The organism is Xanthomonas rydalmerensis, from assembly GCF_033170385.1.
In the GTDB taxonomy this organism is placed as follows: Bacteria; Pseudomonadota; Gammaproteobacteria; order Xanthomonadales; family Xanthomonadaceae; genus Xanthomonas_A; species Xanthomonas_A rydalmerensis.
Window position 1 is genome coordinate 4,591,887 of record NZ_CP126170.1, and the last position, 55,552, is coordinate 4,647,438.

54 protein-coding genes and 2 tRNA genes (1 of these 56 running past the window's edge) are annotated in these 55,552 nt (G+C 70.6%); 33 read left to right on the plus strand and 23 right to left on the minus strand.

Going from position 1 to position 55,552, the window contains the following annotated elements:
• A protein-coding gene (gene groL / locus QN245_RS19510; RefSeq protein WP_160966525.1) for a chaperonin GroEL crosses the window boundary here: on the minus strand, positions 1-1,578 show its 5' portion. It extends 69 nt beyond the left edge of the window; 1,578 of the gene's 1,647 nt are visible here — the first part of the coding sequence; its start codon is at positions 1,576-1,578; its stop codon lies off the left edge, out of view.
• 137 nt (positions 1,579-1,715) lie between these two features.
• Entirely contained in the window at positions 1,716-2,003 is a 288-nt protein-coding gene (locus tag QN245_RS19515; protein ID WP_010340979.1) for a co-chaperone GroES, read from the minus strand.
• Between the two features lie 280 nt (positions 2,004-2,283).
• Here QN245_RS19515 and QN245_RS19520 point away from each other — a divergent pair, with 280 nt between their 5' ends.
• The 4 genes from QN245_RS19520 (at position 2,284) to QN245_RS19535 (ending at position 7,420) form a co-directional block, all read left to right on the plus strand.
• Positions 2,284-4,065, plus strand: coding sequence for an endonuclease (locus QN245_RS19520; RefSeq protein WP_317843983.1), 1,782 nt, complete (start codon positions 2,284-2,286; stop codon positions 4,063-4,065).
• A gap of 130 nt (positions 4,066-4,195) precedes the next feature.
• A complete protein-coding gene (gene cutA / locus QN245_RS19525) occupies positions 4,196-4,528 on the plus strand; it encodes a divalent-cation tolerance protein CutA (protein ID WP_160966521.1) in 333 nt (110 codons plus the stop codon).
• 4 nt (positions 4,529-4,532) lie between these two features.
• Entirely contained in the window at positions 4,533-6,827 is a 2,295-nt protein-coding gene (locus QN245_RS19530; protein ID WP_317843984.1) for a protein-disulfide reductase DsbD family protein, read from the plus strand.
• Positions 6,824-7,420 (plus strand): TlpA disulfide reductase family protein, encoded by a 597-nt coding sequence (locus tag QN245_RS19535; protein WP_317843985.1) that lies wholly within the window; start codon positions 6,824-6,826, stop codon positions 7,418-7,420. The genes QN245_RS19530 and QN245_RS19535 overlap by 4 nt, the downstream gene beginning before the upstream one ends.
• Positions 7,421-7,741: 321 nt before the next feature.
• On the opposite strand, the gene QN245_RS19540 is transcribed toward QN245_RS19535, so the two are convergent.
• The gene (locus QN245_RS19540) at positions 7,742-9,139 is read right to left on the minus strand and encodes an FAD/NAD(P)-binding protein (protein WP_317843986.1); all 1,398 of its coding nucleotides are present in this window, start codon (positions 9,137-9,139) and stop codon (positions 7,742-7,744) included.
• A gap of 182 nt (positions 9,140-9,321) precedes the next feature.
• A complete protein-coding gene (locus QN245_RS19545; protein ID WP_317843987.1) occupies positions 9,322-11,286 on the minus strand; it encodes a glycoside hydrolase family 84 protein in 1,965 nt (654 codons plus the stop codon).
• 321 nt (positions 11,287-11,607) lie between these two features.
• On the opposite strand from QN245_RS19545, the gene aroQ reads away from it, so the two are divergent.
• The 4 genes from aroQ (at position 11,608) to accC (ending at position 14,438) form a co-directional block, all read left to right on the plus strand.
• The gene (gene aroQ, locus QN245_RS19550) at positions 11,608-12,054 is read left to right on the plus strand and encodes a type II 3-dehydroquinate dehydratase (protein WP_160966511.1); all 447 of its coding nucleotides are present in this window, start codon (positions 11,608-11,610) and stop codon (positions 12,052-12,054) included.
• A gap of 92 nt (positions 12,055-12,146) precedes the next feature.
• On the plus strand, positions 12,147-12,629 hold the full coding sequence (gene accB, locus QN245_RS19555) for an acetyl-CoA carboxylase biotin carboxyl carrier protein (RefSeq protein ID WP_160966509.1): 483 nt from the start codon (positions 12,147-12,149) through the stop codon (positions 12,627-12,629).
• Between the two features lie 77 nt (positions 12,630-12,706).
• Positions 12,707-13,084: a four helix bundle protein gene (locus QN245_RS19560; RefSeq protein ID WP_202394629.1), complete on the plus strand. Its 378-nt coding sequence runs from the start codon at positions 12,707-12,709 to the stop codon at positions 13,082-13,084.
• Positions 13,074-14,438 (plus strand): acetyl-CoA carboxylase biotin carboxylase subunit, encoded by a 1,365-nt coding sequence (accC, locus tag QN245_RS19565; RefSeq protein WP_048489337.1) that lies wholly within the window; start codon positions 13,074-13,076, stop codon positions 14,436-14,438. The genes QN245_RS19560 and accC overlap by 11 nt, the downstream gene beginning before the upstream one ends.
• 200 nt (positions 14,439-14,638) lie before the next feature.
• Here the strand turns inward: accC and QN245_RS19570 are convergent, their stop codons facing one another.
• The gene (locus QN245_RS19570; RefSeq protein WP_160966505.1) at positions 14,639-14,995 is read right to left on the minus strand and encodes a hypothetical protein; all 357 of its coding nucleotides are present in this window, start codon (positions 14,993-14,995) and stop codon (positions 14,639-14,641) included.
• Positions 14,992-15,918 carry a hypothetical protein gene (locus QN245_RS19575; RefSeq protein WP_184644925.1) on the minus strand — a complete coding sequence of 309 codons (927 nt, stop codon included), beginning with the start codon at positions 15,916-15,918 and terminating at the stop codon, positions 14,992-14,994. The genes QN245_RS19570 and QN245_RS19575 overlap by 4 nt, the downstream gene beginning before the upstream one ends.
• A gap of 233 nt (positions 15,919-16,151) precedes the next feature.
• Between QN245_RS19575 and prmA the strand changes: the two genes are divergently transcribed.
• From prmA to fis, 7 genes are all read left to right on the plus strand, one after another.
• Positions 16,152-17,072 (plus strand): 50S ribosomal protein L11 methyltransferase, encoded by a 921-nt coding sequence (gene prmA, locus QN245_RS19580; protein ID WP_317843988.1) that lies wholly within the window; start codon positions 16,152-16,154, stop codon positions 17,070-17,072.
• Positions 17,073-17,241: 169 nt separating this feature from the next.
• Positions 17,242-17,844, plus strand: a complete 603-nt coding sequence (locus tag QN245_RS19585) for a hypothetical protein (protein WP_317843989.1) — start codon at positions 17,242-17,244, stop codon at positions 17,842-17,844.
• Positions 17,844-18,065 (plus strand): helix-turn-helix domain-containing protein, encoded by a 222-nt coding sequence (locus QN245_RS19590; protein WP_160966497.1) that lies wholly within the window; start codon positions 17,844-17,846, stop codon positions 18,063-18,065. Before QN245_RS19585 ends, QN245_RS19590 begins: the two co-directional genes overlap by 1 nt.
• A 47-nt stretch (positions 18,066-18,112) precedes the next feature.
• Positions 18,113-19,009 carry an aspartyl protease family protein gene (locus tag QN245_RS19595; protein ID WP_160966495.1) on the plus strand — a complete coding sequence of 299 codons (897 nt, stop codon included), beginning with the start codon at positions 18,113-18,115 and terminating at the stop codon, positions 19,007-19,009.
• Between the two features lie 198 nt (positions 19,010-19,207).
• Positions 19,208-19,585, plus strand: a complete 378-nt coding sequence (locus QN245_RS19600) for a helix-turn-helix transcriptional regulator (RefSeq protein WP_160966493.1) — start codon at positions 19,208-19,210, stop codon at positions 19,583-19,585.
• 126 nt (positions 19,586-19,711) lie between these two features.
• Positions 19,712-20,587 (plus strand): DUF3426 domain-containing protein, encoded by an 876-nt coding sequence (locus tag QN245_RS19605; protein WP_317843990.1) that lies wholly within the window; start codon positions 19,712-19,714, stop codon positions 20,585-20,587.
• A gap of 116 nt (positions 20,588-20,703) precedes the next feature.
• Positions 20,704-20,976, plus strand: a complete 273-nt coding sequence (gene fis / locus QN245_RS19610) for a DNA-binding transcriptional regulator Fis (protein ID WP_003471008.1) — start codon at positions 20,704-20,706, stop codon at positions 20,974-20,976.
• 561 nt (positions 20,977-21,537) lie between these two features.
• Here fis and QN245_RS19615 read toward each other — a convergent pair.
• From QN245_RS19615 to QN245_RS19650, 8 genes are all read right to left on the minus strand, one after another.
• On the minus strand, positions 21,538-22,512 hold the full coding sequence (locus tag QN245_RS19615; protein ID WP_184449589.1) for a phosphatidate cytidylyltransferase: 975 nt from the start codon (positions 22,510-22,512) through the stop codon (positions 21,538-21,540).
• Positions 22,509-23,141 (minus strand): lysophospholipid acyltransferase family protein, encoded by a 633-nt coding sequence (locus tag QN245_RS19620; protein WP_160966489.1) that lies wholly within the window; start codon positions 23,139-23,141, stop codon positions 22,509-22,511. The genes QN245_RS19615 and QN245_RS19620 overlap by 4 nt, the downstream gene beginning before the upstream one ends.
• Positions 23,138-23,791, minus strand: coding sequence for a CDP-alcohol phosphatidyltransferase family protein (locus tag QN245_RS19625; protein WP_160966487.1), 654 nt, complete (start codon positions 23,789-23,791; stop codon positions 23,138-23,140). The genes QN245_RS19620 and QN245_RS19625 overlap by 4 nt, the downstream gene beginning before the upstream one ends.
• Entirely contained in the window at positions 23,791-25,263 is a 1,473-nt protein-coding gene (locus QN245_RS19630; RefSeq protein WP_317843991.1) for a TIGR04222 domain-containing membrane protein, read from the minus strand. Before QN245_RS19630 ends, QN245_RS19625 begins: the two co-directional genes overlap by 1 nt.
• A 13-nt stretch (positions 25,264-25,276) precedes the next feature.
• Positions 25,277-25,711, minus strand: coding sequence for a hypothetical protein (locus tag QN245_RS19635; protein ID WP_317843992.1), 435 nt, complete (start codon positions 25,709-25,711; stop codon positions 25,277-25,279).
• Entirely contained in the window at positions 25,708-27,045 is a 1,338-nt protein-coding gene (locus tag QN245_RS19640; protein WP_317843993.1) for a phosphatase PAP2/dual specificity phosphatase family protein, read from the minus strand. Before QN245_RS19640 ends, QN245_RS19635 begins: the two co-directional genes overlap by 4 nt.
• Complete coding sequence (locus QN245_RS19645) at positions 27,042-28,796, minus strand: bifunctional alpha/beta hydrolase/class I SAM-dependent methyltransferase (RefSeq protein ID WP_317843994.1); 1,755 nt, start codon at positions 28,794-28,796, stop codon at positions 27,042-27,044. The genes QN245_RS19640 and QN245_RS19645 overlap by 4 nt, the downstream gene beginning before the upstream one ends.
• 64 nt (positions 28,797-28,860) lie before the next feature.
• Positions 28,861-29,475: a CDP-alcohol phosphatidyltransferase family protein gene (locus tag QN245_RS19650; RefSeq protein ID WP_184449601.1), complete on the minus strand. Its 615-nt coding sequence runs from the start codon at positions 29,473-29,475 to the stop codon at positions 28,861-28,863.
• A 326-nt stretch (positions 29,476-29,801) separates the two neighbouring features.
• On the opposite strand from QN245_RS19650, the gene purH reads away from it, so the two are divergent.
• The 5 genes from purH (at position 29,802) to yccS (ending at position 36,932) form a co-directional block, all read left to right on the plus strand.
• The gene (gene purH / locus QN245_RS19655) at positions 29,802-31,385 is read left to right on the plus strand and encodes a bifunctional phosphoribosylaminoimidazolecarboxamide formyltransferase/IMP cyclohydrolase (RefSeq protein WP_317843995.1); all 1,584 of its coding nucleotides are present in this window, start codon (positions 29,802-29,804) and stop codon (positions 31,383-31,385) included.
• A 16-nt stretch (positions 31,386-31,401) separates the two neighbouring features.
• Entirely contained in the window at positions 31,402-32,259 is an 858-nt protein-coding gene (locus QN245_RS19660; protein WP_317843996.1) for a hypothetical protein, read from the plus strand.
• 55 nt (positions 32,260-32,314) lie between these two features.
• Complete coding sequence (purD, locus tag QN245_RS19665) at positions 32,315-33,604, plus strand: phosphoribosylamine--glycine ligase (RefSeq protein ID WP_317843997.1); 1,290 nt, start codon at positions 32,315-32,317, stop codon at positions 33,602-33,604.
• Positions 33,605-33,964: 360 nt separating this feature from the next.
• Positions 33,965-34,642 (plus strand): uracil-DNA glycosylase family protein, encoded by a 678-nt coding sequence (locus QN245_RS19670; RefSeq protein ID WP_317843998.1) that lies wholly within the window; start codon positions 33,965-33,967, stop codon positions 34,640-34,642.
• A gap of 67 nt (positions 34,643-34,709) precedes the next feature.
• Entirely contained in the window at positions 34,710-36,932 is a 2,223-nt protein-coding gene (yccS, locus tag QN245_RS19675) for a YccS family putative transporter (RefSeq protein WP_317845405.1), read from the plus strand.
• Here yccS and QN245_RS19680 read toward each other — a convergent pair.
• A complete protein-coding gene (locus QN245_RS19680; RefSeq protein ID WP_184644954.1) occupies positions 36,877-38,088 on the minus strand; it encodes an MFS transporter in 1,212 nt (403 codons plus the stop codon). The genes yccS and QN245_RS19680 overlap by 56 nt on opposite strands.
• A gap of 222 nt (positions 38,089-38,310) precedes the next feature.
• On the opposite strand from QN245_RS19680, the gene QN245_RS19685 reads away from it, so the two are divergent.
• The 8 genes from QN245_RS19685 (at position 38,311) to QN245_RS19720 (ending at position 44,264) form a co-directional block, all read left to right on the plus strand.
• The gene (locus QN245_RS19685; RefSeq protein WP_317843999.1) at positions 38,311-39,237 is read left to right on the plus strand and encodes a hypothetical protein; all 927 of its coding nucleotides are present in this window, start codon (positions 38,311-38,313) and stop codon (positions 39,235-39,237) included.
• A gap of 88 nt (positions 39,238-39,325) precedes the next feature.
• Positions 39,326-40,270 (plus strand): LysR family transcriptional regulator, encoded by a 945-nt coding sequence (locus QN245_RS19690; protein WP_160966467.1) that lies wholly within the window; start codon positions 39,326-39,328, stop codon positions 40,268-40,270.
• A 27-nt stretch (positions 40,271-40,297) separates the two neighbouring features.
• Positions 40,298-42,220: an MFS transporter gene (locus QN245_RS19695; RefSeq protein ID WP_317844000.1), complete on the plus strand. Its 1,923-nt coding sequence runs from the start codon at positions 40,298-40,300 to the stop codon at positions 42,218-42,220.
• Positions 42,221-42,314: 94 nt separating this feature from the next.
• A complete protein-coding gene (locus tag QN245_RS19700) occupies positions 42,315-42,614 on the plus strand; it encodes a CD225/dispanin family protein (RefSeq protein ID WP_160966463.1) in 300 nt (99 codons plus the stop codon).
• Positions 42,615-42,660: 46 nt separating this feature from the next.
• A complete protein-coding gene (locus QN245_RS19705) occupies positions 42,661-42,942 on the plus strand; it encodes a CD225/dispanin family protein (RefSeq protein WP_160966461.1) in 282 nt (93 codons plus the stop codon).
• Between the two features lie 59 nt (positions 42,943-43,001).
• Positions 43,002-43,424: a DUF2752 domain-containing protein gene (locus QN245_RS19710; RefSeq protein ID WP_184644960.1), complete on the plus strand. Its 423-nt coding sequence runs from the start codon at positions 43,002-43,004 to the stop codon at positions 43,422-43,424.
• A 76-nt stretch (positions 43,425-43,500) separates the two neighbouring features.
• Positions 43,501-43,851, plus strand: a complete 351-nt coding sequence (locus QN245_RS19715; protein ID WP_160966457.1) for a CD225/dispanin family protein — start codon at positions 43,501-43,503, stop codon at positions 43,849-43,851.
• 5 nt (positions 43,852-43,856) lie between these two features.
• Positions 43,857-44,264: a DUF2752 domain-containing protein gene (locus tag QN245_RS19720; protein WP_317844001.1), complete on the plus strand. Its 408-nt coding sequence runs from the start codon at positions 43,857-43,859 to the stop codon at positions 44,262-44,264.
• Positions 44,265-44,332: 68 nt separating this feature from the next.
• Here the strand turns inward: QN245_RS19720 and QN245_RS19725 are convergent, their stop codons facing one another.
• Genes QN245_RS19725 through QN245_RS19745 form a run of 5 tightly spaced genes read right to left on the minus strand, consistent with a single transcriptional unit; the run spans position 44,333 to position 47,872 of the window.
• Complete coding sequence (locus QN245_RS19725) at positions 44,333-45,229, minus strand: hypothetical protein (RefSeq protein WP_160966453.1); 897 nt, start codon at positions 45,227-45,229, stop codon at positions 44,333-44,335.
• A 52-nt stretch (positions 45,230-45,281) separates the two neighbouring features.
• Positions 45,282-46,211: an NAD(+) diphosphatase gene (gene nudC, locus QN245_RS19730; protein WP_317844002.1), complete on the minus strand. Its 930-nt coding sequence runs from the start codon at positions 46,209-46,211 to the stop codon at positions 45,282-45,284.
• A 48-nt stretch (positions 46,212-46,259) separates the two neighbouring features.
• The gene (gene erpA / locus QN245_RS19735) at positions 46,260-46,646 is read right to left on the minus strand and encodes an iron-sulfur cluster insertion protein ErpA (RefSeq protein WP_160966449.1); all 387 of its coding nucleotides are present in this window, start codon (positions 46,644-46,646) and stop codon (positions 46,260-46,262) included.
• A gap of 31 nt (positions 46,647-46,677) precedes the next feature.
• On the minus strand, positions 46,678-47,130 hold the full coding sequence (locus QN245_RS19740) for a bactofilin family protein (protein WP_184644965.1): 453 nt from the start codon (positions 47,128-47,130) through the stop codon (positions 46,678-46,680).
• Between the two features lie 7 nt (positions 47,131-47,137).
• The gene (locus tag QN245_RS19745) at positions 47,138-47,872 is read right to left on the minus strand and encodes a DUF6776 family protein (RefSeq protein WP_160966445.1); all 735 of its coding nucleotides are present in this window, start codon (positions 47,870-47,872) and stop codon (positions 47,138-47,140) included.
• 186 nt (positions 47,873-48,058) lie between these two features.
• Between QN245_RS19745 and QN245_RS19750 the strand changes: the two genes are divergently transcribed.
• From QN245_RS19750 to QN245_RS19760, 3 genes are read left to right on the plus strand one after another with little or no spacing between them, the layout of a single operon-like run.
• Positions 48,059-48,685: a DUF4126 domain-containing protein gene (locus QN245_RS19750; protein ID WP_184644967.1), complete on the plus strand. Its 627-nt coding sequence runs from the start codon at positions 48,059-48,061 to the stop codon at positions 48,683-48,685.
• Between the two features lie 35 nt (positions 48,686-48,720).
• A complete protein-coding gene (locus QN245_RS19755) occupies positions 48,721-50,646 on the plus strand; it encodes an EAL domain-containing protein (RefSeq protein WP_317844003.1) in 1,926 nt (641 codons plus the stop codon).
• Positions 50,647-50,648: 2 nt separating this feature from the next.
• A complete protein-coding gene (locus QN245_RS19760; RefSeq protein WP_317844004.1) occupies positions 50,649-53,267 on the plus strand; it encodes an ATP-binding protein in 2,619 nt (872 codons plus the stop codon).
• 399 nt (positions 53,268-53,666) lie between these two features.
• Here QN245_RS19760 and bfr read toward each other — a convergent pair whose 3' ends face one another.
• The 3 genes from bfr to QN245_RS19775 all read right to left on the minus strand — a co-directional run bounded on the left by bfr (position 53,667) and on the right by QN245_RS19775 (position 55,148).
• Complete coding sequence (gene bfr, locus QN245_RS19765) at positions 53,667-54,137, minus strand: bacterioferritin (protein WP_160966439.1); 471 nt, start codon at positions 54,135-54,137, stop codon at positions 53,667-53,669.
• 109 nt (positions 54,138-54,246) lie between these two features.
• A complete protein-coding gene (locus QN245_RS19770; RefSeq protein WP_160966559.1) occupies positions 54,247-54,456 on the minus strand; it encodes a (2Fe-2S)-binding protein in 210 nt (69 codons plus the stop codon).
• 80 nt (positions 54,457-54,536) lie between these two features.
• Entirely contained in the window at positions 54,537-55,148 is a 612-nt protein-coding gene (locus tag QN245_RS19775) for an RNA pyrophosphohydrolase (RefSeq protein WP_160966437.1), read from the minus strand.
• Positions 55,149-55,268: 120 nt separating this feature from the next.
• On the opposite strand from QN245_RS19775, the gene QN245_RS19780 reads away from it, so the two are divergent.
• Positions 55,269-55,345, plus strand: a tRNA-Met gene (locus tag QN245_RS19780).
• Positions 55,346-55,386: 41 nt separating this feature from the next.
• Positions 55,387-55,461 (plus strand) — tRNA-Gln (locus tag QN245_RS19785).
• The last annotated feature ends 91 nt before the right edge of the window (positions 55,462-55,552 follow it).

Below are 55,552 nucleotides of genomic sequence, written 5' to 3' on the forward strand. Positions count from 1 at the left end.
CTTCGGGGCCTCGGCCACCATCGCTTCGGTGGTGATCATCAGGCCGGCGATCGAAGCGGCGTTCTGCAGCGCCGAACGGGTCACCTTGGTCGGATCCAGGATGCCGAACTCGACCATGTCGCCGAACTCGCCGTTGGCGGCGTTGTAGCCGAAGTTGCCGGTGCCTTCCTTGACCTTGTTGAGGATCACGGACGGCTCTTCGCCGGCGTTGGTGACGATCTCGCGCAGCGGCGCTTCCATCGCGCGCAGCGCGATCTGGATGCCGTGGGTCTGATCTTCATTGGCGCCCTTCAGCTCGCCGATCGCGGTCAGCGCGCGCACCAGGGCCACGCCGCCGCCCGGGACCACGCCTTCTTCCACCGCCGCACGGGTCGCGTGCAGGGCGTCTTCGACGCGCGCCTTCTTTTCCTTCATCTCGATCTCGGTCGAGGCACCGACCTTGATCACCGCCACGCCGCCGGCCAGCTTGGCCACGCGCTCCTGCAGCTTCTCGCGGTCGTAGTCCGAGGAGGTCTCCTCGATCTGCGCCTTGATCTGCTTGATGCGCGACTCGATCGCCGTGGTGTCGCCGGCGCCGTCGATGATGGTGGTGTTCTCCTTGGAGACCTGCACCTTCTTGGCGCGGCCCAGGTCCTTGATGGTCGCCTTCTCCAGCGCCAGGCCCACTTCCTCGGAGATCACGGTGCCGCCGGTCAGCACGGCCATGTCTTCCAGCATCGCCTTGCGACGGTCGCCGAAGCCCGGGGCCTTGACCGCCACGACCTTGACGATGCCGCGGATGGTGTTGACCACCAGGGTCGCCAGCGCCTCGCCTTCCACTTCCTCGGCGACGATCAGCAGCGGCTTGCCGGCCTTGGCCACGCCTTCCAGCACCGGCAGCAGGTCACGCACGTTGGAGATCTTCTTGTCGTGCAGCAGGATGAACGGGTCGTCCAGGTCGGCCTGCTGGCTCTGCTGGTTGTTGATGAAGTACGGCGACAGGTAGCCGCGGTCGAACTGCATGCCCTCGACCACGTCCAGCTCGTTGTCCAGGCCCGAGCCTTCCTCGACCGTGATCACGCCTTCCTTGCCGACCTTCTTCATCGCGTCGGCGATGATGTTGCCGATCGACTCGTCGGAGTTGGCCGAGATGGTGCCGACCTGGGCGATGGCCTTGTCGTCGGCGGTGGGCTTGCTGATCTTCTTCAGCTCGGCCACGGCGGCCACGACGGCCTTGTCGATGCCGCGCTTGAGGTCCATCGGGTTCATGCCGGCGGCGACCGCCTTGGAACCTTCACGGATCAGCGCCTGCGCCAGCACGGTGGCGGTGGTGGTGCCGTCGCCGGCGTTGTCGGAGGTCTTGGACGCGACTTCCTTCACCATCTGCGCGCCCATGTTCTCGAACTTGTCGGCCAGTTCGATTTCCTTGGCGACGGAGACGCCGTCCTTGGTGATGGTCGGGGCGCCGAAGCTCTTCTCGAGCACGACGTTGCGGCCCTTCGGGCCCAGGGTGGCCTTGACGGCATTGGCGAGGATGTTGACGCCGCGCACCATGCGCGAACGAGCGTCTTCACCGAAACGGATATCTTTGGCAGCCATGTGTATTGCTCCGGGATTCGTGATTGGGGATTAGGGATTCGCTAGAGCGGGGATTCGTGTCTGAGATCCTGGGTCGCGCGGCGCCGAGCGCCTTGCCAATCCCGAATCTCGACTCCCGAATCCCGCGATCGGGGGCTTTAGCCCACGATCGCCAGAACGTCGTCTTCGCGCAGCACCTTGTACTCGACGCCTTCGGCCTTGTAGCTGGAACCGGCGTACTGGCCGTAGATGACCTTGTCGCCGACCTTGAGCGCCGGGGCGCGCACGCTGCCGTTGTCCAGCGGCTTGCCGGCGCCGACGGCCACGACTTCGCCCTTGGTGGACTTTTCCTTGGCCGAATCCGGGATCACGATGCCGCCGGCGGAGATTTCGTCGGCTTCGATCGGCTTGACTACGACGCGGTCGTGAAGCGGCTTGATGCTCATTGAGTGAGACCTCTTAAGTGATTGATTGGTCTAGGAAAGGCCGGCGATATTAGCACTCGCCCATGACGACTGCTAGCAACGCTCGCGAAAAAACCCGGTAACGCCGGGATGCGCCTGATGTAGTGCCGTGGCAGGCCCTTTCAAGGGCTGGAGGCAAAAAATTTTTGCCGGCAACGTGCATTCGGTGCCAAGCAGTGACCGAAGCCCGTCACATTGTCACAGAGGCAGGCTAGGCTGGCCGCGGACCCAGGGGGGGATCCGTCACCAAAAGGAGTTGTCGATGAAGCCATCCGCCGTTGCGCTGCCGCTGGCCTGCCTGCTCGCCCTTGCCGGGCCGGCCCAGGCCGCCGTATTCATCAATGAATTGCATTACGACGATGCCACCGCCGCCGGCGACACCGGCGAGGGCGTGGAGATCGTCGCCACCGCCGGGGAGAGCCTGAGCGGCTACCGCGTCTACCTGTACAACGGCAGCAACCCCGGCTCGGCCACCGTCTACGCCAACAGCGCGGTGCCGGCCGGCAACCTGGTCAACTGCGGCGGGCAGGTGCGCATCGCCACCGTCGGCTATGCCAGCAACGGCATCCAGAACGGGCCCAACGACGGCCTGGCGCTGGTCGACGGCAACGGCAAGGTGGTGCAGTTCCTCAGCTACGAAGGCAGCATCACCGGCGGCGGCGGCCCGGCCGCGGGCATGACCAGCCAGAACCTGCCGGTCAGCGAGAGCAACAGCACCCCGGCCGGCACCTCGCTGCAGCTGCGCGGCAACGGCAGCGCCGCAGCCGACTTCAGCTGGACCGACAGCGCCACCGGCACCTTCGGCGCCTGCAACAACGGCCAGACCTTCGCCGGCGGCGGCGGCAGCAACGCCGCGCCGACGGTGACCGCCACCACCCCGACCCAGGGCGCCACCGACTTCCCCGCCGCCGGCGACCTGGCGGTGACCTTCAGCGAAGCGGTGAGCCTGGCCAGCGGCGCGTTCGGCCTGAGCTGCCAGCAGTCCGGCAGCGTGGCGCTGACCTACCCCGGCAGCGGCACCCAGTTCGCGCTGTCCACCAACACCGCGCTGAAGGCCGGCGAGAGCTGCACCCTGAGCATCGTCGCCGCACGCGTGAGCGATGCCGACGGCGCGCATCCGGCGCAGGACCGCAGCGTCGCGTTCAACGTCGCCAACGGGTCCGGCGGCGGCGGTGGCAGCGGTGCCGGCACCTACTATTCGCGGGTCAACACCTCCAGCCCCAGCCAGCTGCGCTGCTCGCTGCACGAGACGATCAAGGGCCACACCGCCTATCCGTACAGCAGCAGCTCCGGCACCGACACCTGGGCCATCCTGGAGATCGCCGACGAGGATCCGAACAACAGCCAGCGCGTGCTCGACGCCTACCGCAACCGCAGCTACGTCAAGGGCACCGACCGCGCCGGCAGCGGCAGCGGCCTGAAGTACAACCGCGAGCACAGCTGGCCGAACTCGCTGGGCTTCGGCACCTCCACCGGCGACAAGGGCCTGCCCTACGCGCCGTACACCGACACCCACATGCTGTACCTGACCGACGCCACCTGGAACGCCGACCGCGGCAACAAGCCCTATGCCAAGTGCGACAGCAACTGCGGCGAGCGCGCCACCGAGGCCAACGCCGGCTTCGGCGGCGGCAGCGGCCGCTACCCGGGCAATTCCAACTGGGTGCGCACCCCGGACGGCAACGGCGGCACCTTCGAGGTGTGGGACCACCGCAAGGGCGACATGGCACGTGCGGTGATGTACATGGCGATCCGCTATGAAGGCGGGACCGATGCCAAGACCGGGCAGTCCGAGCCGGACTTGGAGCTGACCGACGACCGCAGCAAGATCGTCAAGACCTCGTCCTCGCCGGCCTACATGGGCCTGCTGTCGACCCTGATCGCGTGGAGCCAGCAGGATCCGCCGGACGATGCCGAGCGCGCCCGTAACGAGGTGATCTACAGCTTCCAGGGCAACCGCAATCCGTTCATCGACCACCCGGAGTGGGCGACCTCGTCGCTGTTCACCTCGGCCAAGCCGGCCAGCTGCCAATTGCTCAACTGAGCCGTGTTGCCTCGCCCGCTGCGGCTGCAGCGGGCGGGGATTTGGGATTCGGGATTGGGGATTCAGAGCAGCGCCCCCTTTCCCACGCGCGCCGCCAAAGGGGGGCCGGCATCCCTATACTGTCGGCCGCATGTCCGCGCCCGCCCTCCGCTTGCTGCTCAGCACCTGCCCCGATCCGGCCAGCGCCGCGCGGATCGCCCAGGCGCTGGTCGACGAACGCCTGGCCGCCTGCGTCAGCCGCCTGCCCGGCGTGCAGTCCACCTACCGCTGGCAAGGCGAGGTGGAGCAAGGCGAGGAAGTGCTGCTGCTGATCAAGACCGCCGCCGACCGGCTGCCCGCGTTGCGGCAGCGGCTGTGCGCGTTGCACCCCTACGAGGTCCCCGAACTGGTCGAACTCGAGGTCGCCGGCGGCCTGCCGGCCTACCTGCAATGGGTGCATGCCGAAACCCGTGAGGAACCGTAAGCCGATGACCCTGCTGCACCGCCTCGCCGCCCTATGCCTGCTGGCCGTGGCCGCCTTCCCCGCCCTGGCGATCAGCGAAAAGGACTTGCTGCCGGTGGACCAGGCCTTCGCGCTGAGCGCGCAGGCGCCCGAGCGCGGCCGCATCGCGCTGCACTGGGACATCGCCAAGGGCTACTACCTGTACCGGCACCGCATCGCGGTCAAGGTGATCGGCGGCTTCAAGCCCAACCCGACCCTGCAGCTGCCGGCCGGCCACAAGAAGACCGACCCGTACTTCGGCGAGGTGGAGACCTACCGCGACGCGTTGAACGCGGTGCAGAGCGGCATCGCCGACCCCGGCACCGACCGCGTGCAGCTGGAGGTGCGCTACCAGGGCTGCGCCGATGCCGGCGTGTGCTACCCGCCGCAGAAACGCCTGCTCGAGGTGACCCTGCCGGCCGCCGCCGCCGCCACCGCCGCTGCCGATCCCACGCCGGCGCCGCCGGCCGCGATGGGCGGGCTGCCGGGCAATGGCCTGGGCGCAAGCACTGGCGCCAAGCCGCTGTTCGGCGCCGGCGCCGGCGCGGTGCAGGGCCTGCCGCTGCCCTCGGACCAGGCCTTCCACTTCGAAGCCATCGTCGGCGATGGCAATACGCTGCTGCTGCGCTTCACCCCGGCACCCGGCTATTACCTGTATCGCGACCGCACCGCGCTGGCGCTGGAAGGCGCGCCCGGCATCCGTACCGGCATGCCGCGCTGGCCGCAGGGCAGCTCGCACCAGGACGAGCACTTCGGCAACGTGGTGGTGTACTTCGACCAGACCGAGGTCACCGTGCCGCTGCAGCGCCAGCGCGCCGACGCCACCGCCGCGACCCTGGTGGCGACCTTCCAGGGCTGCCAGACCGACGGCATCTGCTACCCGCCGATGACCCGGCGGGTGAAGCTGGCGCTGCCCAAGGGCAGCGTCACGCCCGCCGACCAGGCCGAGGTCAGCCCGCTGCTGGTGACGCCGCTGGACAGCCGCCAGGCCGACGCCAACGACGCGGCCGCCGCCACGGCCGCCAACGCCCTGCCGGCGACGCCGGACGCCTCGGCGCACAACGCCGCGCGCAGCGCCGCACCGCCGCCGGCCACGCAGAACCTGCTGTGGATCCTGCTGCTGGCGCTCGGCGGCGGCCTGCTGCTGAACCTGCTGCCGTGCGTGCTGCCGATCCTGTCGCTGAAGGTGCTGGGCCTGGCACAGAGCGGCGAGAGCCGAGGCCGTGCCCGCAGCCATGCGCTGTGGTACACGCTGGGCGTGCTCGTCTCCTTCGCCGTGGTCGGCGGCATCGCCGTGGCCGCGCGCCTGCTGTGGGGCTTCCAGCTGCAGCGCCCGGGCTTCGTCGCGGTGCTGGTGTACCTGATGTTCGTGGTCGGGCTGAGCCTGTCGGGCGTATTCACCCTCAGCGCCAACCTCGGCGGCGTCGGCCAGTCGCTGTCCACGCGCAGCGGCCCGGTCGGCGACTTCTTCACCGGCGTGCTGGCCTGCGTGGTCTCCAGCGCCTGCATCGGCCCGTTCATGGGCCCGGCCCTGGGCTATGCGCTGACCGCGCCGCCGGCGATGGCGATGCTGGTGTTCCTGACCCTGGGCCTGGGCCTGGCGCTGCCGTTCCTGCTGATCGGCTTCGTGCCGTCGCTGGCCAAGCGCCTGCCCAAGCCGGGGGCGTGGATGGAAACGCTCAAGCAGGTGCTCGCGTTCCCGATGTACCTGAGCGCGATCTGGCTGCTGTGGGTGCTGGGCAAGCAGCGCGGCGTGGACGCGGTGGCGCTGCTGCTGGTCGGCGCCACCCTGCTGGCGCTGGGCCTGTGGTGGTTCGAGCGCGCGCGCTGGCGCGACCACAAGACCGGCATGCGCCTGGCCGCCGTGCTGCTGCTGGCCGCGCTGGTGCCGGCGTGGAGCGTGACCCGGCTGCCGCCGCCCGGCGCCAGCGTCGAGCGCAACACCGTGGCCTATTCGCCGCAGATGCTCGACCGCCTGCGCACCGACAACCGCGTGGTGTTCGTCAACATGACCGCCGACTGGTGCGTCACCTGCAAGGCCAACGAGCGCAACGTGTTCGACAGCGATGCGTTCCGCGACACCATCAAGCGGGTGGACGCGGTGTACATGAAGGGCGACTGGACCAACGAGGATCCGCGCATCAGCGCCTTCCTCGCCGAGCACAAGGCGGTGGGCGTGCCGCTGTACGTGGTCTACGGACCCGGCGCGCCGCCGACGGTGCTGCCGCCGGTGCTGAGCCAGGCGGTGGTCGAGGACGCCCTGCTGCGCGCGGCGCGATGACACCCGGCACCGCGCGCCTGCTGGCGGTCGCCGCGGTGGCGGCGGTGCTCGGCGTGGCGGCGGCGCACTGGTGGGAACGGCGGACGCCGGCTGTGGCCCCGGCCTCGGTGTCCTCCGCCACGGCCAGCGGCCATGCTGCGGCGGCCCCGGTTGCCGCGGCGCGCCCGGGCGACCCCGCCCCGGCGCTGCGCCTGCCCACGCTCGACGGCGGCCAGCTGACCCTGGCGCAGTTCCGCGGCCGGCCGCTGCTGGTCAACGTGTGGGCGAGCTGGTGCGAGCCCTGCGTGCGCGAAATGCCGGAACTGGACCGGCTGGCCCGCGCGCAGCCGGCCGACGGCCTGCAGGTGCTCGGCATCGCCCTGGACCGCGCCGAGGACGTGCGCGACTTCCTGCAGCGGGTGCCGATCGGCTACCCGATCGCCCTGGAGACCCCGGGCCCGGCCGACGCCAGCGTGCGCCTGGGCGACACCCAGGGCCTGCTGCCGTACAGCGTGCTGATCGACGCCGACGGCCGCATCGTCAAGCAGAAGCTCGGCCCGTTCGCGCCGGGCGAAGTCGAGGGCTGGGCGGGCGGCGCCCGTCCCTCGCGCTAACCGACGGACCCCGCCGCCGATGCGCGGTCTTGTGGGAACGACTTCAGCATCGCCGATCACGCCTCGTCGCGGCCAGGCCGTTCCTACACGCGCCTTTCAGCAGGATGCGGAGGCTGCCCTGCAGTCGCGACGCGATGCCAGGTCACGCCCGTCGCGATCGAAGTCGCTCCCCCCAGAGGCTTGCGGCGAACCCGCCGAATGCGCTGTGGGAGGGACTTCAGTCCCGACGCATTACGCCATCGGAAAGCACCCCACTTCACGCGTCGCGGCTGCATGGCGGTCGACGCCCACACCACCTCCACGCCGCACTGGATCAGCCCGCTACAACGCCTGCCGCTGCCGCGCATCGCTAGCACCCTCATCGCCAGTCCGTGCCTGCGCCAGCGCCGCCAGCTCCTCGGCCAGGCGCTGCGCGGCGGTACGCAGCTCCGGCACCGCGGTGATCTCCCACAGGCCGCCGCGCAGCAGCGGGCCCAGGCAGTACAGGCCGGCGACCGGCTGGCCGCCGGCGTCGCGCACCCGCAGCCGCGGATCGACCGCCAACCCCAGGCCCAACGGATCGGCCTGCAGCAGGCCGGCCTCGCGCATCGCCGCGACCAGCGGATGGCTGGTGCGGGCGACGTCGGTATCCAGCCCGGTGGCGCGGATCAGCACGTCGAACTGCTCGGTGCGCGCGCCGCGGTCGGCGCGGTCGCGGATCACCGCCTCCACGGCATCGTCGCCCAGGCGCGCACGCAGCAGGCGCCCGGCGCGGATCCGCAACTGTCCCTGCTGCTGCATCTGCGCCAACGCGGTGGCCGCAGCCGGCGCCAGACGGTGCCGTGCCACTTCCCAGTACGGCCGCAAATGGCGCAGGAAACGCGCGCGCGCCGCCGGCGCCAGGCCGCTCCAGAACGGCTGCAGGTGCGGACGCAGCGCATCCACCACGCAGCGCCAGTCCTCCACCACCGTGGTCAGCTGGCGCAGGCTGCGCACCAGGCCGCGCAGGTCGTGGCTGCGCAGCGCCTGCACGACGCTGGGCGGCAGGCTCACCGGCGCGCCCGGCTGCGGCAGATGCGCCTGCGGCGCCAGGCCGCGCCGCGACAAGGCGGTGATCGCGCCGCGGTGGCCGCGCCGGCGCAGGGTCAAGGCCACGTCGGCCATGGTCAGGCCGGTGCCGACCAGCAGCAGCCGCGCCTGCGGCGGCACCGTGTCGAGCACGCCGTCCTGCCACGGCCAGCCGATGTAGCGCCGGTGCACCGCCAGGCGCGGGCCGATGCCCGGCAACGCCGCCGGCGGCAGCGCGCCGATCGCCAGCACCACCACGTCGCTGGCGAAGTCCTCGCCGTTGGCCAGGAACACGCGGAAGCCCTGCGGATCGCGCTCCAGCGCCACCGCCTCCTGCGCCAGCGGCACCACCTCGGTCGCCGACTCCGCCAGCGCGGTGGCCAGGTGCTGCTCGAGATACTGGCCGTACTGCAGCCGCGGCAGGAACGCCATGCCCTGCGCGGCGTCCAGGTGCAGCGCCGCGGCGAACCCGCCCGGATCCTGCGGAGCCACGCCCAGGTCCTTTGCGCGCACGTTCAACAGGTGCTCCGGCCGCGCCGCGCCATAGGCGACGCCGCGGCCGAAGGTGTCGGCCATGCCGACCAGGGTGACGTGGCTGGCGGTGCCCTGCCTGGCCAGCGCCGCGGCCAGCACGTTGCCGCAGAATCCTGCGCCGATGATCGCAATTCGCATGGCTGGCACCTTGGCCGCTCGGGGCATCCTTTGTGCCCCGGATGCGACGCACGGGTGTAAATCGCCGGTTAATGCGTGCGCTGCGCGGCATGGCGATCGGGCATCAGCACATGGGCGATGCCCATGAGTAGGTCTGGGCCACCGGCTCGCGGACCCGCCGATCCGCCACGGCCCCCGTCTCGCTAGCGCGCCGGCGGGCGCTCCACCAGGCCGGGCGCATCGGCGACGAAGCTGTCCAGCACGCCATCGGCGACCTTGACCGGACCGCCGAAGCGAGTCGCGCCGGGGATGGAGGGGATCGCCGCGGCCTGCGCGGCAAGCTGCCCGGCCGTGGCGAAGGCCTGCGCGGCCGCCGGATCGCCAGCCAGCGCCTGGTTCAGTCCGTCCACGCTCAGGCGCAGCGCGCGGCCCCACAGCGCGGTCGCGTCCAGCCATGGCGCCGCCTCGGCCACGAACGCGCCGGTGGCGGCACCGGCACGGATGCGCTGCGGTGCCGCCGCCAGGTCGTCGGCCGCCTGGCCCAGCGCGGCCAGCGCCGCGGCGCGGGCGGCCGGATCGCCGTCGGCCAGTGCGTCGCGGGTGGCGTCGATCAGCGCCTTGAGTCGCGGCGCCTGCGGCTGCCAGGGCAGATGGCCGAAGGTCGGGGCCAGGTGCTGGGTGTCGAAGAAGGTCAGCAGCGCGTCGGCCACCTGCGCATCGCCGCCGGCCAGGTCGCGCGCGGCCGCGCGCCAGGTGCGCGGCGCGTCGTAGCCGCGGTCGTTCCAGGCGAAGGCCAGCACCCCGGCCACCGCCGGCCGACTGGCCACTTCCTGGTTCATCGGGTTGGCGACGATGCCGCTCAGCTCCGCCGACAACCCGGCCTGGCGGCGGTCGTACGGCGCCAGCAGCAGGCGCCCGGCGGTTTCGGCGAAGTCGTTGACCGGATAGTTGTCCCACAGCAGCGTCTTGCGCCCGAACGCCTTGGTCGCGTTCTTCGCATCGCTCACCGAGATCGACGCCGGGACCACGTCGGTGCCGGTCCACTGCACCACTACGCGCGGATCCAGCGCCTGCCGCAGCGTCGCCTTGTACGGCGACTCGGTGACGTTGAAGTACTCGGTCGGCACCATGATCAGCGCGCCGTGGCCGGCCGCGGCGATGTCCGCCTGCACCGCGTTGAGCAGCTGCGCCTGCGCGGTGGCGGCGGCCTGCTCGCTGGCGGCGCCGAACGCGGTGGCGTCGCCGGGGCAGTTCCACTTGGTGTATTCGATGTCGTCGAAGGCGATGTAGAAGCTGCGCACGCCGCGTGCGCGCAGCGCGGCGAACTTGCGCCGGATCGCCTGCAGGTCGGCCGCATCGCTGTAGCAGATCGACGGCCCCGGCGAGAGCGCATAGACGAAGTTGATGTGCTCGCGGTTGGCGACCGCGGCCAGCCGGCCCAGCGCCGCCAGCGTGGCGGCCGGGTACGGGGCGCGCCAGCGGTCGCGCGCGAACACGTCGTCCTTGGGGCTGTAGATATAGGTGTTGGCCTTGAAGCGGGCCAGGAACGCCAGGTGCGCGGCGCGCTCGGCCATGTTCCACGGCTTGCCATAGAAACCCTCGATCGTGCCGCGCACCGGCATCGCCGGCGCGTCGGTCACCGCCACCGAGGCGATGCGCCCGTGCGCGACCAGCTGCCGCAAGGTCTGCGCCGCGTGGTACAGCCCGTCGCCGTCGCGGCCGGCCAGCACGATCAGCGTGCCGCGGCCGCGGGCCATGCTGCCCAGCGCATAGCCTTCCGCGCGCTCGGGCACGTCCAGGTCGAGGGCGGCCAGCGCGTCGCGCACCGGCGCCGCGTCGACGGTGCCGAGCACCACCGACACCGCTTGCGGGTCGCGCGGCAGCGCGCTGGCGCGGCGGATGCGGGAGACCCCGGCGTCGCGCAGCACCGTGCGCACCAGCGCGTCGGTGGCCGGGTCGGGCGTGCCGGCCTGCACCAGCACCACCGAGGACCCCAGCGGCAGTTCCGGCCCGAGCAGGCGCAAGGCGGTCGGCGCCGGGTACACCGCCGGCAGGGTCGCCGGCGCCGCCGCCACTGCGACTGCGGGGGTGGCCATCGCCCCGGCCAGCAGCGCAAGCGCCAGGATGGAGCAGCCAAGGCCGCAACGGCCAGCGCGGTCGGTTCGCATGCGCCCACTCCTGATTGGTCTTTCAGTGATTTTCAAATGGTATATACCACTTCCAGGAGCGTCGCCACGCTCCCGTGGCGACATCTGAAATGCCGCTGTCCCATGCTGCAGCGACACTTGCGCGGCGCGCGCAGGATGCGACATAAACGTAGGCGCCAGCGCGCGCCGTCCAGCGCCGCCGACGCCAATTAGGCCCGCCGCATGCGCACTGCGGCCCGGCGGCAAAATCAAACATTTGTTTAAAACACCCGCAACTTCGCCGAACTGGACAGCAATGCCGGCTTCGCGCAGACTGCCGCCCTTTCCGCTGCTTTGTTCCCGATGGCGCGACTGTTGCTGCTGCACGGCCCCAACCTCAACCTGCTCGGCACCCGCGAGCCGGGCGTGTACGGCCATGCCACCCTGGCGCAGATCGATGCCGCGCTGCAGGCCCAGGCCAGCGCCGCCGGCCACCAGCTGGAGAGCCTGCAGTCCAACGCCGAGCACGTGCTGGTGGAGCGGGTGCAGGCCGCGCGCGGCGACGGGACCGCCTTCATCCTGATCAACCCGGCCGCCTTCACCCATACCTCGGTGGCGCTGCGCGACGCGCTGGCGGCGGTGGCGATCCCGTTCATCGAGATCCACCTGTCCAACCCGCACAGCCGCGAGCCGTTCCGCCACCACAGCTATTTCAGCGACCACGCGGTCGGCGTGGTCTGCGGCTTCGGTGCCGACAGCTACCGCTACGCGATGGACGCGGCGCTGACCCGGCTGGGAGCGGCCGCATGAGCCGCGCCCACGCCCAACCGGCACCGCACACCCCCGTCTGAGTCCCCGGGCCGCGCGCCCGGTCTTTTTCAAAGTCACTTCACGAGGCCGTTATGGATCTCCGCAAAATCAAGAAACTGATCGACCTGCTGGAAGAATCGAATCTCGCCGAGATCGAGATCAAAGAAGGCGAGGAAAGCGTGCGCCTGGCGCGCACCCCCAAGGGCATGACCGCCAGCGCGCCGCAGTACCTGGCCGCCGCCCCCGTGGCCGCGCCGGCCGCCGCCGCGCCGATGCCGATGAGCTCGCCCACCGAGGCCTCCACCGGCGGCAGCGCCAAGCCCGGCAACGCCCTGCCCGAGGGCCACGTGCTGCGCGCGCCGATGGTCGGCACCTTCTACACCTCGCCGTCGCCGGACAAGCCCGCCTTCGTCAGCGTCGGCCAGTCGGTCAAGGCCGGCGAGACCCTGGCGATCATCGAGGCGATGAAGATGTTCAACCCGATCGAAGCCGACGTCTCCGGCACCATCGTCGCGATCCTGGGCGAAAGCGGCCAGCCGGTGGAGTTCGACCAGCCGTTGTTCGTGATTGGCTGAGACGCCGGGATTGGGGAATCGTGATTCGGGATTCGCAACAGCGGCCTCACGAGCGCCTGGACGTCTGGCGCGACGCGATGGCGCTGGTGGAAGCGACCTACCGGCTCACTCAGGATTTCCCGGATGCCGAGCGCTTCGGACTGACAGCCCAGATGCGGCGCGCCGCGATCAGCATTCCCTCCAACATCGCCGAGGGCGCCGCGCGGCGCTCCACCGCCGAGTACCTGCGCTATCTGTCGATGGCGCGGGGTTCGCTGGCCGAGTTGGATACGCAACTGCAGATCGCGACACGGCTGCAATTCTGTGCGACCGACGCGGCAACCCATGATCTCTTGAACCGCACGTTCTCCAGGCTCAACGCATTGATCCGCACGCTGGACGATTCGCGACACCTGCGCGATGCCGGCGCCCTTTACGAATCCCCAATCTCGAATCCCGAATCCCATGCTCGATAAAGTCGTCATCGCCAATCGCGGCGAAATCGCGCTGCGCATCCTGCGCGCGTGCCATACGCTCGGCATCCGCACGGTCGCGGTGCATTCCACCGTGGACCGCAACCTCAAGCACGTGGCCATGGCCGACGAGTCGGTGTGCATCGGCCCGGCGCCCTCCTCGGAGAGCTACCTCAACATCCCGGCGCTGATCGCCGCGGCCGAGGTCACCGACGCCCAGGCCATCCACCCCGGCTACGGCTTCCTGTCGGAGAACGCCGACTTCGCCGAGCGCGTGGAACAGTCCGGCTTCATCTTCATCGGGCCCAAGGCCGACACCATTCGCCTGATGGGCGACAAGGTCGAGGCGATCCGCGCGATGAAGGCCGCCGGCGTGCCGTGCGTGCCCGGCTCGGGCGGCCCGCTGGGCGAGGACATCGTCGCCAACACCAAGATCGCCCGCGAGATCGGCTATCCGGTGATCATCAAGGCCGCCGGCGGCGGCGGCGGCCGCGGCATGCGCGTGGTGCATTCGGAGGCCGCGCTGAAGGCCGCCATCGAGACCACCAAGTCCGAGGCCAAGGCCGCTTTCAGCAACGACCAGGTGTACATGGAGAAGTTCCTGGAGAACCCGCGCCACGTGGAGATCCAGGTGCTGGCCGACGGCCAGGGCAACGCCATCCACCTGGGCGAGCGCGACTGCTCGATGCAGCGCCGCCACCAGAAGGTGGTGGAGGAAGCGCCGGCGCCGGGCATCACCGAGGAACTGCGCAACGAGATCGGCAAGGTCTGCGTGGACGCCTGCATCCGCATCGGCTACCGCGGTGCCGGCACCTTCGAGTTCCTGTTCGAGAACGGGCGCTTCTACTTCATCGAAATGAACACGCGCATCCAGGTGGAGCACCCGGTCACCGAGCGCATCACCGGCATCGACTTGGTCTGCGAGCAGTTGCGCATCGCCGCCGGGCACAAGCTCAGCATCAAGCAGAAGGACATCGTGTTGCGCGGCCATGCGATCGAGTGCCGCATCAACGCCGAGGACCCGGAAACCTTCATGCCCAACCCGGGCCTGATCACCGGCTTCCACCCGCCCGGCGGCCCCGGCGTGCGCGTGGATACGCACATCTACAGCGGCTACAAGGTGCCGCCGAACTACGACTCGATGATCGGCAAGCTGATCGTGCACGGCCCCGACCGCGAGACCGCGATCGCGCGCATGCGCGTGGCGCTGAGCGAGATGGTGGTGGACGGCATCAAGACCAACATCCCGCTGCAGCAGCGGATCATGCGCGACAAGGGCTTCCAGGCCGGCGGCCAGAACATCCACTACCTGGAAAAGCGCCTGGCCGAACGCAAGAACAAGTCGATCGCGTTGTAGGAACGGCTGGGATTCGAGATTCGGGATTTGGGATTCGCTAGAGCCGGCTTCGGATCGATGCCGGCAGGCGCAAAGGGCGCGGCTTCGATGGACCCATGGTCCTGCCGGGCTTCGGGTCGCAGATGCGCCCAGCCGCACCTGAAAGATCCGGATCTGGATCCGCTTTTGCGAATCCCGACCACCCCAATCCCGAATCCCGGCTATTTCCCCTGCTGCGTCCCCGTCACCGGCTCCACGCCCAGGCTCGAGGTCGGGCTGACGATCATCACCGTCTCGGTGGAGCCGTCCGGCCAGACGATCTGGAAGGTGCTGCCCGGGGCCAGGGTGGAGAACGGCATGCCGCTGTTGGCGCGGTAGATCGCCGCCACCTGCGCGGCGCCGGCGCGGCGCACGTCCGGCGCGGAGTGTGCCGTGGTCAGTTCGACCTTGGACAGGCCGCGGTAGCGCTGTTCGGCGGTGTCGATCAGCAGCAGGCCCGCCGCCGCCGCCGAATAGGCGACGAAGGCCAGGACCCAGAACCAGAATTTGGCGCCATGCAGCCATCGCCGGTAATTCATGAGCCTGCTCCCGTGGTGTCCACCAGTCGGTTGACCATGTCGTTCATCGTGTCCGTGCCTTGCCGCGGAACCGCGGCGTCGTAAACAAAACTGCTGAAATCCTGGCTGGGGTCGCGCGAGCAGATCCCGCCGTTGGCGCAATAGCGGGTCATCAGCTCGCTGTCCGGGCCGCAATCCAATCCCAGCCTGCAGGCGGCCAACTGCCAGGCCAATTCGGAAAACTGGGTGCCGGCCACGCCGCCGTCCATGCCGTCGTCGCCGCTGGCGGCCAGGCCCATCGCCGGCGCCAGTGCCACGTAGGCATCGGGATCGCCGGACGCGCGCACCCTCGCCACCAGATCGCGCTTGTACTCGGCGCCGGCATGCAACGGCTGGCCCAGCGCCAGCAGCGCCGCTTCGGCGGCCAGGTTGCCGCCGCGCGCGGCCTGCACGCGCTGGGCGACGATGGCCTGGCGGGTCAGGCCGTCGCCGGGCAAGAACCCGGCGCAACGGCGGCCGACGCGGGCACGCGCCTGCACCATCTGCGCCGAGGTCGGCAGGCGGGCGTCGGCGATCGCGCGGGTATCGGCCCCGTAGCCGACCGGGTCCATCGCGTAACCGGCGCAGTAGTCGTAGATGCGGCTGAGCCGCCAGGACGCCTCGGGATCGCCGTGCGCGGCGGCGATCGACAGCTGCTGCGCGGCGCGGTAGAGATCGGCGCCGCGTTCGCTCTCGGTATCTCCACGCAGGCGCGTCGGCGCCGAGGGCGGCACGGGCGCGGTGGCAGGCGCGGCGGGCGCAGGGGCGGCAGCGGACGCCACCGCAGTCGACGGCGCGGCCACCACTGGTGCAGCCGGCAGCGACAGCGCGCGATAGGCGACCACGCCCAGCAACAGCGCGGCGGGCGCCAGCAACAGCCAGGTTGGACGGGACACGACGGGCATGCGCGAGAGAGCCGGACAACGGGCAGAAGCGCAGCCGGACCCCCTGTCGCCCGGTGCTGCGAGCCGGCAGTCTACCCCAGGCCGCGGCCATGGCATGCGCCAAATGGCGCCGCAGCACGGACGCGCAGACCGGCGGCACGGACGGACGGCACGACGCGCCAGCACAGGCCGCATCCAGCGCGAGGTCCGCCGCCCGTCTAAGATGCGCCCTTCCCCCCATTGCCCACCGACCGATGCCGTTCCTCGAACTGACCCTGCGCTGCACCGACGCCACCCAGCCCCGCTACGAGACTGCGTTGGAGGATGTCGGCGCGCTGGCGGTGACCCTGCTCGATGCCGACGCCGACACCAGCAACGAACGCGCGATCCTGGAGCCGGGCGTGGGCGAGACACCGCTGTGGGGCACGCTGGTGCTCACCGCGCTGTTCCCCGAGGAACAGGACGCGCTGGTGCTGCTGGCCGCGCTGGAAGCGTTCGACCCCGGGCTGGACTGGACCCAGGCCACGTTCCGCAAGGTCGACGACCAGGATTGGGAGCGGGCCTGGCTGGACCAGTTCCAGCCGATGCGCTTCGGCACGCGTACCTTCATCGTGCCGTGGAACCATGACCTGCCGGAGGAGGCCCGCGGCGCCGACGCCGCGGTGGTGCGCCTGGACCCGGGCCTGGCGTTCGGCTCCGGCACCCACCCGACCACCGCGCTGTGCCTGCGCTGGCTGGACGCGCTGGCCACCGACGGCGTCCTGGCGCAGGCGCGCGTGCTCGATTTCGGCTGCGGTTCGGGGATCCTGGCACTGGCCGCACTGAAGCTGGGCGCCGCCGCCGCGGTGGGCGTGGACAACGACCCGCAGGCGCTGCTGGCCAGCCACGACAACGCCGAGCGCAACGCCGTGGGCGAGCGCCTGGCGGTGTACCTGCCCGCCGACGAACCGGCGGCCACCTATCCGGTGGTCGTGGCCAACATCCTCGCCTCGGCGCTAGACGCGCTGGCACCGACCCTGGCCGCGCGCGTAGCGCCAGGCGGGCGCATCGCCCTGTCCGGCATCCTGCACGGCCAGGAACAGGAACTGCTGCAGCGCTACGCGCCGTGGTTCACCCAGCTGCGCACCGAGCAGGACGGCGACTGGATGCGCATCGACGGCGTGCGTCGCGCCTGATTCCGCCACACCCGATCCGACCCGCCACCGCGCCCGGCGCCGACCGGTCCGCGGCAGGGGCAGCGGGTAGGCACATGGACCGGACCTGCACGCCTGCAAATTAGATCTTGATTAATTATCGTAAAAAGATAATTATCGCCGCGTAGCGCACCGACGCGGAGGCAGCATCATGCGGCATCAGGGGAAAGAGGACGGCGGGGCAACACCCGCGGCAGGCGACGCGCTTGCTCGCCGGGGAAGGGTGTTCTTCGCCATCGCGTGCGCCGTGATGGCGCTGATGGCGGCAACCGCCGCACTTCAGGTGCTCTTGCTGCTTTTCCGTGTCGGGGACCACGCCGGCATGCTGCATGGCGGGTTCGCCTTCATCCTGACGCAGGCGCATGATGGCGCGATGCCGGCCGGTTTCGTGGCGATCTCACGCTATGCAGGTTGGCAGTCCGCCTTGGCGGCTGCGCTGCTGACGTTGCGTCTGATTCCGGGTCTAGTGATCCTGTCCGGGCTGATCGGTCTGTTCCGTCTTTATGCCCGACACCTGATTTTCACCGCCGCCAATGAAGCGCTGGTGCGTCGGATCGCATGGGCGCTCATCGCCTATGCCGTCGTCCCGCTCATGACCCATGCCGCGCTCTATGCCGCCGACATGAGCCCGGTCGCCATCAAGCTGGAACTCCGCCAGCTCGACGCGGCGGTCCTTGGCATCCTGCTGTTCGCGTTCGTGAACGTCGTCGCCGTCGGTGCAGAGATCGAACGCGACCGTGCCGGGTTCTTTTGATGCCGATCGTCATCCGGCTCGACGTCATGCTTGCGAAGCGGAAGATGCGGTCGAAAGATCTGGCGCGTGCGATCGGCGCGACCGAGGCCAACCTGTCGCTGTTCAAATCGGGGAAGGTCAAAGGACTGCGCTTCGAGACACTGGAAGCGATATGTCGGGAGCTGGACTGCCAGCCCGGCGACCTTCTCGAATACGATCCGGACACGCCGTCGCCCCCCTGATCAGCCGCGCTCAGCGCGCCCTCGCCCCCTCAATGATGGAGAAGCCCATGCGTCCGATGTCGGCGCTCGTCGCCTCGTGCCTGTTGCTCAGCCCCCATGCCGAATCCTCCGTGCCGCTGACCCCGGCGGGGAACGGCCATTTGGTCGTGCCTGCCTTCGTCAACGGCAAGGGGACCGTGCCCTTCATCCTCGACACCGGGGCTGACGGAACACATGTCTATCAGTGGTTCGCCAAGCAGCAGGCGTTGGAACCGGGCCTGCCCATCAGCGTGGAGGGCATGACCGGAGCGGCGATGATGCCGACCTATCGACTCGACAGCCTCACGGTCGATGGCCGCACGATGCGCAACGTCGAGGCCACCGGCTTGCCGGATCGCAAGGACGCCGAGGTCGCGGCGGGGGTGACGGGCAACGACCTGATGGACGGTGCGATCGCAATCTTCGACTTCCCGTGCCGCGAAGTCTCGCTGCGCCCCAAACCCGTCTCGATGCGCCGCATCCTCACCAAGGATGCAGTGATGCTCCAGGGCGGGACCGTCGTCGACGGAACGCAACTGACGCTGCCTGTCACCGTCAACGGCGTGGCGGGAATCGCCGTGCTCGACACGGGTTCGCGCGGGACGCAGATCAATCCGGCGTTCGCACGTGCCGCGCATCTCGATGTGGATGGCCCGTCTTTCCGGCGCGGGGAGACGCTCTACGGCGCGGCATCGGAGGCAAGGGAAACGCGCGAAGGCGAGGTCGACGCGGTGGCATTCGCAGGTCGCCGCGTGGACCGTCTCACCGTTCGCGTGGCCGATCTGCCAGTGTTCAAAAGCTTCGGGTTTGGCCAGGAGCCGGCGATGATCCTGGGCATCAACGCGATGATGGGGCAGCGCCTGGTCTACGACCACCAGGCAAAGCGGTTTTGGTTCGATCGCTCGCGCTGCGAGGCACCTGAATAAGCCAGCACCACCCCGCGGCGCATGGTCGACGCTTTGCGCGATTGGGCGCGTGGAACGGGAAAACGGGAAAGCGTCGGGGGCCGCAGAGGGCGGGCTCGCGACGAAGACAGTATCGCTAACATTCAGCCAATAGGCAGCGCTGCGAACCAACCGCAACGACCGGCACGGCTATATCTCGCCTCCCTTGCGGAGGTGTGTGTGAACAGCAAGCTGTACCAACGGGTGCGCGAAGCGCGCAAGCTGACCGGCCTCACCCAGGAGGCCCTGGCGCTGGACCTGGGCGTGACCCGCAGCGCCGTGGCGCAGTGGGAAATGGCCGAAGGCACCGCGCCGGCGGTGGAGCACCTGATCGCGCTGGCCCGCCGCAGCGGGCTGAGCTTCGAGTACCTGGCCACCGGCCGCGGCGAGCGGGTGTTCGGCGAACCGATCGCCGCGGACGCCGCCGCCATCGGCGAACTGCCCAACCAATACCAGTTCACCGACCAGCAGCTGCGCCTGCTGGAGCGCTTCGAAAGCCTGAGCCCGCGCCAGCGCGCCGGCTTGCTCGACCTGCTCGACACCCGCAAGTCGCGCTGAGCACGCCGCGGGACCCTCGCGCCGTGACGCGTCTAGCGCTGACGAAGGCCACGATCCAGCGGTAGCGCGCTGCAGATCCAGCCGGCGCATGCTTGAATACGGCTCTCGCCGTCGTTGCCCGCGCGCATGCCCGATCGCACTCCGCCCCGTCCCAGCCTCGCCACCTTGCTGCGTCAGCCCGATCCGTCCGCCACGCAGGACGAGGCACCGGTCGCGCCGGCAGCGGGCGACGATGCACCGGCGGTGGCGCTGACCGACACGGCAGCACTGCCCGTAGCGCCAAGCGTCTCGCCAGCGTCTGCGAACGCGAAGCCGAGCAAGACCGAGGACGACGCCGACACCAACGCGCACCACGCCGCGCGTGACACGGACCTGGGGGCGCTGCCGTCAGCGCCCGCATCGGCGACGGACCCGGCACCAACACTGGCACCGACTACGACCGCGGCCATCGGTACCGCCCCCATCGCGCCTGCGTCCGCCGCCACTGCCGCCCCGAGCTTCCTGCATGGCCCACGCGCGCGGCGCCCGGTGCTGCACGCCGCGCCGTGGCAGTGGATCGCGCTGGCGGGGCTGGGCCTGCTGCTGGCGCTGCAGATCCTCATCGCCGATCGCCAGCGTCTGGGCGCCGACCCGCGCTGGCGGCCGTGGGTGGCCGGGGTGTGCCAGGTCCTGCGCTGCAGCGTGCCGGCCTGGCGCGAGCCGGCGGCCTTCACCATGCTCAGCCGCGAAGTTCGGCCGTTGCCCGGCCATGCCGGCACCTTGCAGGTGCAGGCGACGTTCCGCAACGACGCACGCTGGGCGCAGGCCTGGCCGCTACTGCAACTGTCGCTGGCCGACACCGACGGCCGCACCATCGGCAGCCGCGTGCTGCGCCCGCAGGAGTACCTGGGCCGCGCACGCCCGGACAGCGCCACGTTGGAGCCGGGACAGAGCGCACAGATCGCGTTCCAGGTGCGCGAACCGGCCGCCGAGACTGCGGCATTCAGTTTCGACTTCCACTGAGAACGCTGCGTTCGGGCACTGCGCCATGGCAGCGGCGCAGGCCACGCGCTAGACTCGTCCCCCCGCGCCGGCCCTCCTGCCGTCCGGCGCCGCTGTCATCCGGGGATCCGTCGAACTTGAACGCCGCCACCACTCGTCCTGACTCCAGTCGCGGCGCGCCGAAGCCGCCGCTGCGCGAACACGTGGCGCAATCGGTCCGCCGCTACCTGCGCGACCTCGATGGCTGCGACGCCGACGACGTGTACGAGATCGTGCTGCGCGAGATGGAGATCCCGTTGTTCGTGGAAGTGCTCAACCATTGCGAAGGCAACCAGAGCCGCGCCGCGGCGATGCTGGGCATCCATCGCGCCACGCTGCGCAAGAAGCTCAAGGAATACGGGCTGGCCTGAGGGCCGGGATTCGGGATTGGGGATTCGGGATGACCAGCCTGCGGCTGGTGAAAGCCGGGATTCGTGATTCGGGATGGCAGCACGCTGTCCTGCAGGACTTGAGTGGCAAGCGATCCGACACAGCACGCGACACTGGTTGTAAGCGCTGCGCATCATCCTTGTAGGAGCGGCTTCAGCCGCGACGCCTGAAACCTGCATCGCCTCGCGAGGCGATGTCGAGCGAAGTGTTGCCGCGAAGAAACAGCGAGCGCCGAAGGCCGCACATTGCCATGTGGGAGGGGCTTCAGCCCCGACGCGACACTGGCTGAAGCAGCCAGGGCTGCAGCCCTGCTGCAACGAATGCCACGCCACACCCTGGCCGCAAATCGCGATCGCATCACCCAACCTCCATCGCCGACAGACAAACGGCGATGGGAATCCGAGAGAAATTCCTGCCCGCTTGCTGCGCGATCGGCCCCGACGCGCTATCGGGAAGGCATCGCGGCTGAAGCCGCTCCTACGCACGCACAGCGCGCGACACTCCAGCGAATCCCAAATCCCGACATCCCCAATCCCCGCCCCTCACACCCATCCATAACGGATCAGGTGGAAGAACACCGGCGCGGCAAAGCACACCGAATCCAGGCGATCGAGCACGCCGCCGTGGCCTTCGATCATGTGGCCCCAGTCCTTGATGCCGCGGTCGCGCTTGATCGCCGACATCACCAGGCCGCCGAAGAAGCCCATCAGGTTGGCGACCAGCGCCAGCGCGAACGCCTGCAGTGGCGAGAACGGGGTGATCCACCACAGCGCCGCGCCCAGCAGGCTGGCCGAAAGGATGCCGCCGACGAAGCCTTCCACGGTCTTGGACGGCGACAGCCTGGGCGCGATCAGGTGCTTGCCGATCAGCTTGCCCCACACGTACTGCAGCACGTCCGAGGACTGCACCACGATCACCAGGAACGCAAACAGCAGCAGGTTGCGGCCTTCGTAGCCGGGAATCTTCAGGTTCAGCAGCGCCGGCACGTGCGAGATGCAGAACACGCAGATCATCAGCCCCCACTGCACTTTCGCGGTGCGCTCCAGGTAGCGCGTGGTGTCGCCGCCGATGGTGGACAGGATCGGCAGCACCAGGAACGCATAGACCGGGATCAGCAACGTGTACAGGCCGTACCAGTCGCTCCACACCAGCCAGTACTGCCACGGCAGCACCACATAGAACGCGGCCAGCAGCGCGTAGTAGTCGCCGCGCCGGGTCGGGGTGAGGGTGATGAACTCGCGCAGTGCGAACAGCGACACCAGCGCGAACAGCACGATCACGCCCAGGCGGCCGAAGGCGAACGCCAGCGCCACCACCGCGGCCATCACCCACCAGGCGCGGATCCGCGCCACCAGGTTGTCCAGCACCGCGCTGTGCCGTCCGCGCGCGCGCCAGCGCAAGGTCTCGGCGATCAGCGTGGCCACGATCAGCACCGTGGCGATGCCCAGGAACAACCACACCGTCTGTTGCCGCAGCGAGGATTGCTGCAGGTGTTCGCTCAGCGCGATCGGATTCATCGGGCCGCCTCCGCCTGCTCCGGCGCCAAGGCCAGCAAGGCCGCACGCGCGCGATCGAGGAAGGCCTGCTTGTCCTCGCCGGCGCCCAGCCGCAGCGGTTCGCCGAAGGTGGTGGTGCACAGCAGCGGCAGCGGCAGCCACATGCCCTTGGGCATCACCCGCTTGAGGTTGTCGATCCACACCGGCACGAACTCCAGTTCCGGCCGCTGCCGCGCCAGGTGATAGAGACCGCTCTTGAACGGCAGCAGGCCATCCTCGGTGTTGCGCGTGCCTTCCGGGAACAGGATCAGCGAGCCGCCGGCGTCGACCGCCTCGCACAGGCAGGCGATCGGATCGCGCTGGCGCTGCTGCGGATCGCGCTCGATCAGCACGCCGTTGAACACGGCATGGATCAGGTAGCGACGCAACGCGTCGCGCTGCCAGTAGTCGGCCGCCGCCACTGGCCGCACCTCGCGCCGCAGCGGCGCCGGCAACGACGACCAGATCAGCACGAAATCGCCGTGGCTGGCGTGGTTGCCGTAGTACACGCGGCGCTCGCTGGACGGCATGCAGCCACGCCACAGCGCACGTGCGCCGGTGAGCAGACGGATCGCGGCGCTGCAGCCGCGGGCGATCAGGCGGGCGATCATGTCCACTCCAGTTCGCGCACGATGGCGCGCACGCGCATCACGATGGTCAGGGCGGCGGCGGCGATCAGCAGCGCCAGCGCCACGGCCAGGATCATGTGGGCCAGCGTGGCGTGCTGCAGCAGCAGCGCCGCGGCCGCCGCCAACGCGGCCAGCGACAGCCAATGCATGCGCTGCACGCGCGCCATCGGCCCCTGCAGCGGTTCGCGCACCGCGCAGGCCAGGCCGAGCATGCGCACATAGGCGGTGCCCACGCACAGCAAGGCGGCGGCCCAGCCCAGTTCCGCGCCGATGCCCAGCACCGGCTGCAGGCCATAGCCCACGCCCAGGCACACCGCCACATCCGACAGCCGGTCCGGCGCCTCGTTGTACACCGCACCGGCACGGCCGATCAGTTGCGCCTGATGCGCCAGCAGCCCGTCCAGGCGGTTGCACAGCAGCCGCGCCTGCAACGCCAGCGCCGCCAGCACCAGCAGCGCGGCGGCATTGAGCGGCGGCTCGCGCCAGGCCAGGGCGAACATCAGCGCGGCCAGCACTGCGCACGCCAGCCCGGTCCACGACACGCCGTTGGGCGTGGCCCCGCGCGCGCGCAACGCCAGCGCCAGGCGCGCACGCCACTGCGCACGCCGCACCTGCCAGGTCGAACCGGCCATCAGTCGCCGCCTCCACACCCGCCGCAGCCACCGCCGCCGCAACTGCTGCCGCCGCCGCCGTCGCTGCTGCCACCGCCGCCACCGCAGCTATTGGTCGACGCGTTACCACCGCCACCGTTGGACAGCGGCGAACGCAAGGCGTGGTAGTCGGCCCAGGGCGTGGTCATCAACACACTGGTGCCGGCCAGGGCCAGCGGCAGCGCCAGGTGCGAACCGGGCGCCAGCGAGGGAGCGGCGACGCCGTCGCGCCAGGCCGCATCGCGATCGGCCAGCAGCGCGTCGCCGGCGACGCTGCGCCGCGGCGGCGTGAGCAGGAAGCCGAGCGCAACGACCGTGACCACCACCATCGCCGCCACCAGGAAGCCGATCGGGCGCTGCAACTGCAGGCCGATGCGCAGCTTCAGCAGGCCCACGGTCCACAGCGCCAGCAACGGTGCGGCGCCGAACAGGCGCGCACACAGCGCCTGCGCATGGCCCAGCCACAGCCCCTTGGCGACCAGGGCCCGGCGCAGCGGTGCGGCGTCGCGCCGCAAGGCGGCCAGCGCCTGCTGCAGCTGCGGTTGCGCGCGCACGATCGCCAGCGCGCGCTGCAGCGCCGGCGGTGCGGCGACCCGGGTGTGTTCCAGCCGCGCGTGGCGGCGCAGGCGCGGGTCGGCTTGCAGGCGCACCGCGCCGGCCGCCAGCAGCAGGGCCAGTTGCTGATCGGCGACGCGCTCGCTGCCGCCGGCCAGATACGCCAGCTCGGCCGGATCCAGCGGCGCCTCGGTGTCGCCGCCGCGCAGTCCGCGTACGGCCAGGCGCAGCCGCGCGCCCAGGCTCCAGGCCAGGCCGATGCCGGCCAGGAACAGCAGCAGGAACGGCGGCCCGGGCCAATGCAGCGGCGAGTGCGGGCCGTTGCCCTGCCAGAGCACCGCGAACAGCAGCGCCACGCCCAGGATCCAGCCCCACAGGGCGACGCCGCCGCGCGCGCGGACCACACGGCGCGTGCCTGCCTGGCGCGGTGCCGGCGCGGTCGGCGCGCCGGCCGGGGCCGGCCAGCACGCCAACGGCGGCTCGCCGAAGTGATGCCAGTAGTGCCCCAGCGTGGCCTTGTACTGCGCCTGAAAGCGCTCGGCGTCGGCCGGGTCGCCGCGCCCGGGGTGATGATGCAGGGTGATCCGCAGCACCTGCGGACAGAACCGTTGCCAGTACTCGCGGGTGTCGGTGAGGTGGGTATGCCAGACCTGGTCGACCAGGGCGCTGGGCGTCACCTCCTCGCCGGCCACGCAGGCCAGGAAGCAGAAGCGCCGGTACTCCTCGACCGCCCGCGCGGCCAGCGCCTGCGACACGTTGGCTTCCTTGGCGACGCGGCGCACGAACGCCGGCAGCGCCGCTTCGCCGTCGCCGAAACGGTAGGCCTGCAGGCGCTGCCACAGCGCGTGCCGGGCCGCATCCACCTCGGAGCGCAAGGTCGTTGCGGGTTCGTCGGTCATGGCGTCTGCCTCCTCATGCAAACTGCCCCGTGCACAGCGCCAGTACCAGTGCCAGCAGCTGCACCGCGAGGGCGATCAACTGCCGCCGCAGCAGGCGGCGCATGCCCTGCCAGCGCGCCAGCCAGTCGCGCGGCGGCGGCAGCGTGCGCAGCAGGCCCAACCTGCGCAGGACCGCGTCCAGATCGGCACCGGCGCGCGCTGGATCCGCTTCGGCCAGCACTGCCTCCAGCAGATCCGCATCCAGGCCGACCCGCGCCGCCCAGTAGCGCTGCAGCAGGCCGGCCAGCGCCGAGCATCCGCACAGCGCCGCGGCGAGCACGGCGCCGGTGCCGGCATACCAGGCGACCAGCAGCAGAGCCGTTGCCAACACCACCTGCGACAGCCGGTCCAGCGACGCGCCCTGGCGCAGCACGGCCGCCATCGTGCGCAGTTCCAGCGACGCGCTCATGCCGGCAGCTCCTGCGCCTGCAGCGGCGGCGGCGGCGCAGTGCAGGCGGCGGCGATGGCGGCACGCTGCGCCGGCCCCAGCACGATGCGTGGCGCGCGCGCCTGCAGCAGCGCCAGCGCGTCGTCCACGCTGACGGCGCGGCCGCTGCGCAGCAACCAGGTGGCGACCGCGGCCGCGCTGCGCGAATAGCCCAGCGCGCAGCAGGCCAGCACCGGGCCGTGCACGCGCACCGCTTCGATCGCGTCGGCGGCCGCACGCAGGGCCGTGGCCGGCGGCGCCACCAGGTCCAGCATCGGCACCACGCGGTCGTGCGCCTGCGCCGGATGCAACGACAGTTCCGCGCTGACGTCGACCACCGCGGCGAAGCGCGTGCGCTCGCCGCGGCCCGGCATGCGCCCGAGCCAGACGCCGTCGGCGATCGCGCGTGGCGCCGGATCGCGCCAGGTCCAGGCGCGCGAGTTGAGCCACGCGGCAACCAGGTACGGCGCGTACAACCAGCGCGCGGCCAGGCTCAGGCGGCCGTCGGTGCGCTTCTGCAAGCCGAGCGGACCGAGCAGCGCATAGCTGAGCGCGACCAGCAGCAGCGACAGCGCCGGCCACAGCAGCCACCAGCCGGCGCCACCGAGCGCGCGTGCGGCGGCCACGCAGGCCGCGCTGCCGAGCAGGTACAGCGCGGCCAGGCGCCAGCGCCGCGGATCGCGCGCGAGTGCCGCCGCGCGCAACGGCGCGGCGATGCGCTCCGGCCATAGCCACACGCACAGCCAGCCGGCGGCCAGGCCGGTGGGCACATCCAGGAAGTGGTGCTGATAGGTGGTCAGCACCGACAGCCCGATCAGCGCGAACCAGCCGTGCAGGGCCAATCGCGCCAGCCCGTGCAGGTGCTGGGCGTAACGCACCCACAGCACCACCAGCAGCACGATGTGCAGCGACGGCGCCTGGTTGAACGGTTTGTCGAAGCCGAGCAGCACCGCGAACAGCCAGCCGAACACGCCCTCGGTGGGCGGCCGCTCGAAACCGAAGCGCAGCGGCCACAGCAGGAAGCAACCCACCGCCAGCAACTGCGCGGTGAGCAGGCGCCGCGCATGCGTGTCCAGTTCGGCACGCGTGCGGCACACGAAGAACGAGGCCACGTAGAACAGGTCGATCGACCAGTACGGCACGATGGTCCACGGCCAGAACGGGATCTGGGTTTCCCAGGCGAATGGCAGCGACGGCACCTCGACGCGACGCGCGGCCAGCGTGTTGGCCAAGCCGTAGCTGAGGAAGAAGAACGGCCCCAGCAGCGCCAGCCAGACCAGCGCACGCCGCCACGGCCGCGCGGCGGCAACGCTCATGGCGCGGTCCGCTGCGCCAGCGACACGGTGAAGATGCCCCAGTCGTCGATGCGCTGCTCCAGCTTGCGGAAGCCGGCCGCGCACACCAGCTCGTCCATCTCCTGCTGGGTACGCCGGCGCATCACCCAGGCCGCACCGCCGCGGTGGCTGGTCAACGCGCGGGCGATGAATTCCAGCTGCGGATGCCAGGGCTGGCCGGTGTAGGCCAGGTAACCGCCCGGCTCCACCGCCGCGGCCACGCCCTGCAGCGAGCGCAGCACCTGGTCGTTGTCCGGGAACAGCTCGTACAGGCCCGACACCACCGCCAGCGTCGGCCGCGGCTGCAGCGCCGCCAGCGCATCGCGGTCGAAGGCATCGCCCTGCTCGAAGCGGGCGATGTCGGTGGCGCCGAGCGCGGCGATCAGCGCGCGGCCCTGCGCCACGTTCAAGGGACTGAAATCGCGCAGCAGGATCGCGTCGGCGCGCTGGCTGCCACCGGCCAGCGCTTCCAGTACGTAGCGGCCATGGCCGGCGGCGATGTCCAGCGCGCGCACCGGCAGGCCGGCGGCGCGCAGGCGCTGCATCGCCAGGCCCAGCAGTTCGTGCAGGTGCTGGCGACGCACGCGGATGCCGCGCCAGCCGATCGCATCCAGGTAGTTGCGGTCGATCATCCGCCCCAGCGGGCCGCGCCCGGCGGCCTGATCGCGGTAGATGTAGTCCAGCGTGCTGCCGGAATCGAAGCCGGTCTGCAGGCCCAGCGCGATGCCCTCGGACAGCCGCCCACCCAGGCGCAGGCCGGCGCGCACGCCGCGCCAGCGCAGGTCCTGCAGGCTGTAGCGCTCCGGCGGCCAGGCCAGGCGCTCGGCTTCCTCGAAGGTCGGGCCATGCCGGTGCGCCTGCAGCAGGCTGGGCAGCGCCGGCGCGGCGGCGAAGCGCTCGCGCACGAAGCGGCGGATCTGCGCCAGCGCCGGTGCGCGGTCGCGCTCGCCCAGGGTGTCGTGGAAGAAACCGGGCAGCAGGTGGCGCTCCTTCACCGGCGAGGACAAGCGCTCGTAGAAGCGATCCTGCGGCCCGCGATGCACCACGAAATCGCTGCCCGACACCAGCAGCTGCACCGGCACGGTGATCGCCTGCGCGTCGCCGACCACGCGGTCGGCCGCCGCATACAGACCCAGCAGCACCCGCACCGAGATCGGCCGGGTGATCAACGGATCGCTGCGGTAGCTCTCGACCCGCGCCGGGTCGTGGGTCAGCCACTGCGGCTTGACGTAGCTGTTGACGAAGAAGTTGCCGCGCAACTTCTGCATCAGGGCCAGCCCGGGCCGTGCGAACGGCACGTACAGCTTGACCTTGAACGCCGGCGAGGCCAGCACCAGCGCGCGCAGCGGCGGCGCGTAGTCGTGCACCCAGGTGCTGGCGACCACCGCGCCCACGCTCTGCGCGATCACCACGATGTCCTGCACGGCGATACCGTGGACCTGCCCGATGTGCGCGACGAAGCGGTCCAGGTCGCGCACCAGCGCCGGGAAGCCGGGCGCGTCGCCGCGCGCGCCGGGCGAGCGGCCGTTGCCGCGCGCATCCCAGGCGAACACCGCGCAGTCGTCCAGGCCCAGTTCCTCGGCCAGGTGCATGACCCGCCCGGAATGCTCGTGGCCGCGGTGCAGCAGCACGATCGCCCGCGGCGGCGCCACCGGTGCGGGGGCCGGCCAGTGCCGGTAGAACAGCCGTGTGCCGTCGAAACTGGCGAATTCGCTTTCGTTGACCTGCCGCATCCGTTGCCGATGTCCTGTCTGTGGTGAATCCATGTATCCCGCGGCCCGCAATGGCCGCACCCGCTCAGTCGCGCGCGTCCGCCTCGCGCAATCCGGCCGCGACGCGGCGCACCGTCGTCGACACGCACAGGAACGCCACCACCCCAGCGAAGCCATTGACGGCTGGCGCACCGGGCAACCCGCACGCCAGCAACACCCCCAGCACGCCGACGCAGAAGGCGCGATCGCTCTTGCCCATCGGCCCATCGTAACGGCGGCTGGCGCCGACCATCAGCCCCAGCACCCCGGCATACTCGGTCAGCGCCGCGGTCAGCACCATCAACCACACCCAGCCGCCCATCACGCCCGGCACGCTCAGCAGGCTCAGGTACAGCGCCGCATCGGCCACCACGTCGCACAGTTCGTTGAGGTAGGCGCCCAGCCGCGACTGCTGGCCGAACTCGCGCGCCAGCATGCCGTCCACCGCGTTCAAGGCCATCCGCAGCAGCATCCACACCGGCAGCAGCGCATACCACAGCGGCTGCGCCGCGCCTTGCGCGTAGACCACCGCGGCGACCAGCAGCGACAGCAGCGCCGCGGCCACCGTCACCTGGTTGGCGGTGACGCCGAGTCGGTCCAGCACGCGCACGCCCGGCCGCAGCAGGTCCTGGAAACGTCCTTTGAGGGCATAGATCGACACGCGCGTGGTCCTGACGGCGAGGGCGGGGCGGCGACAGCCTAATGCATCGCAGCGGCTGCGCGCGCGATGGCGCAGCCCGCCACGCCCGCGCCAGGCGCCGCGTGCGGCGGCACGACCAGTGCGCGTCGCCGTCACGCCGCGGGGGCCGCGCAGCACTGTCTGCGGCACGAGAACCCACCTACGCAAGGGCCGCCGAGCGCTCGGCGTCATCGCGTGGAATCGACCTTCGCACGCACGATCCGCTTACCCGGTGCGGGCCCCAGCCGGGCGTCGGCGGGCCTCAGCGCCTACAATGGCGGCCCGTTCCGCTGCCCCCGCCCTGCCCCATGCCCTCCGATTTCCTGCCCGTGCGCCGGGCGCTGCTGTCCGTTTCCGACAAGACCGGCCTGATCGACCTGGCCCGCGCGCTGGCCGCGCGCAACGTCGAACTGCTGTCCACCGGCGGCACCGCCAAGGCGCTGCGCGAGGCCGGGCTGGCGGTGAAGGACGTGTCCGAACTGACCGGTTTCCCGGAGATGATGGACGGCCGGGTCAAGACCCTGCACCCGCTGGTGCACGGCGGCCTGCTCGGCCGCGCCGGCACCGACGATGCGGTGATGGCCGAACACGGCATCGCCGCGATCGACCTGCTGGTGCTGAACCTGTATCCGTTCGAGGCGGTCACGGCGAAGGCCGACTGCACGCTTGCCGACGCGGTGGAGAACATCGACATCGGCGGCCCGGCGATGCTGCGCTCGGCGGCCAAGAACTTCGCCCGCGTGGCCGTGGCCACCGACCCGGCGCAGTACGCCGAGCTGCTGGCCGAGCTGGGGGCCAACGACGGCCGGCTGTCGGCGGCCAAGCGCTTCGCCCTGGCGGTGGCCGCGTTCAACCGCGTCGCCCAGTACGACGCGGCGATCAGCAACTACCTGTCCGCGGTCACCGCCAGCGACGCCGCGGTGCCGACGCGCAGTCCCTTCCCGGCGCAGATGAACTCCAGCTTCGTCAAGGTGATGGAACTGCGCTACGGCGAGAACCCGCACCAGCAGGCCGCGTTCTACCGCGACCTCCACCCCACGCCCGGCACCCTGGCCACCTTCACCCAGTTGCAGGGCAAGGAGCTGTCCTACAACAACATCGCCGACAGCGATGCGGCCTGGGAATGCGTGCGCCAGTTCGACACGCCGGCCTGCGTCATCGTCAAGCACGCCAATCCGTGCGGCGTGGCGGTCGGCGCCGGCTGCGGCGACGCCTACGAACTGGCCTACGCCACCGACCCGACCAGCGCCTTCGGCGGCATCATCGCCTTCAACCGCACGCTGGACGCGGCCACCGCCAAGGTCATTCTGGACCGCCAGTTCGTCGAGGTGCTGATCGCCCCCGACTACGACGACGCCGCGCTCGAATACGCCAAGAAGAAGGCCAACGTGCGCGTGCTGCGCATCCCCGCCGGCGACGGTGCCTACGGCATCGACAGCAAGCGGGTCGGCTCGGGCATCCTGCTGCAGACCAGCGACGCCCACGTGGTGTCGCGCGATGCGCTGAAGGTGGTGACCCGGCTGGCGCCGAGCGAGGCGCAGTTCGCCGACCTGCTGTTCGCGTGGAAGGTGGCCAAGTACGTCAAGTCCAACGCCATCGTCTACGCCAAGGACCACCGCACCATCGGCGTCGGCGCCGGGCAGATGAGCCGGGTGTACTCGGCGCGCATCGCCGGCATCAAGGCCACCGACGCCGGCCTGGCCGTGGAAGGCTCGGTGATGGCCTCCGATGCGTTCTTCCCGTTCCGCGACGGCATCGACGCCGCCGCCGCGGCCGGCATCAAGGCGGTGATCCAGCCCGGCGGTTCGATGCGCGACGCCGAGGTGATCGCCGCGGCCGACGAGCACGGCATCGCCATGGTGTTCACCGGCGTGCGCCACTTCCGCCACTGAGTCCGGAGCGATGCGCATGTCCGCTGTCGCGCCGCGTCCGCTCGCCGTGCTGGCCCTGGCCGGCGCCGTCGTACTCGGCGGCTGCGCGCCGGCGCCGGCGCCCTCACAAGGCAAGGCCCCTGCGGCTGCGCCCGCCAGCGCCGCCGCACCAGCCCACGTCAGCCGCACCGCGCGCCTGCTCGCATTCGTGCAGCAACGCTACGGCAGCGCCGCGACGCTCGCCGGACACTGGCCGGGGCAATGGACCCAGGACGGCGATAGCCATGCGGTGGACTGGCAGATCTGCGCCGAACAACCGGTGGTCATCGGCGACGGCTGGCAGCAGTTGCTGGCGGTGTGCGGCGCGCTGCGCGATGCCGGCCACCCGGAGCCGGGCACCATCGACTTCTACGTGCTGCGCCCCGAGGGCCAGGGCTTCGCCGTCGCCGCCGAACGCACCGGCGGCACCTACGGCAGCCAGGGCCAGCCGGGCGAGGTCGGCATCGTCCGCGCCGGCAGCGACTTCTACGGGTTCCGGGTCGAGGACGGCTGGTTCGGCCAGGGCTACGCGCTGCAATCGCAGACCCTGATCCTGCCCGGCCCCAAGGGCCTGGTCGACGCCGGCAGCGTGCGCAGCCACATCGACAACGGCGGCGCCGCCGACTGCGACGACGCCGATGCGGCGGCGGACTGCAAGGCCGGCCAGTTCAACATCGACTTCGCCCTGCGCTTCGACGACCGCGACCATGCCGCCCGCGTGTGGCCACTGCTGATCGAGGAAACCGGCACGGACTGCGGCCAGCGCGCGGTGCACCGCGAACACCGTTTCGCGCTGGATCAGAAGACCTGGACCTACCATTTCCCCGAGGCGCTGCAGCGCGAAGGCTGCACGTGAGGCGTGCGCGCCCGGTGCACCCGCTTCCCTTTCCCCTGCAATCTGGAACTCCGCGATGAAACTGCTCGTCATCGGCTCCGGCGGCCGCGAACACGCCCTGGCCTGGAAGCTGGCCCAGTCCCCCCGTGTCGACGAAGTGCTGGTGGCACCCGGCAATGCCGGCACCGCCGGCGAGGCCAAGTGCCGCAACGTGCCGGTCAAGGTGAACGACCTCGACGGGCTGTTGGCGCTGGCCCAGGACGAAGGCGTGGCACTGACCGTGGTCGGCCCGGAAGTGCCGCTGGTGCTGGGCGTGGTCGACCGCTTCCGCGCCGCCGGGCTGCGCATCTTCGGCCCCAGCGCCGCCGCCGCGCAGCTGGAAGGCAGCAAGGCCTACGCCAAGGACTTCCTGCAGCGCCACGGTATTCCCACCGCGTTCTACGCCGTGCACACCGAAGTCGAAGCGGCGCTGGCCTATGTCCGCGACAAGGGCGCGCCGATCGTGATCAAGGCCGACGGCCTGGCCGCCGGCAAGGGCGTGATCGTGGCGATGTCGCTGGAGGAGGCTGAGGCCGCGGTGCGCGACATGCTCTCCGGCAACGCCTTCGGCGACGCCGGCGCGCGCGTGGTGATCGAGGAATTCCTCGACGGCGAGGAAGCCAGCTTCATTTCCATGGTCGACGGCCACACCGCGCTGCCGATGGCCACCAGCCAGGACCACAAGCGCGTCGGCGACGGCGACACCGGCCCCAACACCGGCGGCATGGGCGCGTACTCGCCGGCGCCGGTGGTGACGCCCGAGGTACACGCGCGGGTGATGTGCGAGGTGGTGGAGCCGACCGTGCGCGGCATGCAGGCCGACGGCGTGCCGTTCACCGGCTTCCTCTACGCCGGGCTGATGATCGACGCCAGCGGCGCGCCCAAGGTGATCGAGTTCAACGTGCGCTTCGGCGACCCGGAAACGCAGCCGGTGATGCTGCGCCTGCAGTCGGACCTGCTCGACCTGCTCGAGGCCGCGCTCGACGAGCGCCTGCACGCAACCGAAGCGCAGTGGGATCCGCGCCCGTCGCTGGGCGTGGTGCTGGCGGCGGCGCCGTATCCGGAGACCCCGGTCACCGGCGAAGCGATCACCGGCCTGGACGCGGTGCCGGCCAACGCCAAGGTGTTCCATGCCGGCACCACGCTGGACGCGCAGGGCCGCGTGCTCAGCGCCGGCGGGCGCGTGCTGTGCGTGGCGGCGTTGGGCGACAGCGTGGCAGAGGCGCAGCGGCATGCGTACGCCGGTGTGGAGCAGATTCACTGGGCCAGCGAATTCCACCGCCGCGACATCGGCTGGCGTGCGATCGCGCGCGAGCAGGGGGCGTAAGGGGCTGGGAATCGGGAATCGGAGTGAAGTATCGGCCCACGAAGCCGGTCGTGCTGGGCAGTCCACGATGTCGCACCAGACCCTCTGTGGGAGCGGCTTCAGCCGCGACGAGCGAAGCCGAAAGCCGGCTGACACTCTACCCCGTCGGAACTGAAGTCCCTCCCGCAAGGGTGCCCGGCCCACTCCCTGTGGGAGCGGCTTCAGCCGCGACGCATGAAGCCCAAAGCCGACTGACACTTCCCCTCGTCTGGACTGAAGTCCCTCCCACAAAGAGCGCACGTCGAGCGCACGTGGAAACACGCACGCGGCCACCATCGCCCTTGCGCTAGCCTGAAACTTCCCCCGGTTCGCGCACACCCCATGGCCCTCTCTCCTGCCCTCCGCACCCGCTTCCGCGCGCTCGCCGCGCAGACCGACGGCATCGACACCGCGGCCTACGCCGCCTGCGACAAGGATCCGCTCGATCCCATCATCGGCCTTGGCCGCCGCGACGCGCGGGTGTGCATCCTGGGCCGCGACCCGGGCCGCAGCGAGGTGGAGCACGGCGAGCCTTTCGTCGGCAGCGGCGGGCAACTGGTGCGCAAGGCGCTGTACCGGCACCTGCACGACGGGGCGGAGATGCCCGATTTCGCCGCCGGGCTCGAGGCCGGCCGCGTCGCATTCTGGCTCAACACCGTGCCGTACAAGCCGGTGGGCAACAAGGCCTGGTCGATGCCGGTGAAGCGGCGCTTCCATCCGCTGATGCGGCGCCTATTGCTCGAGCAGTGGCGCGGCCACGATGTGCTCATCCTCGGCCGCGAGGCCTTCCTGTGGTTCGGCATCGACCAGCCGCGCGAGGTGCGTGCGGCGCTGGACGCGTTCTGGGCGCGCGAGGACCGCTTCCAGGCGCAGACCGAGGTGGAGTTGCGCAGCGAGGACGGCCGCCGCGCCCGCCGCGTGGTGCTGCATCCGCTGCCGCATCCCTCGCCGCTCAACCAGACCTGGTACAAACGTTTCCCGGCACTGCTGGACGCCCGCCTGCGACAACTGGAAGTCTGAGCGCGCTCGCGTAGACGGGCCCTCTAGAGGGGGATCGCATACAGCGACGGTGCGTTATCGTGTCGCGGTGCCGACCCCCTCGATCGAAACCCGCCTGAGCCGCCTGTGGGCCCATGAAAAGGCCAGCTACGGGCTGCGCGTGTTCATCGCGCTGGCGGTGGCGATGGGCGTGTGCTGGCACCAGCAGCAATTGGAGGCCGTGCCGGCGCTCTTCCTGGGCACCATCGCCAGCGCCATCGCCGAGACCGACGACAACTGGCTGGGCCGGATCAAGTCGGTGCTGCTGTCGCTGCTGTGTTTCGCCGCCGCCGCCGCCGCGGTGGTGCTGCTGTTCCCGTATCCGTGGCCGTTCGCCGCCGGCCTGGCGCTGTCCACCTTCGCCCTGACCCTGCTCGGCGCGCTCGGCGAACGCTACGCTTCGATCGCCCAGGCCACGGTGGCGCTGGCGATCTACGCGATGATCGGCCTGGACCATGGCACCCAGAACGGCCACGTCGGCGGCAATGCCTGGCACGGCGTGGCGCTCCTGTTGCTCGGCGCCGGCTGGTATGCGGTGCTGTCGGTGCTGTGGACGGTGCTGTTCGCCAACCGGCCGGTGCGCGAGCGGCTGTCGCGGCTGTACCTGGAGCTGGGCCGCTACCTGCGGCTCAAGGCGGCCCTGTTCGAGCCGGTGCGGCAGAGCGACCTGCACGCGCGGCGGCTGGCGCTGGCCGAGCAGAACGCGCAGGTGGTGGCCGCGCTCAACGCGGCCAAGACCGCGATCATCAGCCGCTTCGGCCGCTCCGGCCGACCCGGCGTGCAATCGGGCCTGTATTTCCGCCTGTACTACATGGCGCAGGATTTTCACGAGCGCGCCAGTTCCTCGCACTACCCGTACGAGGCGCTGACCGACGCGTTCTTCCACAGCGACGTGCTGTACCGCTGCCAGCGTCTGCTGGCCCTGCAGGGCAAGGCCTGCGCGGCGCTGGGCGAGGCGATCCGGCTGCGCCAGCCGTTCGACTACGGCGAGCAGACCCAGCAGGCCACCACCGACCTGCGCGAGTCGCTGGATTTCCTGCACGCCCGCGCCGATCCACGGCAGGCGCGCCTGCTCGGTTCGCTGGAACTGCTGGTCACCAACCTGCACAGCATCGAGCGGCGCCTGGCCGAGGCCGCGCAGTCGGACACCACCAGCGACACCCTCGACACCCGCCTGCGCGACTCCTCGCCGCACACCCTGCGCGAGATGCTGCGGCGCCTCGGCCAGCAACTCACGCCCGGCTCGGTGCTGTTCCGGCACGGTCTGCGCATGGCCATCGCGCTGGTGGTGGGCTACGCCATCATGCAATCGATCCACGCCAGCAACGGCTACTGGATCCTGCTGACCACCGCCTTCGTGTGCCGCCCCAACTACGGCGCCACCCGCCTGCGCCTGGTCCAGCGCATGGCCGGCACCCTGATCGGCCTGGGCGCGGCCTGGGCGCTGATGCAGCTGTTCCCCGGCACCGAGCTGCAGTTGCTGTTCGCCCTGCTCGGCACGCTGGTGTTCTTCGTCACCCGCACCGACCGCTACATGCTCGCCACCGCGGCGATCACGGTGATGGCGCTGTTCTGCTTCAACCTGATCGGCGATGGCTTCATGCTGATCTGGCCGCGCCTGCTCGACACCCTGATCGGCTGCGCGATCGCCGCCGCCGCCTCGTTCCTGATCCTGCCGGACTGGCAGGGTCGCCGCCTCAACCAGGTGCTGGCAACCGTGCTGTCCAGCAGCGCGCGCTATCTGGCGCAGGTGCTGGAGCAGTACCGCAGCGGCATGCGCGACGACCTGCCCTACCGCATCGCCCGCCGCGACATGCACAACGCCGACGCCGCGCTGTCGGTGGCGCTGTCGAACATGCTGCGCGAGCCCGGCCGCTACCGCCGCAACCTGGATGCCGGCTTCCGCTTCCTGGCCCTGTCCAACACCCTGCTCGGCTATCTGTCGGCGCTGGGCGCGCACCGTGCCGCGCTGGCCGGCGAGACCGATCCGGACATCGCCCGCGCCGGCGGCTACCTGCCGCAGGCGCTGGGCGCACTGGCCGACGCGCTGGCCGAGCGGCGCGCGCTGCCGGCCGCCGACGAAGCGGCCGAGACCGCGCTGGCCGACGCGCTGGAGCGCGAGGAGGGCATCGACGAGGCCAAGCGCCGGCTGGTGCGCAATCAGCTCGCGCTGACCCTGCGCCTGCTGCCCAAGCTGCGCGCCGCCGCGCAGGCGGTCACCGCCGCGACGGTGCCGCCGGCGCCGGCGCTTGCCGCGCCGGCCGCACGCTGATGCCCATCCACAGCAGCGCCGCCACCGCCAGCGCCGCGCCGCCGAGCGCCACCCCGCGCCAACCGGCGTAGGCATAGGCCGCGGTGCCGAGGCTGGACCCGATCGCACCGCCGATGAAGTAGCAGGTGACGTAGGCCGAGGTGATGCGGTTGCGCGCGGCCGGATCCAATTGATAGATCACGCTCTGGTTGCCGATGTGCACGCCCTGCACCGCCACGTCCAGCAGCACCACCCCGGCGATCAGCAGCCACAGCGAGTGCGGCGCGCCGAGCAGCAACAGCCACGACAGCAGCAGCATGACCAGGCCGCCCCAGCCGACCAGATGGCCGGCGCCGCGGTCGGACAGCTTGCCGGAGAGGTTGGCGGCAAACGCGCCGGCCGCGCCGATCAGCCCGAACAGGCCGATGGTCGCGGTGCCGTAGCGGTAGTCCGGGCCGGACAGCAGGAACGCCAGCGTGGTCCAGAACATGCTGAAGCCGGCGAACAACAACCCGCCCAGCACCGAGCGCGCGCGCAGCACCGGCTCGTCGCGCAGCAGCGCCAGCACCGACCCGATCAGGTGCGGATAGGACAGGTGCGGGTTGCCCGGGTGCCGCGGCAGGCCGCGCCACAGCAGGCCCGAAGCCACCAGGATCAGCACCGCCGCGACCCAGTACACGGTGTGCCAGCCGCCGATCCCGGCCAGCAGGCCGGAGGCCGTGCGCGCCAGCAGGATGCCCAGCAGCAGGCCGCTCATCACCGTGCCGATGACCCGGCCGCGCTCGTGCGGCGCGGCCAGGGTGGCGGCGAACGGCACCAGGATCTGCGCCGCCACCGAACTCAGGCCGGTGATCAGGGTGCCGAGCAGCAGCAGCGCGAAACTGTGCGCCATCGCGCTGACCAGCAGGCCGACCGCGCTGAGCGCGTACAGGCCGACGATCAGGCTGCGCCGTTCGAAGCGGTCGCCCAGCGGCACCAGGAACAGCAGGCCGACCGCGTAGGCCAGCTGCGCGGTGGTAACCACCGCACCGGCGCGGCGCACGTCGATGGCGAAGGTCTGCGCCAGCACTTCCAGCAGCGGCTGCGCGTAGTAGTTGCTGGCCACCGCCAGGCCGGTGGCGGTGGCCATCAGCAGCACCAGGCCGCGGCGCATCGGCGGGTGCGAAGTCGTTTCCATGGAAGGACACCAGAAATCGTGGGGAGGGGCGCAGTCTGTGGCGCCGGCAGCGATCTTACAAACGCATTTTTTTCACCACTCCCATCTGCTTTTGAGATAGCGTGAGCGCGGCGGCCGGTAACCGGGCCGCTTCGCCGGGGTTGCCGCTGCGGACGCGTGCAGCCCTGCAGACCAGAAAAAAGCGGCCCCACCGACTGCCCTCGCTCCGAAGGACCCCGCCCCATGCCCAGCACCGACATCGCCGAGGCGCTGCACCAGCACGGGTACGCGGTGGTCCGCGGCTTCCTGGGCGACGGCGAGATTCCCGACAGCCTGCTGCGCTTCCTGGAAGGCGCCGAGAAATTCCACGACGGCGTGATCGGTGACCTGCCGGCGGCGGACATGCAGCGGATCCAGGCGCGCATCGCCGCCACCGTGCCGCCCGTGGCCGCGGCCATGGGCCTGGCGATCGCCGCCGACCGCTTCGGCTACTGCGCCATCCGCATCCGCGAAAGCCATGCCGCGCCGAGCTTGCGCCTGCCGTTCGACCAACACCGCGATCCGAAGACCGCGCCGGGCGGCGCGCTCAACTGGCACCTGGATCACTTCAGCTATTTCCTGCATGGCGACCATCGCAACTATCTGATCTGCTACATGCCGGTGCGCAAGCCCGATACCGGCCTGGCCAACGTGGCCATCGTCGCCGACGACGTGGTCGCGCGCCTGGATCCGCAGCTGCACCGGCGCATCCAGGGCCGCGGCGCGCTACGCTTCCGCTGCGTGGAGGCCGACACGCTGGACTGGTTCCGGCTGCGTTTTCCCGGACAGGCCATCGCCATCGGCGACTGGTATGCGATCGAGGACCTGCACGACGCCAGTCCCGGCTGGAAGATCGACTTCGACCTGGAAGCGCACAAGGTGGTGCCGCAACTCGCGGTCGGCGACCTGCTGATCATGCGCGCCGATGTCATCCACCGTACCCACGATGCCGGCTGCGACCGCATCTCGGTGCGCTGCGACGTGCTGCCCGCGCGTGCGCCGCGGCTCGAGACGCTGCACGGCCTGCTCGGCCTGAGCCTGCGCTACCCGTTCATGAGCCGCAAGCGCCGCTACAACATCCGCCTGTGGCTGCGCCAGCAATGGCGCAAGCGGCTGGGGCGCGCGACGTGAGGCGGCCGCTGCGACAAACGTCGTTGCATGCATGCAGCGCCACCACTGCTCGGCTGGCGCGTCGCCACGGCGCATGCCAGGCAACGCCATGCTGACCCTGCGCCAGCTCGAATTCGCCGTGGCCGTCGCCGAGGAAGGCAGCTTCACCGCTGCCGCGCGCCGCTGCCACACCGTGCAGTCGGCGCTGAGCCACCAGATCGCCAAGATCGAGCAGGCGCTGGGCGCGCGGCTGTTCGAGCGCGGTGCGCGGCAGGTGCGCGCCACCGCCGCCGGCGAGGTGTTCCTGCACAACGCCCGCGCCACCCTGCGCGCGGCCGAGCGCCTGCACGAGGAGATGGCGCAGACCCTGGGCACGGTGCGCGGCCGCCTGCAGATCGGGCAGATCTCCTCGTTGAATGCGGTGCAGGTGCCGGCCGTGCTGCGCCAGTTCCGCGAGGCGCACAGCGCGGTGGACGTGCACCTGCGCACCGGCATGAGCGATGCGCTGCTGCTGGAACTGAGCGAAGGCCGGCTCGACGTGGCCCTCGTCGGGGTCGGCCCGCATGTGGCGCTGCCGCCGCAGCACCTGTTGCTGCACGAGGAAGGGCTGGCGCTGATCGCCGCGCCCGGCCACCGTTTCGCCGCGCGCCGCGAGGTGGCCCTGCGCGAACTGGAGGACGCGCCGATGGCCGGGCTGATCCCCGGCGCCGGCGTGCGCGGCATCATCGACCGCGCCTTCGCCGCCGCCGGCCTGCGCCAGCGCCTGCAGTACGAGGTCACCCACGCCGACCTGCAGCGGCAACTGGTGGCCGAAGACCTGGGCCTGGCGGTGGTGCCGCAGACCATGGCCACCGGCATGCACGGCGTGGCCACGGTGGCGCTGCGCGAGCGCTTCCGCTTCCTCACCTATGCCGTGTGGCGGCCGGACCCGACCCCGGCCGCGCGCGCCTTCATCGCCCTGCTGCGTGCGCGGCGCGATGCACTGCAGGCCGCGGCCGGCAGCGCCGAGGCCGGCCGCCGCGCGCCGCGCCTGCGCGCGCGGCGAACCTGCTAGGCTGCGCGCGTTCGCAAAGGAGCCTGCATGTCCGCCCACAGCCAGTTCGCCCTGTTGCGGCAACGCCGCTTTCTGCCGTTCTTCGTGGTCCAGGCGCTGGGCGCCTTCAACGACAACGTGTACCGGCAGGCGATCATCGGCCTGCTGTTCTATCTGGGCGTGACCCCGGAGCAGCGCACGCTGTACACCAACCTGGCGCCGGCGCTGTTCATCCTGCCGTACTTCCTGTTCTCCTCGCTGGCCGGGCAGATCGCCGAGAAGCTGGAGAAATCGCGGCTGGTGGTCATCACCACCACGATGGAGATCGCGATCATGTCGCTGGCCGCGGTCGGCTTCCTGACCGAGAACATGGCGGTGCTGCTGGTGGCGCTGTTCTGCACCGGCCTGCAGTCGACCCTGTTCGGGCCGGTGAAGTATTCGATCCTGCCCTCGGTGCTCAAGCCGGAGGAACTGACCGGCGGCAACGGCCTGGTCGAGATGGGCACCTCGATCTCGATCCTGTGCGGCATGATCCTGGGCGGGCTGATCTTCCAGATCGCCGGCAGCCACGGGCCGGTGGCCGCGGCCACCGCGGTGGTGGCGCTGGCGGTCACCGGCAACCTGATGGCGCGCTGCATCCCCAAGGTCGACGCCGGCGCGCCGGACCTGAAGATCAACTGGAACCCGCTGCCCGAGTCGCTGGCGATCATGCGCCTGACCCGGCGCCAGCTGGCGGTACGCAACGCGGTGCTCGGCGTGTCCTGGTTCTGGTTCGTCGGCACCGTGCTCACCGCGCAGTTGCCGACCTATGCCGAACTCAACCTGGGCGGCGCGCAGGACCTGTACATCTTCGCCCTGGCGCTGTTCTCGATCGGCACCGGCACCGGCTCGCTGCTGTGCGAGAAGCTGTCCGGGCGCACCGTGGAAATCGGCCTGGTGCCGCTGGGCGCGTTCGGCATCAGCGCTTTCATGCTCGACCTGTACTTCGCCCGGCCCGGCGCCGCACTGCAGACCGGCCTGAGCATCGGCCAGTTCGTGCACCAGGCCGGCAGCTGGCGGATCATGCTCGACCTGGTCGGCATCGGCCTGTGCACCGGCCTGTTCGTGGTGCCGCTGTTCGCGCTGATCCAGAGCCGCACGCCGAAGGCGGAACTGTCGCGCGTCATCGCCGGGCTCAACATCCAGAACTCGCTGTTCATCGTGCTGGCGGCGATGATCGGCATCGTCCTGCAGATGCGGGAGCTGCACCTGTTCGGCACGCGCATCGCGATGCCCGGGCTGAGCATCCCGCAGGTGTTCCTGGCGCTGGCCATCGCCAACGCGCTGGTGGCGCTGTGGATCTTCAGCATCGTCCCCGAATTCCTGATGCGCTTCCTCAGCTGGGTGATGGTGCGCACGCTGTACCGGTTGCGCCTGCACGGGGTCGAGCGCCACGTGCCCGAGGAAGGCGCGGCGCTGATCGTGTGCAACCACGTCAGCTACATGGACGCGCTGGTGCTGGCGGCGGCGATCCCGCGGCCGGTGCGCTTCGTCATGTACTACCGCATCTTCAACATTCCGGTGATGCGCTGGATCTTCCGCACCGCCAAGGCGATCCCGATCGCCGGCGCGCGCGAAGACCCCGAGCTGATGCAGCGCGCGTTCGACGCCATCGACGCTGCACTGGCCGAGGGCGAGCTGGTGTGCATCTTCCCCGAGGGCGCGCTGACCAAGGACGGCGAGATCGCCGCGTTCAAATCCGGCGTGGAGAAGATCCTGGCCCGGCGCGCGTTGCCGGTGGTGCCGATGGCCTTGCGCAATATGTGGACCAGCATGTGGAGCAAGCGCGATTCGCGGCTGCGGCGCATGCGCGTGCCGCGGCGCTTCCGCGCGCATGTCGAGGTGATCGCCGACGCCCCTGTGGCGGGCGCGCAGGCCACCGCCGAGACCCTGGAAGCGCAGGTGCGGCGCCTGCGCGGCGACGCCGCCTGAGTGCGGCGCAGGTGCCGCAAGCGCGCGCTTCGGGTAAATTAGCCGCAGGGGAGGCGCCACAAGCGGTGGCGTCCATTGCGAAGGACCGAACACAGTGAACCAGGTCGTACCACCACCAGCGCCCAACGCGACGGGCGTCTATGTGCCCAACAATCTCGTCTGGGCGATCCTGTCCACGCTGTTCTGCTGCCTGCCGCTGGGTATCGTCTCCATCGTCTATGCCTCGCAGGTGGATGGCCGCCGCGCCGCCGGCGATATCGCCGGTGCGCGCGAGGCCTCGCGCAAGGCCGGCCTGTGGGCGCTGTGGTCCGCGCTTGCCGGACCGATCCTGATCGCGCTGTGGTTCCTGCTGTTCGGCGGCCTGGCCTTCCTCGGCAGCCTGACCAGCCACTAGCGCTGGGCGTTTCCCGTTTCACCACCCAACCACCGGAGCAACACGGATGAATACCACCGCACCGCAAGTGTCCAACAACCTCGTCTGGGCGATCCTGACCACGCTGTTCTGCTGCCTGCCGCTGGGCATCGTGTCCATCGTCTACGCCGCGCAGGTCAACACCAAGCTCGCCGCGGGCGACGTGACCGGCGCGCGCGATTCGGCGGACAAGGCCAAGAAGTGGGCGATCTACTCGGCGATCACTGCGGTGGTGCTGATGGTGCTGTACATGATCTTCCTCTTCGCCCTGGGCGGCCTGGGCATGATGCAGCAGGCGTCCGCGTCCTGAGCACCGCGGCCGCCGTCGCCCGGCGACGGCGGCCGGCCACCCACGCTCGCTTCCCTGCCATGTCCCTGCCGCGCCTGCAGTCCCTGCCCCGCTGGCTGCCGCTGGCCGCACTGAGCGGCGCGGCATTGGTCGCCACCGTGGTGCTGCGCCGGATCGATCCCAACGTGCCCGGCAATCCGCTGCCCGGCTGTCCGTTCCGTGCCCTCACCGGCCTGTACTGCCCCGGCTGCGGCAGTACCCGCTGCCTGCACGCGCTGGTGCATCTGGACCTGGCCCACGCCTGGACCAGCAATCCCTTGCTGGTGGTGGCGCTGCCGCTGCTGGCGATCATGGCGCTCAACGCCGCCGGCCTGCGCCTGCGCCCGCTGGCGCCGCTGCTGAAGATCCTCGCCGACCCACGACTGTGGCTGTGGGTGCTGCTCGGCTATGCGCTGCTGCGCAATCTGCCCTGGTATCCCTTCACCCTGCTCGCGCCGCACTGACGGCCCGCCACACCCGCACCGCAGCGACTCGTCTAGACTCCCCGACTGCCGTGCACCACCCATCAAGGAGATCCACATGAGCACCGTCAGCCCCGTCGCGCCTCCGCCGCCCCCCGCCTCCGGCGTTCCCGGCCCGGTTCCCAATCACCTGGCCTGGGCGATCATTTCGACCGTGCTCGGCTTCTGCCTGTGCTGTCCGGCGCTGATCACCGGCATCGTCGCCATCGTGTTTTCCAGCAAGGTCAACGGCCTGCTCAACCAGGGCGACCTGGAGGGCGCGCGCCGCGCCTCCAACACCGCCAAGACCTGGTGCTGGGTGACCACCGCGCTGGCCATCATCGGCCTGCTGATCAACGTGGTCATGTTCGCCACCGGCGGCATGCAGACCTACATGGACTACATGCAGCAGATGCAGCACGCGAGCTGACCGGCATGCGCGCCTGGCAACAACGGGCGTGCCTGGGCGTCGCCGCCGCATTCGCGGCCGGCGGCGCCACGCTGTTGTACCGCTTCGACCCCAACGCCGCGAACAACCCGTTCGCGCCATGCATGTTCCATGCGCTCACCGGCTACTACTGCCCAGGCTGCGGCATGACCCGTGCGCTGCATGCGCTGGTGCACCTGGACCCGGTCGGTGCGTTTGCAATGAATCCTGGCGCGATGCTCGGCCTGGCGCTGCTGCCGGGGCTGATCGCGTGGAAAGCCGGCTGGCGCGCGGCCTGGTTCGCCCCGGTGGTCGGCGTGGTCTCGCGGCCGAACTTCTGGCTGGTCGCGCTGCCGGGCTACTGGATCGCGCGCAACCTGCCGTGGTTCCCGTTCACCCTGTTGGCGCCGCACTAGCGGACGGTGCCGCTATTCGCGCCGGGCGCAGGCATCGCCTGCGTGTGTGCATCCCTCGCCGCCGGCCCTCAGCTGACCCAGCCGGCGATCACCAGCAGCGCCAGCAGCACCAGCCACAGCAGCAGCACCCGCCAGACCTGGCTCATCGCATCGCGCAGTTCGGGCAGGCGCCGCAGCGCCGGGACCACCATGCCCGCATCGCTGTAGTCGTGCGCCTCGGCATCGAGTTCGCCGCGCACGCTGGCGCAGGCCACCGGCCCGAGGAAGCCGGTGTCCAACTGCCACCGCTTGCCGCCAGCGGCGCGCCAGGCGCCGAACACCGCCTCGAAATTGCCGACCAGGGCCAGCGAGAAGGTCATCAGGTGCGCCACCGGCCATTCCATCGCCGCCAGCAGCAAGCGCGCGCCGGCGGCGGTCGCGGGCGGCAGCCGCGGCGCATACGGGCCGACCGCGGCCAGCGCCAGCAGCCGGTAGCCCAGCGCGCCGAACGGCCCCAGCAGCAGGAACCAGAACAGCACCGCGAACCAGCGCCGCAGCGCGCTGACCGCCACCGCCTCGACCAGTCCGGCCGGATCCTCACGCAGCGGCCCGCCATCGGCCTGCAGCTGCGCCACCGCCAGGCGCCGCGCGCTGGCATCGTCGGCATCGATGATCGCCTCCACGTCGGTGTCCAGATCGCGCGGTCCCCAGCTGAAGGCCAGCACCGCGATCCCGAACAGCAGGGTCAGCAGGCCCAAATGCGGCGCCGCCAGCAGCCACTGCAGCAGGCCGACCAGCAGCAGCGGCGGCAGCAGCGCCAGCGCGATGCCGTAGCGGCCGCGCCAGGCGCTGCCTTCGCCGGCATGCGTGTCCAGCCAGCTCAGCCAGTCGCCGAAGGCGTCGAAGCGGCGCAACGAGGCCACCATGCCGGGCGCGACATGGCCCAGCACCAGGGCGACGATCACAGCGACGAGGGTCGTGAACATGCAGGTCCTCCGGGACCGTTCTGAAACGGATGCGCGCAGCGCGCCGGCGCGGTCAGGCCGGCGCGCCGTGCCGGTACCAGTCCTCGATCAGCGCGCGGGCGATGGAGATGCGCGGCGGCAGGCGCAGGCCATGGCCGTCGTCGGCGCTGTCGCCGTGCGCGGCCAGGCGCGCCAGCGCGGCGCCGACGTCCTCGCGCTCGAACCAGCGCGCGTCTTCCAGCTCACCGTCCACCTGCGGCGTGTCCGCCTCCGCCTGCGCACTGAAGCCGAGCATCAACGCGCCGGGAAACGGCCACGGCTGCGCACCGTAGTAGCGACAACTGCCGGGCCGCACCCGCACCTGGGTCTCTTCGGCCACCTCGCGTGCCACCGTCTGTTCCAGCGATTCGCCCGGCTCGACGAACCCGGCGATCACCGAGTAGCGCCGCGCCGGCCAGCTCGCCTGGCGCCCCAGCAGCAGGCGCCGGCCGTCGCTGACCGCGACGATCACCGCCGGGTCCACCCGCGGATAGTGCTCGCTGGCGCACTGCGTGCAGACGCCGAGGAAGCCGCCGCGCTGCAAGGCGATGGTGCCGCCGCACACGCCACAGAAGCGGGTACGCGACTGCCAGTGCAGCATTGCACGGGCGTAGGCGAACAGGCCGGCCTCCAGCGCCGGCCATTCGGCCGCGGCGCGGCGCAGATCGATGCGCTGCGATGGCGGCGCCAGCTGCGGCACGGCGTCGGCGGCCAGCGCGAACCAGGCCTGGCCCTGGTCCAGGCCGAGAAACAGCGCGTGCTCGGCCAGCGCGCCCAGGGCGGCGGTACTGGCGATCAGCGGGCGTGCGTCGGCATCGGCATGCGCATGGCCATCGGCGTCCAGCACCAGCACCCTGGCCTGTTCCCAGGCCTGGCGCAATGCCGCTGGATCGTTGCGCACGGCATCGGCACGGTCGATCGCAGGACCGGCGAAGGCGAAGGAAGCGGGCGTCGGATCGGACATGCGCCGCAGGGTGCAGGCAAACCGTGCGTCCCGCAAGCCGCAGCGTGTCTACACGCTGAAGCTGCTGCCGCACCCGCAGGTGGTCTTGGCGTTGGGATTGCGGATCACGAACTGCGCCCCGTGCAGGCCCTCGCTGTAATCCACTTCCGCGCCCATCAGGTACTGCAGGCTGAGCGGGTCGACCAGCAGGGTGACCTGGTCGGTCTGCACCGCCAGGTCGTCCTCGGCACGGTTCTCGTCGAACTCGAAGCCGTACTGGAAGCCGGAACAGCCACCGCCCTGGATGTACACGCGCAGCGCCAGCGCGTCGTTGCCTTCCTCGCGGATCAACTCGCGCACCTTGGCCGCGGCGGCCGCGGTGAAGTTCAACGGCCGCTCCAGCGACTGGTAGTCGGGCGTGGGCGCGGCGCCCGGCAGGGAAACGAGAGTGCTCATGGCGGCAGGATGGGGACGGCCGGCGCCCGAATCAAGTCTCGGCCGTCAGCGCACGCGGCGGCTCGGTGTCGCTGCCGGCCTGCTCGCGGTGCGCTTCCGGCGGCGCCAGCGCGACCAGGCTGCCGGCGTGGATCAGGCGCCCGGTCAGCTGTGCGCCGGCGTTCATCTCCACCACCTGGTAGTGCACGTTGCCCTGCACCCGTGCCTTCGACGCCAGCTCCACGCGCTCGGCCGCGTGCACGTCGCCGATCAGCTGGCCGTTGATGATGACCACCGGCGCGCGCACCTCGCCCTCGATGCTGCCGTGCTCGGACAGGGTCAGCGTGGCCGGCGCGCCGTCCTCGGCCACGACCTTGCCGAGGATGCGCCCTTCCACGTAGAGCCCGCCGCTGAACACCAGGTCGCCGCGGATCACCACCTGCGCGCCGATCAGCGTATCGACCACGGTCTGGCCGCTGTTGCGGCTGTTCTTGTTCCCAAACATAGGCTGATTATTCCCCTTTGCCGTTACCGGCCAATGTCCAATCGAAGGTCTGGCTGACCGGCGCCCCGCCGCCGCTCAACACCACCCGCACCCGTTGCGGAGTGAAGCCCTTGGGCAGGATCACGCTGCCATCCAGTTGCTGGAAGTAGCGGAACGAGTAGTCCTGCCCGGGCACACCGGTCTTCTGGTGCAATTCGTCCCAGCCCACGCTGGTCAGCTTGCCGCCGCGCACACCCTCCACGGTCAGCCGCAGCTGCCCCTGGCTGATCGCCCCGCGGTTGAGGTTCTGGGTCAGCACCACGTTGTAGCGCCAGGTGCCGCCGGCCTCGGCGGAGAACTCCACCGAGTGCACGCTCAGGCCCTTGCGCTGGCTGGTCGCGCCGACCAGGCGCTCGTAGAACGCCACGTCGGCACGCAATCCGGCGATTTCCTCGTCGCGCTCGGCCAGCGAACTCTGCACCTCGTTGTTGGCGGCGCGGCTGATCTGGTCGGACCGGGCCAGGGTGGCCTGGCGCTGGTTGAGCGTCTCGATCTGCCGCTGCTGCGCCTGCAGGTTGCGCTCGGCCTCGCGCAACTGCGCGCTGACCGCACTGAGCCGCGGCGCGGCCTGGCGGCTGGCCAGCCACCAGGTCAACGCCAGCGACAGCAGCCACAGCCCGGCGAGCAACAGCCAGACGGTCCGGCCGCGCGGCGGCGTGGCGCCATTGGGCACGATCTGGAAACGGGGAACGGGTCGGTTCATGCGCGCGGCCGCGCCACCAAGGCGGCGCCGGCGTCGATCCTCGCGGGTCGGCCTGCTGGGCCACCTAGTGTAAGCCACCCTCCTGAGCGGCGCCGGACTGCACGGCCAGCCCGCGCCGCGGGCTGGCCTTCGTGGCGGGCTTGGCCGATAGTGGCCGGCATCCGTGCAGTTGCAGGAGCGCCTGCCATGACCGACGCCCATCTCTTCGTAATCGGCATCCTGCTGGCCTGGCTGGCCGGCATCCGCGTCTACCTGACCGTGTTCGGGATCGGCCTGGCCGGCCTGTGCGGCTGGCTGGAGCTGCCGCCGGCACTGCAGGCGACGCAGTCGTGGTGGGTGCTGGGCACCTCCGGCGCGCTGGCGCTGGCCGAGTTCTTCGCCGACAAGATCCCCGGCGTGGATTCGGTGTGGGACCTGCTGCAGACCCTGACCCGGATTCCGGCCGGCGCCTTCCTGGCCGCGGCCACGCTCTCGCCCGACGGCCAGCTCAGCGCGGGTGCGCTCGCTACCGGAGCCGGCGTGGCCCTGACCAGCCACGCGCTCAAGGCCGGTACCCGCGCCCTGCTCAACACCTCGCCGGAGCCGGCCAGCAACTGGATCGCCTCGCTGGCCGAGGATTCGGTGGTGATCGCCGCACTGGCGCTGGCCCTGGCGCATCCGTGGCTGGCGCTGGCGGTGGTGCTGACGGCGAGCGCGCTCGGCGCGCTGCTGGTGTGGTGGACGTGGCGCCTGCTGTGGCGGGGCATGCGCCGCCTGCTGGCGCCGGCGTCGGCGCCCGCCGCGCCGCAAGGCACGCAGCCTTCGCGAACTTGATCGCATAATTGGACGCGCACCAGGAACCAGACGCGATGCCCGCCAACGACGCCGCTCCGCTTTCCCATCGCGAGGACCCGCGCGCGCGCGCCGTCCGCGCCGAGACTCCGCCGCCGCACTACTGGCGCCGCTGGGTCGGCGATGCGGAGCACGTCGCCGCGCCCGCCGACCTCGCCTCCGATCCCGCGCCTGCCGACCGCGCCGCGGCGTCCGCCATGCCGCTGGCCAGCAGCGAGCACGACGATGGCCCGGCCGACGCCAGCGCGGCCGCCTTCCTGGTCGCCGACGCCGACGCCGATCACGCCGCACAGGAAGCGGCCGCGCCGTACCGCGTACTGATCGTCGAGGACGACCGCGCGCAGGCGCTGTTCGCGCAGAGCGTGCTGCATGGCGCCGGCATGCACGCGCAGGTGCAGATGCAGGCCGAAGGCGTGCAGCAGGCCATCCTCGACTACCGGCCGGACCTGATCCTGATGGACCTGCACATGCCGGGACTGGACGGCATGCGCCTGACCGCGCTGATCCGCCAGCAGCCGCAGCATCAGTTGCTGCCGATCGTGTTCCTGTCCGGCGACGCGGATCCGGAGCTGGAGTACGAAGTGCTCGACAGCGGCGCCGACGACTTCCTGACCAAGCCGATCCGGCCGCGGCACCTGATCGCCGCGGTGTCCAACCGCATCCGCCGTGCCCGCCAACAGGCCCAGCAGGGCCACGCCGAGGCGGTGCCGCTGAACAACCCCGAGACCGGCCTGCCGACCCGCGCCCATCTGCTGCAACTGCTGGACACGACGCTGCGCGCGCGCCGCCCCGGCAGCCTGTACTTCATCGAGATCGCCAGCGCGCTCGGCTTGCGCGAACGCTACGGCTACGCCGCGTTCGAGCGGCTGATGGTGCAGGCCGGGCGCCGCCTGGCCGGCATCACCGCGCCGCAGCCGCTGGCGCGGCTCAACGACAACAGCTTCCTGCTGCTGGCCGAGGACGCCGACGCCGACACGCAGCGGCAACGCGCGCAGCGCCTGCGCGACACCCTGTCCGGCCACGCCTTCGCGCTGCGCGAGGACGAGGCGCTGCACCTGCGCTGCGCGGTCGGCTACGCCGACTTCGGCCATGGCTTCGAGGACGCCGGCAGCGCGCTGGAAGCGGTCGAACGCAGCGCACTGCAGGCGCGGCTGCATCCGCAGGGCGTCGCCGTCTACGTGCCGCCTCAGGCGGAAGAGGATCTGCAGCGCATCGCGATGCTGGAAGGGCAACTGGAGCCGGCCTACCAGCCGATCGTCGCGGTCGCCGGCGGCGACATCGCCCAGTACCAGGTGCTGCTGCGCCTGCGTCAGCGCGACGGCAGCCTGCTCTCGGCCGGACAGATCCTGCCGGCCGCCGAAGCCGGCGGACGCATCGCAGACCTCGACCAGCAGGTGCTGGACCACGCGCTGGGCCTGCTGCATCTGTACCAGCACGCCACCCCGCCGCTGCGCCTGTTCGTCTCGCAGTCCACGCGTACGCTGGCGCGCACCGCCTTCGCCGAGTGGCTGATCGAGACCATCGGCCGCCGCGGCGTCACCGGCACGTCGCTGGTGATCGACCTGCGCCTGGACGATGCCCTGGTCCATACCGCCACGCTGCAGCAGTTCTGCGCACGGCTGATGCCGCTGGGCGTGCAATTCTGCATCAGCCAGTTCGAACCGGGCGCCGAAGCCGAAGCGCTGCTGGCGCATTTGCCGCTGGGCTATCTGCGCCTGTCGGCGCGCTTCGCCGGCGCGCATGCCGACCCCGAACTGCGCGACCAACTGCGCGCCACCATCGATCTGGCGCACCGCGCCGGACTGCTGATCATCGGCCAGCAGATCGAGCAGGCGCAGGCGGCAGCGGCGATGTGGATGGGCGGAGTCGATTTCATCCAGGGCAACCTGGTGCAGTCGGTCGGCGACCAGCTGAACTTCGACTTCCAGAACGCGGTGCTCTAGCCATGTCCGACCGCAGACGCCGGCCCGTTCCGTGGCCGGCGGCCTTCGCCGCGGCGCTCGCCGTCGCCGGCACCTTGCTTGCGCTGCCGCCGTTGGCGCTGCCGTTGCCGGCGCCGTGGCACTGGCTGGCGCCGCTGTGCATGGCCGCCGCCGCGGCCCTGGCCACCGTCGCCGGCTGCCGGGCGCGCCAGCAGATCGAACGCCTGGATGCGGCGCTGGCGCGTGCGGCCCTGGCCGAGTCCGAGCGCAACGCCCTGCAGCACGACGTGCACGCGCGCGAGCGGCTGGAAAAGGAGCTGCTGCAGGCCAAGCAGGCCGCAGAGGCGGCCACCCAGGCGGCTGAAGCGGCGGTGCTGGCCAAGGGCGAGTTCCTGGCGACGATGAGCCACGAGATCCGCACGCCGCTCAACGGCATCATCCCGATGCTGGAACTGATCGGACGCGGCCCGCTCGGCCTGGACCAGCGCGAGATGCTGCGCGCGGCCAGCACCTCCTCGCTGCAACTGCTGCGCATCGTCGACGACATCCTCGATTACTCCAAGCTCGAAGCGAACCGGCTGGAGCTGGAGATCACCACCTTCAACCTGCGCGAGCTGCTCGACGGCGTGCTGGAGCTGATGCAGCGCGCGGCCGAGGCCAAGGGCCTGCGCATGGCGCTGCAACTGGACCCGGCGGTGCGCCTGCCGGTGCGCGGCGATCCGGTGCGCCTGCGCCAGGTGCTGAGCAACCTGCTCGGCAATGCGGTCAAGTTCACCGCGCGCGGCGCCATCGACCTGGGCGTGCGCCGGCTCGGCGAGACTCCGGCGCAGCACTTGCTGCGCTTCGAGGTGCGCGACACCGGCATCGGCATCAGCGCCGATCGCCAGGAGCACCTGTTCCAGGCCTTCACCCAGGCCGACGCCTCCACCACCCGCCTGTATGGCGGCACCGGGCTGGGCCTGACCATCTGCAAGCGCATCGTCGAGCTGATGGGCGGGCGCATCGGCGTCGTGTCGCGGCAGGGCCAGGGCGCCACGTTCTGGTTCGAGATTCCGCTGCTGAAGGTGATCGGCGACCTGCCGCAGAGCCCGGGCGGGCTGCCGCGGCTGCATGCGTTGCTGGTCGGCGCCGACCAGCGCCTGCAGCAACGCCTGAGCGTACTGCTGCCGAACTGGGGCGTGCAGGTGAGCAAGGTCGATTCGACCCAGGAAGCGCTGGAGCGGCTGCGCGGCAACGGCAGCGGCGTGCGCCCGGCCTACGACCTGGTGATCGGCGACCTCGACGGCCTGCGCCAGAGCGCGCGCGCCCTGCAGCGCGCGGTGGCGCGACTGCCGGCGCCGCAGACCGCGCGGCTGATCTGGCTGTACGGCGAGGCCGACATTCCCGAGGAGATCCGCGCGCACGGCGCGTTGCTGTCGCGGCAGGCCGCCGACATCGACCTGCGCAGCATGCTGGCGCTGGCGCCGGCGACCCCGAGCATGACCAATGAAGCCGCGGGCGACGGCACCGCCAACGCTGGCGAGTTCTACCACGACGCCTTCGCGACCGACGCCATGCACACCCCCGCGCCGGTGCTCGCCGCAGACCCGGCGACCGCCGTGACCGATGCGCCACCGCCGCGCAGCGGCTACCGGCTGCTGCTGGTCGAGGACAATCCGGTCAACCTGATGGTGGCGAAGCGGCTGCTGGAATCGCTCGGCCACCACGCCGACAGCGTCGAGGACGGCGCCGCCGCGCTGGCGCAGTTGGCGCGGCAGCCCTACGACCTGGTGATGATGGACTGCCAGATGCCGGTACTGGACGGTTACGCCGCCACCCGGCAATGGCGTCAGCGCGAGGCCGAGACGGGGCGCCCGCGCCTGCCGATCCTGGCGATGACCGCCAACGCGATGGCCGGCGACCGCCAGCGCTGCCTCGATGCCGGCATGGACGATTACCTGTCCAAGCCGATCGACCGCACGCGGCTGGAAGCATGCCTGCAACGCTGGCTGCCGCTGCAGCCGGTGGCCATGCCGGCCAGCGCGGCGTTCGCGCCCGAGCCCGCCGCAGCAGCGGCACCGCAAACAGCGCCGGAGATCGCCGCGAGCGGCCATGTGCCGGACACGATCCCTCTTGCCAAGACATCCGCGGAGGCGCAGCCCGCTCCACAAGGCGAAGCGCAGGCACCGGTTGCCGCAAAGCCCGATGCGGCATCGGCATCCACCGTGGCGACGTCCGCGCCGACCGACGCGACCGACGCCGACGCGGTGGTCGAGCCCCCCGCCGTGCCGGCGCCGGTGCTGGAGATCGCCGTGCTCGACGAACTGCGCGATGTCATCGGCAGCGCCAGCGTCGCGCAGATCGTCGAGCTGTTCCTGGCCGATGCGCCGCTGCTGATCCAGCGCCTGGAGCAGGCCGCGGCGACGTCGGAGCCCGACGCGCTGCGCGAGGCCGCGCACACGCTGAAATCCTCGGCCGCCAACCTCGGCGCACTGGCGCTGTCGGCAGCGGCACTGCGCATCGAGTCGGGCGTGCGCACCGGCACCCTGGATCGCCCGGTGGTCGCAGTCGCCCTGGTGATCGCCGAGTTCGCACGCGCGCGCCTGGCGCTGAACGGCTACCGCGCCAGCGTCCGCGACAACGCCGAACCCGCCGCGCCGTAGCGCGACATCGCACTGCGCCACGACTGCGGGCGACACGCACGCCCGCAAGACCTGGCCACAGTGCATCGAAGACGCAGACGCACGGCCTGCTGCTTTCCTCGTAGGAGCCGCGTCAGCCGCGACCGGGCGTTACCGATAAAGCCATCGCGGCTGAAAAGCCGCTCGCACAAAGAGAGCGACGTCGCGCGATGCCGATGCTATGCCGTCCGCATGGACCCGCGCAGGAGCGGCATGCGCCACTTTTCAGGATCAGCGGCGACGGTCCGCCGGCACCGCGTCGCGGCTGAAGCGGCTCCTACACGCGCACGACAACGCCGACGCATATCCGGGAGTGCGGGGCGTACAGCATCCAGCGCGGCGCGGACACAGGCCAGCGCCGCGGCGTCATGCGCCGACGATTCAGTCGTCGAGCTTGGTCAGCAGGTAGTTCGGCTCGCCGATGCGCTCGATCAGGTCGAGCTGGGTTTCCAGCCAGTCGATGTGCTCTTCTTCCGATTCCAGGATGTCGGCCAGCAACTGGCGGCTGACGTAGTCCTGGATCGATTCGGCGTAGGCGATGCCGTCGCGCAGGGTGACGGTGCCTTCCTGCTCCAGCGCCAGGTCGCACTCGAGGATTTCCTTGGGGTTCTCGCCGATGCGCAGCTTGCCCAGTGCCTGGAAGTTGGGAAGTCCCTCGAGGAACAGGATGCGGTCCGCCAGCTTGTCGGCGTGCTTCATCTCGTCGATGGATTCCTTGTACTCGTGCTCGGCCAGTTCCTTCAGGCCCCAGTTCTTCAGCATCTTGGCGTGCAGGAAGTACTGGTTGATCGCGGTCAGCTCGTTGTAGAGGACCTTGTTGAGGAACTCGATGACTTTGCTGTCGCCCTTCATTGCATCGCTCGCGTAAAGCCGGAAAGCGCAGACTCTAGCGAATCGCGCCGCGGCGTGAAGGAACGCGAATCGTGATCATCCCGAATGCGCCGCAGCGCGGCGACGGGACTCAGGCGGCGCGGGCCAGGCCGCCCAGCACCGGCAATGGCAGCTCGCGGCTCAGCGCGCGCTGCAGCAGGTCGCCGGCCATGTCCAGGCAGGAGCCGCAGGTGGCACCGCAACCGGTACGCATGGTCAGTTCGGACACGCTGCGGCAGCCGGCTTCGGCGGCTTCGCGGATCTGGCGATCGGTGACCCCATTGCAGATGCAGACGTACACGGCGGGCTTGGCGGCGGACGGCGCGGACTGCGCCTGGCGCCCATTCAAACCAAAGTGAGAATGGTTGTCAATTCCGCCCGTTAATCGTTATTAATCCGCGCCGCCCAGGGCCCGCCGCGCTTGCGTGGACGCTTGCGCGGCCGATCGTGGCCGGCGGTATTGCCCGGCAACCAGGCCTCCTGGGCCAGGGTCGGCATGGCACGGATGCCGGCACCGGCGATGCTCTGCGCCAGCGGCGCCAGGTGGCGCAGCGCCCGCGCGTAGACGCCACGCTTGAACAGCACCACGTGCTCCACCGGGTACCAGAAATCGACCCAGCGCCAGTGGTCGAACTCCGGCGTTTCGGTCAGTTCCAGGTTCAGCTGGCTCTCGTCGCACTGCATCCGCAGCAGGAACCAGACCTGCTTCTGGCCGATGCAGACCTGGCGCTCGTTGCGGCGGATGGCCCGGCTGGGCAGGCGATAGCGCAGCCAACCGGGGGTGGCGCCGAGCACTTCCACGTGCTCGGGCAACAGCCCGGTTTCTTCGCGCAACTCGCGGTACATGGCCTCCACCGGGGTCTCGTCGGTGTTCATGCCGCCCTGCGGGAACTGCCAGCCGTCCCGGCGCACACGACGTGCCCAGAACACCTGACCATCCGGCCGCATCAGCACGATGCCTACGTTCGGTCGATAGCCGTCCGGATCGATCACGATGCGGACTCCTGAAAAATCTACTGGCTCCGACTCTGCCATGGCTGCGGCCGGGCCACAAGCAGCGTAGAAACCCGTTGACAGCCGCGCGCTTCTCTATAAGAATTGGCGGTTCACCAAGGCTATGTAGCTCAGCCGGTTAGAGCACAGCACTCATAATGCTGGGGTCGGTGGTTCGAGTCCACCCATAGCCACCATGGTGTGTACGCCCAAGGCGTGCGATACTTGCAGTCCACATTGCCCCGTCGCCAAGCGGTAAGGCACCTGACTCTGACTCAGGCATTCGGTGGTTCGAATCCATCCGGGGCAGCCAAATAAAAAAGAAGGCCGATCTTGCGATCGGCCTTCTTTTTTATTTGGCGCGGGGTTTGCGCAGGCGCCATGCGCCTGCGCCCCACGCCTTG

Coding starts and splice junctions, on each gene's coding strand:
- QN245_RS19605 (WP_317843990.1), top strand. CDS start 19,712: ATGCCCGATCGCACTCCGCCCCGTCCCAGCCTCGCCACCTTGCTGCGT.
- QN245_RS19615 (WP_184449589.1), bottom strand. CDS start 22,512: ATGAATCCGATCGCGCTGAGCGAACACCTGCAGCAATCCTCGCTGCGG.
- QN245_RS19570 (WP_160966505.1), bottom strand. CDS start 14,995: ATGAATTACCGGCGATGGCTGCATGGCGCCAAATTCTGGTTCTGGGTC.
- QN245_RS19720 (WP_317844001.1), top strand. CDS start 43,857: ATGCGCGCCTGGCAACAACGGGCGTGCCTGGGCGTCGCCGCCGCATTC.
- QN245_RS19630 (WP_317843991.1), bottom strand. CDS start 25,263: ATGACCGACGAACCCGCAACGACCTTGCGCTCCGAGGTGGATGCGGCC.
- QN245_RS19595 (WP_160966495.1), top strand. CDS start 18,113: ATGCGTCCGATGTCGGCGCTCGTCGCCTCGTGCCTGTTGCTCAGCCCC.
- QN245_RS19725 (WP_160966453.1), bottom strand. CDS start 45,229: ATGTTCACGACCCTCGTCGCTGTGATCGTCGCCCTGGTGCTGGGCCAT.
- QN245_RS19645 (WP_317843994.1), bottom strand. CDS start 28,796: ATGCGGCAGGTCAACGAAAGCGAATTCGCCAGTTTCGACGGCACACGG.
- QN245_RS19515 (WP_010340979.1), bottom strand. CDS start 2,003: ATGAGCATCAAGCCGCTTCACGACCGCGTCGTAGTCAAGCCGATCGAA.
- QN245_RS19715 (WP_160966457.1), top strand. CDS start 43,501: ATGAGCACCGTCAGCCCCGTCGCGCCTCCGCCGCCCCCCGCCTCCGGC.
- QN245_RS19625 (WP_160966487.1), bottom strand. CDS start 23,791: ATGGCCGGTTCGACCTGGCAGGTGCGGCGTGCGCAGTGGCGTGCGCGC.
- aroQ (WP_160966511.1), top strand. CDS start 11,608: ATGGCGCGACTGTTGCTGCTGCACGGCCCCAACCTCAACCTGCTCGGC.
- QN245_RS19710 (WP_184644960.1), top strand. CDS start 43,002: ATGTCCCTGCCGCGCCTGCAGTCCCTGCCCCGCTGGCTGCCGCTGGCC.
- QN245_RS19575 (WP_184644925.1), bottom strand. CDS start 15,918: ATGCCCGTCGTGTCCCGTCCAACCTGGCTGTTGCTGGCGCCCGCCGCG.
- QN245_RS19640 (WP_317843993.1), bottom strand. CDS start 27,045: ATGAGCGTTGCCGCCGCGCGGCCGTGGCGGCGTGCGCTGGTCTGGCTG.
- QN245_RS19685 (WP_317843999.1), top strand. CDS start 38,311: ATGCCCAGCACCGACATCGCCGAGGCGCTGCACCAGCACGGGTACGCG.
- QN245_RS19740 (WP_184644965.1), bottom strand. CDS start 47,130: ATGTTTGGGAACAAGAACAGCCGCAACAGCGGCCAGACCGTGGTCGAT.
- QN245_RS19760 (WP_317844004.1), top strand. CDS start 50,649: ATGTCCGACCGCAGACGCCGGCCCGTTCCGTGGCCGGCGGCCTTCGCC.
- purH (WP_317843995.1), top strand. CDS start 29,802: ATGCCCTCCGATTTCCTGCCCGTGCGCCGGGCGCTGCTGTCCGTTTCC.
- QN245_RS19540 (WP_317843986.1), bottom strand. CDS start 9,139: ATGCGAATTGCGATCATCGGCGCAGGATTCTGCGGCAACGTGCTGGCC.
- QN245_RS19690 (WP_160966467.1), top strand. CDS start 39,326: ATGCTGACCCTGCGCCAGCTCGAATTCGCCGTGGCCGTCGCCGAGGAA.
- erpA (WP_160966449.1), bottom strand. CDS start 46,646: ATGAGCACTCTCGTTTCCCTGCCGGGCGCCGCGCCCACGCCCGACTAC.
- QN245_RS19530 (WP_317843984.1), top strand. CDS start 4,533: ATGACCCTGCTGCACCGCCTCGCCGCCCTATGCCTGCTGGCCGTGGCC.
- QN245_RS19745 (WP_160966445.1), bottom strand. CDS start 47,872: ATGAACCGACCCGTTCCCCGTTTCCAGATCGTGCCCAATGGCGCCACG.
- QN245_RS19590 (WP_160966497.1), top strand. CDS start 17,844: ATGCCGATCGTCATCCGGCTCGACGTCATGCTTGCGAAGCGGAAGATG.
- QN245_RS19755 (WP_317844003.1), top strand. CDS start 48,721: ATGCCCGCCAACGACGCCGCTCCGCTTTCCCATCGCGAGGACCCGCGC.
- QN245_RS19670 (WP_317843998.1), top strand. CDS start 33,965: ATGGCCCTCTCTCCTGCCCTCCGCACCCGCTTCCGCGCGCTCGCCGCG.
- QN245_RS19680 (WP_184644954.1), bottom strand. CDS start 38,088: ATGGAAACGACTTCGCACCCGCCGATGCGCCGCGGCCTGGTGCTGCTG.
- purD (WP_317843997.1), top strand. CDS start 32,315: ATGAAACTGCTCGTCATCGGCTCCGGCGGCCGCGAACACGCCCTGGCC.
- QN245_RS19750 (WP_184644967.1), top strand. CDS start 48,059: ATGACCGACGCCCATCTCTTCGTAATCGGCATCCTGCTGGCCTGGCTG.
- QN245_RS19705 (WP_160966461.1), top strand. CDS start 42,661: ATGAATACCACCGCACCGCAAGTGTCCAACAACCTCGTCTGGGCGATC.
- QN245_RS19535 (WP_317843985.1), top strand. CDS start 6,824: ATGACACCCGGCACCGCGCGCCTGCTGGCGGTCGCCGCGGTGGCGGCG.
- QN245_RS19620 (WP_160966489.1), bottom strand. CDS start 23,141: ATGATCGCCCGCCTGATCGCCCGCGGCTGCAGCGCCGCGATCCGTCTG.
- QN245_RS19520 (WP_317843983.1), top strand. CDS start 2,284: ATGAAGCCATCCGCCGTTGCGCTGCCGCTGGCCTGCCTGCTCGCCCTT.
- nudC (WP_317844002.1), bottom strand. CDS start 46,211: ATGTCCGATCCGACGCCCGCTTCCTTCGCCTTCGCCGGTCCTGCGATC.
- accC (WP_048489337.1), top strand. CDS start 13,074: ATGCTCGATAAAGTCGTCATCGCCAATCGCGGCGAAATCGCGCTGCGC.
- QN245_RS19695 (WP_317844000.1), top strand. CDS start 40,298: ATGTCCGCCCACAGCCAGTTCGCCCTGTTGCGGCAACGCCGCTTTCTG.
- QN245_RS19545 (WP_317843987.1), bottom strand. CDS start 11,286: ATGCGAACCGACCGCGCTGGCCGTTGCGGCCTTGGCTGCTCCATCCTG.
- bfr (WP_160966439.1), bottom strand. CDS start 54,137: ATGAAGGGCGACAGCAAAGTCATCGAGTTCCTCAACAAGGTCCTCTAC.
- QN245_RS19560 (WP_202394629.1), top strand. CDS start 12,707: ATGGCGCTGGTGGAAGCGACCTACCGGCTCACTCAGGATTTCCCGGAT.
- QN245_RS19635 (WP_317843992.1), bottom strand. CDS start 25,711: ATGAGCGCGTCGCTGGAACTGCGCACGATGGCGGCCGTGCTGCGCCAG.
- cutA (WP_160966521.1), top strand. CDS start 4,196: ATGTCCGCGCCCGCCCTCCGCTTGCTGCTCAGCACCTGCCCCGATCCG.
- accB (WP_160966509.1), top strand. CDS start 12,147: ATGGATCTCCGCAAAATCAAGAAACTGATCGACCTGCTGGAAGAATCG.
- prmA (WP_317843988.1), top strand. CDS start 16,152: ATGCCGTTCCTCGAACTGACCCTGCGCTGCACCGACGCCACCCAGCCC.
- QN245_RS19660 (WP_317843996.1), top strand. CDS start 31,402: ATGTCCGCTGTCGCGCCGCGTCCGCTCGCCGTGCTGGCCCTGGCCGGC.
- QN245_RS19585 (WP_317843989.1), top strand. CDS start 17,242: ATGCGGCATCAGGGGAAAGAGGACGGCGGGGCAACACCCGCGGCAGGC.